Origin of the sequence: Roseibium sp. MMSF_3544 (genome assembly GCF_030732845.1) — a bacterium.
Taxonomy (GTDB): Bacteria; Pseudomonadota; Alphaproteobacteria; order Rhizobiales; family Stappiaceae; genus Roseibium.
Genome location: NZ_JASHKA010000033.1, coordinates 1 through 52,768 on the forward strand (window position 1 = coordinate 1; position 52,768 = coordinate 52,768).

42 protein-coding genes and 1 tRNA gene are annotated in these 52,768 nt (G+C 54.6%); 11 read left to right on the forward strand and 32 right to left on the reverse strand.

Annotated elements, in window-relative coordinates; genetic code table 11:
* A partial coding sequence (locus RBB47_RS28220) for an integrase core domain-containing protein (protein ID WP_305989268.1) occupies positions 1-306 on the forward strand: 306 nt, incomplete at its 5' end.
* Positions 307-419: 113 nt separating this feature from the next.
* Here RBB47_RS28220 and glf read toward each other — a convergent pair.
* Positions 420-1,529, reverse strand: coding sequence for a UDP-galactopyranose mutase (gene glf, locus RBB47_RS28225; protein WP_305989269.1), 1,110 nt, complete (start codon positions 1,527-1,529; stop codon positions 420-422).
* Between the two features lie 256 nt (positions 1,530-1,785).
* On the reverse strand, positions 1,786-2,793 hold the full coding sequence (locus tag RBB47_RS28230; RefSeq protein ID WP_305989270.1) for a hypothetical protein: 1,008 nt from the start codon (positions 2,791-2,793) through the stop codon (positions 1,786-1,788).
* Between the two features lie 695 nt (positions 2,794-3,488).
* Between RBB47_RS28230 and RBB47_RS28235 the strand changes: the two genes are divergently transcribed.
* Positions 3,489-4,382 (forward strand): hypothetical protein, encoded by an 894-nt coding sequence (locus RBB47_RS28235; RefSeq protein WP_305989271.1) that lies wholly within the window; start codon positions 3,489-3,491, stop codon positions 4,380-4,382.
* A 114-nt stretch (positions 4,383-4,496) separates the two neighbouring features.
* Here the strand turns inward: RBB47_RS28235 and RBB47_RS28240 are convergent, their stop codons facing one another.
* The 6 genes from RBB47_RS28240 to RBB47_RS28265 all read right to left on the reverse strand — a co-directional run bounded on the left by RBB47_RS28240 (position 4,497) and on the right by RBB47_RS28265 (position 11,518).
* A complete protein-coding gene (locus RBB47_RS28240) occupies positions 4,497-5,795 on the reverse strand; it encodes an NAD(P)/FAD-dependent oxidoreductase (protein ID WP_305989272.1) in 1,299 nt (432 codons plus the stop codon).
* Positions 5,796-5,911: 116 nt separating this feature from the next.
* On the reverse strand, positions 5,912-7,282 hold the full coding sequence (locus RBB47_RS28245) for a capsule biosynthesis protein (RefSeq protein ID WP_305989273.1): 1,371 nt from the start codon (positions 7,280-7,282) through the stop codon (positions 5,912-5,914).
* Between the two features lie 18 nt (positions 7,283-7,300).
* Complete coding sequence (locus RBB47_RS28250; protein WP_305989274.1) at positions 7,301-7,957, reverse strand: ABC transporter ATP-binding protein; 657 nt, start codon at positions 7,955-7,957, stop codon at positions 7,301-7,303.
* Positions 7,954-8,724 carry an ABC transporter permease gene (locus tag RBB47_RS28255; protein WP_305989275.1) on the reverse strand — a complete coding sequence of 257 codons (771 nt, stop codon included), beginning with the start codon at positions 8,722-8,724 and terminating at the stop codon, positions 7,954-7,956. The genes RBB47_RS28250 and RBB47_RS28255 overlap by 4 nt, the downstream gene beginning before the upstream one ends.
* 44 nt (positions 8,725-8,768) lie before the next feature.
* A complete protein-coding gene (locus RBB47_RS28260; protein ID WP_305989276.1) occupies positions 8,769-10,217 on the reverse strand; it encodes a lipopolysaccharide biosynthesis protein in 1,449 nt (482 codons plus the stop codon).
* Positions 10,218-10,387: 170 nt separating this feature from the next.
* Positions 10,388-11,518 (reverse strand): polysaccharide biosynthesis/export family protein, encoded by a 1,131-nt coding sequence (locus RBB47_RS28265; RefSeq protein WP_305989277.1) that lies wholly within the window; start codon positions 11,516-11,518, stop codon positions 10,388-10,390.
* Positions 11,519-11,810: 292 nt separating this feature from the next.
* Between RBB47_RS28265 and RBB47_RS28270 the strand changes: the two genes are divergently transcribed.
* The gene (locus RBB47_RS28270; RefSeq protein WP_305989278.1) at positions 11,811-12,584 is read left to right on the forward strand and encodes an SDR family oxidoreductase; all 774 of its coding nucleotides are present in this window, start codon (positions 11,811-11,813) and stop codon (positions 12,582-12,584) included.
* Between the two features lie 122 nt (positions 12,585-12,706).
* Here the strand turns inward: RBB47_RS28270 and RBB47_RS28275 are convergent, their stop codons facing one another.
* From RBB47_RS28275 to RBB47_RS28310, 9 genes are all read right to left on the reverse strand, one after another.
* A complete protein-coding gene (locus RBB47_RS28275; protein WP_305989279.1) occupies positions 12,707-14,071 on the reverse strand; it encodes an aminotransferase class I/II-fold pyridoxal phosphate-dependent enzyme in 1,365 nt (454 codons plus the stop codon).
* Positions 14,068-21,639 carry an SDR family NAD(P)-dependent oxidoreductase gene (locus RBB47_RS28280; protein ID WP_305989280.1) on the reverse strand — a complete coding sequence of 2,524 codons (7,572 nt, stop codon included), beginning with the start codon at positions 21,637-21,639 and terminating at the stop codon, positions 14,068-14,070. The genes RBB47_RS28275 and RBB47_RS28280 overlap by 4 nt, the downstream gene beginning before the upstream one ends.
* Positions 21,640-22,046: 407 nt before the next feature.
* Positions 22,047-22,772: a site-specific integrase gene (locus RBB47_RS28285; RefSeq protein WP_305989281.1), complete on the reverse strand. Its 726-nt coding sequence runs from the start codon at positions 22,770-22,772 to the stop codon at positions 22,047-22,049.
* A 3-nt stretch (positions 22,773-22,775) separates the two neighbouring features.
* Positions 22,776-23,162 (reverse strand): hypothetical protein, encoded by a 387-nt coding sequence (locus RBB47_RS28290; RefSeq protein WP_305989282.1) that lies wholly within the window; start codon positions 23,160-23,162, stop codon positions 22,776-22,778.
* On the reverse strand, positions 23,155-23,658 hold the full coding sequence (locus tag RBB47_RS31055) for a helix-turn-helix domain-containing protein (RefSeq protein WP_371932869.1): 504 nt from the start codon (positions 23,656-23,658) through the stop codon (positions 23,155-23,157). Before RBB47_RS31055 ends, RBB47_RS28290 begins: the two co-directional genes overlap by 8 nt.
* On the reverse strand, positions 23,645-23,851 hold the full coding sequence (locus tag RBB47_RS28295) for an AlpA family transcriptional regulator (RefSeq protein ID WP_305989283.1): 207 nt from the start codon (positions 23,849-23,851) through the stop codon (positions 23,645-23,647). Before RBB47_RS28295 ends, RBB47_RS31055 begins: the two co-directional genes overlap by 14 nt.
* A gap of 101 nt (positions 23,852-23,952) precedes the next feature.
* Entirely contained in the window at positions 23,953-24,810 is an 858-nt protein-coding gene (locus RBB47_RS28300) for a hypothetical protein (RefSeq protein WP_305989284.1), read from the reverse strand.
* A gap of 94 nt (positions 24,811-24,904) precedes the next feature.
* On the reverse strand, positions 24,905-26,089 hold the full coding sequence (locus RBB47_RS28305) for an integrase arm-type DNA-binding domain-containing protein (protein ID WP_305989285.1): 1,185 nt from the start codon (positions 26,087-26,089) through the stop codon (positions 24,905-24,907).
* Positions 26,090-26,298: 209 nt separating this feature from the next.
* Positions 26,299-26,385, reverse strand: a tRNA-Leu gene (locus RBB47_RS28310).
* A gap of 176 nt (positions 26,386-26,561) precedes the next feature.
* Between RBB47_RS28310 and RBB47_RS28315 the strand changes: the two genes are divergently transcribed.
* Positions 26,562-27,536 (forward strand): complex I NDUFA9 subunit family protein, encoded by a 975-nt coding sequence (locus RBB47_RS28315; RefSeq protein ID WP_305989286.1) that lies wholly within the window; start codon positions 26,562-26,564, stop codon positions 27,534-27,536.
* A gap of 107 nt (positions 27,537-27,643) precedes the next feature.
* Positions 27,644-28,897: an MFS transporter gene (locus tag RBB47_RS28320; protein WP_305989287.1), complete on the forward strand. Its 1,254-nt coding sequence runs from the start codon at positions 27,644-27,646 to the stop codon at positions 28,895-28,897.
* A gap of 27 nt (positions 28,898-28,924) precedes the next feature.
* Here RBB47_RS28320 and RBB47_RS28325 read toward each other — a convergent pair whose 3' ends face one another.
* Complete coding sequence (locus RBB47_RS28325) at positions 28,925-29,158, reverse strand: DUF1127 domain-containing protein (protein ID WP_305989288.1); 234 nt, start codon at positions 29,156-29,158, stop codon at positions 28,925-28,927.
* A 147-nt stretch (positions 29,159-29,305) separates the two neighbouring features.
* On the opposite strand from RBB47_RS28325, the gene RBB47_RS28330 reads away from it, so the two are divergent.
* On the forward strand, positions 29,306-30,334 hold the full coding sequence (locus RBB47_RS28330) for a YafY family protein (protein WP_305989289.1): 1,029 nt from the start codon (positions 29,306-29,308) through the stop codon (positions 30,332-30,334).
* On the opposite strand, the gene RBB47_RS28335 is transcribed toward RBB47_RS28330, so the two are convergent.
* Complete coding sequence (locus RBB47_RS28335; RefSeq protein WP_305989290.1) at positions 30,326-31,132, reverse strand: undecaprenyl-diphosphate phosphatase; 807 nt, start codon at positions 31,130-31,132, stop codon at positions 30,326-30,328. The genes RBB47_RS28330 and RBB47_RS28335 overlap by 9 nt on opposite strands.
* Before the next feature lie 202 nt (positions 31,133-31,334).
* Between RBB47_RS28335 and RBB47_RS28340 the strand changes: the two genes are divergently transcribed.
* The 3 genes from RBB47_RS28340 to RBB47_RS28350 all read left to right on the forward strand — a co-directional run bounded on the left by RBB47_RS28340 (position 31,335) and on the right by RBB47_RS28350 (position 35,486).
* Positions 31,335-32,027, forward strand: a complete 693-nt coding sequence (locus RBB47_RS28340) for a glutathione S-transferase family protein (protein WP_305989291.1) — start codon at positions 31,335-31,337, stop codon at positions 32,025-32,027.
* A gap of 18 nt (positions 32,028-32,045) precedes the next feature.
* Positions 32,046-33,188, forward strand: a complete 1,143-nt coding sequence (gene queG, locus RBB47_RS28345; protein ID WP_305989292.1) for a tRNA epoxyqueuosine(34) reductase QueG — start codon at positions 32,046-32,048, stop codon at positions 33,186-33,188.
* Positions 33,189-33,320: 132 nt separating this feature from the next.
* Positions 33,321-35,486, forward strand: a complete 2,166-nt coding sequence (locus tag RBB47_RS28350) for a hypothetical protein (protein WP_305989293.1) — start codon at positions 33,321-33,323, stop codon at positions 35,484-35,486.
* Between the two features lie 173 nt (positions 35,487-35,659).
* Here RBB47_RS28350 and RBB47_RS28355 read toward each other — a convergent pair whose 3' ends face one another.
* Genes RBB47_RS28355 through RBB47_RS28375 form a run of 5 tightly spaced genes read right to left on the reverse strand, consistent with a single transcriptional unit; the run spans position 35,660 to position 41,747 of the window.
* The gene (locus tag RBB47_RS28355; RefSeq protein WP_305989294.1) at positions 35,660-36,961 is read right to left on the reverse strand and encodes a TRAP transporter large permease; all 1,302 of its coding nucleotides are present in this window, start codon (positions 36,959-36,961) and stop codon (positions 35,660-35,662) included.
* Positions 36,954-37,466, reverse strand: coding sequence for a TRAP transporter small permease (locus RBB47_RS28360; protein WP_305989295.1), 513 nt, complete (start codon positions 37,464-37,466; stop codon positions 36,954-36,956). The genes RBB47_RS28355 and RBB47_RS28360 overlap by 8 nt, the downstream gene beginning before the upstream one ends.
* 5 nt (positions 37,467-37,471) lie before the next feature.
* Entirely contained in the window at positions 37,472-38,467 is a 996-nt protein-coding gene (locus tag RBB47_RS28365; RefSeq protein ID WP_305989296.1) for a TRAP transporter substrate-binding protein, read from the reverse strand.
* A 37-nt stretch (positions 38,468-38,504) separates the two neighbouring features.
* Positions 38,505-40,238, reverse strand: a complete 1,734-nt coding sequence (locus RBB47_RS28370) for a thiamine pyrophosphate-requiring protein (RefSeq protein ID WP_305989297.1) — start codon at positions 40,236-40,238, stop codon at positions 38,505-38,507.
* 48 nt (positions 40,239-40,286) lie between these two features.
* Entirely contained in the window at positions 40,287-41,747 is a 1,461-nt protein-coding gene (locus RBB47_RS28375) for an aldehyde dehydrogenase (RefSeq protein ID WP_305989298.1), read from the reverse strand.
* Between the two features lie 133 nt (positions 41,748-41,880).
* On the opposite strand from RBB47_RS28375, the gene RBB47_RS28380 reads away from it, so the two are divergent.
* On the forward strand, positions 41,881-42,588 hold the full coding sequence (locus RBB47_RS28380) for an IclR family transcriptional regulator (RefSeq protein ID WP_305989299.1): 708 nt from the start codon (positions 41,881-41,883) through the stop codon (positions 42,586-42,588).
* A gap of 24 nt (positions 42,589-42,612) precedes the next feature.
* Here the strand turns inward: RBB47_RS28380 and RBB47_RS28385 are convergent, their stop codons facing one another.
* The 3 genes from RBB47_RS28385 to RBB47_RS28395 are packed head-to-tail and all read right to left on the reverse strand — an operon-like array spanning position 42,613 to position 44,884.
* The gene (locus RBB47_RS28385) at positions 42,613-43,107 is read right to left on the reverse strand and encodes an SRPBCC domain-containing protein (protein ID WP_305989300.1); all 495 of its coding nucleotides are present in this window, start codon (positions 43,105-43,107) and stop codon (positions 42,613-42,615) included.
* On the reverse strand, positions 43,107-43,976 hold the full coding sequence (locus RBB47_RS28390; protein ID WP_305989301.1) for a S9 family peptidase: 870 nt from the start codon (positions 43,974-43,976) through the stop codon (positions 43,107-43,109). Before RBB47_RS28390 ends, RBB47_RS28385 begins: the two co-directional genes overlap by 1 nt.
* 11 nt (positions 43,977-43,987) lie before the next feature.
* Positions 43,988-44,884, reverse strand: coding sequence for a S9 family peptidase (locus tag RBB47_RS28395; protein ID WP_305989302.1), 897 nt, complete (start codon positions 44,882-44,884; stop codon positions 43,988-43,990).
* 200 nt (positions 44,885-45,084) lie between these two features.
* Between RBB47_RS28395 and RBB47_RS28400 the strand changes: the two genes are divergently transcribed.
* Positions 45,085-45,684 carry a TetR/AcrR family transcriptional regulator gene (locus RBB47_RS28400; protein WP_305989303.1) on the forward strand — a complete coding sequence of 200 codons (600 nt, stop codon included), beginning with the start codon at positions 45,085-45,087 and terminating at the stop codon, positions 45,682-45,684.
* 160 nt (positions 45,685-45,844) lie between these two features.
* On the opposite strand, the gene fdhF is transcribed toward RBB47_RS28400, so the two are convergent.
* The 5 genes from fdhF to RBB47_RS28425 all read right to left on the reverse strand — a co-directional run bounded on the left by fdhF (position 45,845) and on the right by RBB47_RS28425 (position 52,685).
* Positions 45,845-48,616, reverse strand: a complete 2,772-nt coding sequence (gene fdhF / locus RBB47_RS28405; RefSeq protein ID WP_305989304.1) for a formate dehydrogenase subunit alpha — start codon at positions 48,614-48,616, stop codon at positions 45,845-45,847.
* Positions 48,613-49,101: a GNAT family N-acetyltransferase gene (locus RBB47_RS28410; RefSeq protein ID WP_305989305.1), complete on the reverse strand. Its 489-nt coding sequence runs from the start codon at positions 49,099-49,101 to the stop codon at positions 48,613-48,615. The genes fdhF and RBB47_RS28410 overlap by 4 nt, the downstream gene beginning before the upstream one ends.
* Complete coding sequence (locus RBB47_RS28415) at positions 49,098-50,774, reverse strand: NAD(P)H-dependent oxidoreductase subunit E (RefSeq protein ID WP_305989306.1); 1,677 nt, start codon at positions 50,772-50,774, stop codon at positions 49,098-49,100. Before RBB47_RS28415 ends, RBB47_RS28410 begins: the two co-directional genes overlap by 4 nt.
* A gap of 209 nt (positions 50,775-50,983) precedes the next feature.
* On the reverse strand, positions 50,984-51,514 hold the full coding sequence (locus RBB47_RS28420; protein WP_305989307.1) for an RNA pyrophosphohydrolase: 531 nt from the start codon (positions 51,512-51,514) through the stop codon (positions 50,984-50,986).
* 25 nt (positions 51,515-51,539) lie between these two features.
* A complete protein-coding gene (locus RBB47_RS28425) occupies positions 51,540-52,685 on the reverse strand; it encodes a divergent polysaccharide deacetylase family protein (protein WP_305989308.1) in 1,146 nt (381 codons plus the stop codon).
* Between the last annotated feature and the right edge of the window lie 83 nt (positions 52,686-52,768).

Below are 52,768 nucleotides of genomic sequence, written 5' to 3' on the forward strand. Positions count from 1 at the left end.
AACGGCCGGGAATTCTGTGGCACCGAAACACACCCCTATGAACTCTATCTCGATCTCAACGGAATTGACCACAGGCGGACCAAGGTGAAAACACCTAAAACCAATGGGTTTGTTGAGCGTTTCAACGGCACGGTCCTGGACGAATTCTTCCGCATCAAGATGCGCGAAACCTTCTATGAAAGCGTCGAAGCTCTCCAGGCCGATCTCGACAAATGGCTGGTTCACTACAACACCGAAAGGCCTCATCTGGGCTACCGAAACCAGGGACGTAGACCAATCGAAACAATAAACCTATTTGTGAGCTAATAAGCTTAAGTGGACATCTAATTTTTTACGCTGATTCAACAATAATTATTACTTGTTAAAGTTGAAAATCTATAGAGTTATACAATAAGTGGGAATATAAAAATATATTATTTTTATTTCCTGGCAAGATAGTTCTTCGATTCTTCTAGAGAATTTCCGATCGTAGTATCCATGTCAATATACTGATAGGTGCCGAGTCTCCCGACAAATGTCGTCGACATTTCCATCTTTGCCCTTTCCTGATAACGCGAGAGCAGTTTTTTGTCATTCAATAACCGAACCGGATAGTAAGGTATGTCTCCAGGTTTTTGCTCGCGGCTGTATTCCCTATAGACAACTGTGAGCTGCTTATCTGATCTTTCTTCCCACGGTGCGAAATGGCGGTGCTCTGTTATTCTCGTGAACGGGATTCGATCATCAGGGTAGTTCATGACCGCAACCCCCTGAAAGTCGCCTACGGTTCTAATCTCTTCAAAGTCCAGTGTTCTATAGGTTAGTCTTCCCAAATCGTAACGAAAATACCGGTCGAGGGGCCCAGAGTAAAAGATGTGCTCGAATTCTTCATCGAGTTCTTCAAATGCACAGTTTAATCGCAGTTCAATTTTTTCGTGTTGCAGAATGTTTTTGACAATCTTGGTATAACCATCCTTCGGCATGCCCTGGAAAGGATGATCGAAATAATTGTCATCGTAACTAAATCGAAGCGGCAAGCGCTTGAGTATTGATGCTGGCAGGTCTTTTGGCTGAACCCCCCATTGCTTGATTGTGTAGCCACGAAAGAATTCTTCATAGATTTCTTTCCCAACAAATCGAAGCGCTTGATCTTCAAATGACTTGGGCTCTATCATCCCCCTTTGAACTTTCTGGTCAATAAAGTCTTTTGCTTCTTGAGGAGAAAGGCACGTTCCAAAGAACTGATTGATAGTGTGCAGATTGATGGGCAGAGAATAGACTTTCCCATTCACAGTCGCTTTGACTTGATGCCGAAAAGGCATGAAATCTCCGAAACGATTGACGTATTCCCAAACGTCCTGGTCCGCTGTGTGAAAAATGTGAGGTCCATAGCTATGGATCATGATCCCAGAATCTGAATCCCGTTCCGTATGGCAATTCCCTGCAAGATGACCACGCTCGTCAACCACCAAACAATTGGTGCCAGATTCCGCGAGTTCCCTTGCGATCACGGCGCCGCTGAAACCCGCGCCGACTACACAAACTCTCATGTCCTTCGCATGCCTTCAAAACGCTCGTTTGCCATCGATTTCAGACAACGATTGTGTATAACGAAATCCGATTTTGCCATCGTCAATCCGACACTAAATCCATCCAGGAAGTTTTCACGATGGCTGGCTTCGAGACCTCGTTCATTGCACTGTGGTTATCCCAGACAGGAAAAACTCCTTGTCGTTTCCTGCTTCAGACTGAAACCCATGTGTATAGCGAGCTGGCGCAACTCTGTGTCCGGTAGAGAAGTAATCCTTAGTTTTGATAAATTGGGCGACGCACTGGTTTTTTGTATGATGACGGATCGGACTTTTGATCGATAAGCTTGTCCAGAACGATGTCCAAGGACAGTTCTTGACCGCTTTTGGGATCGAAATACAAAGGGGTTGCAACGTATGCACCGTAGAAAACCTCTTCCTTACTCAACTTCCTACGGCGCCGCGGACATTGCAAAAGATCATCCGAGATACCCCAGCCTGCATAGAACGGGAGACCGGCTACTCTCACTTGTTTCCCTCGCAAAATGGCCTCGAAACCAGCCAGAGACGTCATGACGTAGACTTTGTCAAAGCGCGAGATATTGTCCCAGATAGACGTATCAATATCCAGAAAAGAGATTTTCCCGGTGACGCTTCGCGGGTCCGAGTAGCTTTTTCGAAGGCCCCTAGCGACATCGGGATGCGGGCGGTAGTAGACTCTGGAACCCGGGTTCTCTGCGAGCGCGAGTTGAATAAGATCTGTGTTAAACTTGATCCGTGGACTGCCTAATTTTATCGACGCGTCATCTTCGCACTGACCAAAAACAAGAATATTGCTTCCTTTGTCGGAGGGATCTTCGTCTTCGAATGCATTCCCCCTTAGATTGTACTTCGTGATCGAATTATTCCTTATTTTTTCGATTAGTGTTTTTGCAAGATGAATTTCTTCATCCTTGAACGAGTGATGATTCAAATAGTTTTCCACCGAAGATGGTTTGGTCGCGTCGAAATAGATACCACCCGTTTTGTCTAGCATGAGCGAATTTGGCAGGATGAAATCAGCGCCCAGACCGGTAGACCTGATGAAGGCGTCTTCCATTCGCCAAGTTTCGACATCGTTTTCCTCGAGCAATTCGACTAACGCACGCCTACCAAGTCCGCCCCAGACCACCGCTTTGACATTTGAGTTCCCTTGAATCGCCTGCGTTATTTTTCTGTCTTTGACATCTAGTGGAAAATACAAAAAACGCGTACTATTATTACTTTTAAGTAATCTTTGCGCCAACAACCTCATCCATGGTGAGAAATTTATCATCAATATTGTGTTCTTGGGTTTGCCTCGCACTATTCTAAAAGCTAGATTGTTAGAATACTCGATAGCAAACCACTCAAGCGACCTTTGAAACAGCTTCACGAGTTCATATCTGAATAATTTTGTTAAATAATACTTCATTGTATTCCAATTTTCAGGACCAAACGATGCAAAGGTAGTGTGACTTGTACAACGGCGTTCAAACTATTCAAAAATGCGCCATTTTTCCAGATTCAAACCGGGCTCTGTCGTGACTCTCTTCCAGAAAAGATTTCACCGGCAAGCGCGATCGCACAGGTTCGGAGGATTGCCTAAGCCACGCGCCTTACGAGAACGAACTGCGTGAACCTGTGTGAGATGTTCTAGGTCAGCTCTTTCTTATGCCGTTGCGAGTGGAAGAATTAAGCCTGTGCAGTTTTGGGTTCTGGCGGATCTGTCAAAATGGAGTGCATAATCCAAACGTCGCAAACCGCAAATGAGAGTGTTCTCAGCTTAGCTTCTTGACACCAAGTAATTTCAAAGCGCACTTAGCCGGATGGATCAAAGCAAGCGCTGGACCCCTACCGGATTGTGAAGCTTAGCTCCATAGGTGACTTTGAACGGCTATGAATCTCGGCTGTATAATTGGCTATCTCGATAATCTGCTCTTGAGAGTACCGCGTCGGAAAATGGACGAAAACAAAACACTCATACTCGTTAGAACGAACGGACAGTCCAGCGCTATCAGATGGTTAGAAGATCGAAATATCCAGAACCAGTTTTGCGTTCGGTACAGCTACTACGGAGATGAGCTTTCAAAACAAAACGTAGACCACTACTATTCCGGGGGAAAATGGTCTGGGATTTTCGATTTTTTTGAAGCCAATAAGGTTCTAAACGAATTCGAATATTTCTGGTTTCTCGATGACGATATTGAATCTACACCGGAAAATGCGCTTCTATTCCAGCGCACCGCAATCGAACATGGCTTTAAACTTGCACAACCCGCACTACTTCCTGATAGTTTTTTCGCTCATTCCATTACGCTCGCGAATCCACAGTTCAAGTTTCGCCGCACGAATTTTGTGGAGCTTATGATGCCATGGATGCATCGAAGCGTGCTTACAAGGGTATTGCCACTCTTCAAGGATCGACACGCGGCTTTGGGGTTGGATCTTTTCTGGCACCAGCTCACGGACGATCCAACAAACGACGTTGCGATTGTTGATGAAGCTCCGATGGGGCACTACAGACCCAGAAGGAAGCACCTCAGAACGAACCTGAACAAGCAAGCAATTAATATGTTTTCAGAGAAGAAAGAAACGATTGAGACGTTTAAAGTGAAAAGACAGCTCGCTGTCGTTCTGTCGGCCGTAAGCAAAGACGGAACATATCTAATCAGGGGCCCCAAATTATGGAGAGCGTTGCTTCGGGGATTCTTTCACGAGGACAATCGTAAACACAGCTCTGGAAGGGCTTTGTACAGCACCGCTTTTTCCCTATTTTTCCAAATGATGGCTAGAACAGACGCTAGGTGTTTCGATCAGGCGGCATACGAGCAGTTTATCGAGCATAGTTCCTAGTACGCTTGGTTCAGTGGTGCTCAAGTGCTGTTCAAGTATGACTTGCCGACGGCGTTAGAGATGCAAAGTTCAGCGGAGCTGAATGCATCAATTTGAGTCCAAAACGCCCTTGCCCTAGCCATCCGGAACAAAACGTTTGACGGCTTGCTCAGCGCTCCACAACGCGCACTCCATATAGCCACCGGAAAGGTAATCTCCGCATAGGTCTATTCCCGGCCGCTGATTGATCTGTTGGAGGAACTTCAAAGCCCTTTCATTGTGTCCAACGTCCATCAGGGGCACAGCATTGGGGACCTTGTGGACGTGGACATGAAGCAGATTTTGAGAACGCAAGGAAAACTCTTCGGAAATCTCTCGCAATACTCGATTCAAGATTTCGCTGTCGTCAAGAGCCAGCAATTCTTCGCTTGCCGGCGAACAAATCCAGGCCTGCAGAGCAGCATTCTTGCTTTGCATCATCTTTTCGTTTTTCTGCGAAGCGTCGACACAGAAACTCACGAGGCGATGGGGCGATGGTCTAAAGACGTAGGACCAAGTTCCCTCTTCCAAAGGATGATTCAAAAATAGTGTTACGACAATGGCGGGCGGGTGCTTTATTGAAGTCAGAAATGCACGCTCGTGAGACCAATCCTCTGGGAGAATATTTGCCGCCTCGGCGGGAGGCGTTGCTATTATTGTATGATCTGCAACTCTCTCTGGTCCATCTGCGAACCGAACTCCTTTTATGCAGTCTCGGTCTACAACAAGCTTCTCAACCGGCGAATTGTAATGAATGTCCAGTTCCTCTGCTAACCGCCTATGAAGTGATGCGACCCCATTGTTCAGCGTCAGGTAGTCCGTCATAACGACAATGCGCATTAGACGGATTAGATGAAGGTACGAAACAGAACTAGCTTCGGGTTCTACCAGTGCGCCTGCAGCAATTAGGGCGCGCGCGCCAAATTCCCATTCGAATGGTTCCGGGACAGCTTTTCCTGCCGGGATCCTGTCGATTGGCGTATCCGCTAGAACGGCGTATGGATCAATCCAATTAGAAGCGCAACGAAAGGCGCCCTTCAGGGTCATGACCAAGTTCGCCATAAGCGATCCAGCAGCAATGTAAGGTAGCTTGTGCCCAGTTGTAAATGATCCAGCCTTGACCCTATCGTCGAAAAAACGAGTTCGACCCTTTACCTTCGATAACTCTCCGTCGAGACCAACTCGTTTGATCAGGGCAAGGGCGCGCCGATAGTTGCTGTGAAAATATTGCGTCCCCACATCAACAATGTCATCCGTGTCCGGAGCTTTTAGTGTCAAAGCCCTGCCGCCAGCACGTGAAGAAGCTTCATAAATCTCGACCTGGTGACCGGCGTCCTTGAGCCAAACACCAGCTGCGAGGCCCGCAAGTCCCGCGCCGGCAATAACAATTTTCAAGGCTAAGGGCTCCGTTAGATCGACGCATAACAGTAAGCGCTTGTTTCGTTCATGAAGCAAAATACGCGCGAACCTGCCTCAATGAAACCGCCTTACATACATTCATTAGAGGCAACTTAAGTCGTGTTGGTTTTCACTATTCGTCCGCCCCGGTAAGCCTCACTTTCTTCAGTGCGCCAGTAGCTATCGGCCGGAATTCGAACTCCCAGTTGTCGCGCTTTTTCCAGCCGCGGAGGCATTTCTACGAATGCACCATGACTGTTTACGTCTCCTTCGACCAGTCTACGCGCAAATTCTGGCACTGCGACCCGGCGCCCTCTAGCTGAAAAGAAATTCCCTTTCACCTGAATGCTTGCTGCGAGCAGGCGCACGAAGTCATTCACAAGCGGCCGGTCGGGAGGAGTCGGTTTCTTCCAAAACTGGTCCAGGGGATTCTGACAGGTCATTCCGTCAACGTCGTAAACGGAAATGCCAAGCACCTTAACCGGAATTCCTTGCTGAAGCGCCTGGAGACCGGAGGTACTGTTTAGTAGAACCACACCTTTTGAATGCCTGAATAGTTCGACGAGATTGCCACCATCAATAACGATCACTCGGCTTTGGCACTGATATCTTTCGGCGGTTTGCCGAATGACCTTCGGCCACTGCTCAATACTGTTGTCGAGAGGATGAACCTTAAATACGAGATGTTGATCAGTTGGACTTGAACGGACAAATGAGCTGATAATCTCTTCGACCATTTCGCTCAGATGTAGATAGCCGGCGTGGTTTCGCACCTGATAATCATTCTGCATTTGCATAGGCACAACAAAATAGGATGCTTTGCGCCGTTTGAGGTCTTGGATTGTCAATCGCGCGTTCGTCTCGCGAAAGCGTGTCGTGAGTAGTCTTGGGATGTAGCTCGGGTAATCCCGAAACGGATGATAGTATCTATCCCTTTGATAAAATGGGAAAAACACTGGAAAGAGCGCCGGAACAAAGTTGTATGCCACTTCGTTGAATGCTTCGGAGAAAAAGGTGTAAGGGTAGTGCTCACCGGGTAGGTTTTGATCCAAGTCACTTGCCAGCTTACGTATGAGCGCTGGTTTATTCGGGAAATGCGAAAATGGGCCCATCGCGCCCCTTTCAAGTGTGATCCAATCCGGTCTCAGGTACCCGAATTCGTAAGAGAATGTGTTTATTTTCAACTCTCGTGAAATCTTGTAGGCAATCCGGTGGTAAGGTCTTTGGTCGGCATAATAAACTAGGTCTGTGATTTGTTTTTTCTTCAAATACGTTCTTAAGTAATCGGGCCAGTTCGCCAACGTCCCCCAATAGTTGTCGGCGCGCAAGCCAATTCGGTATCCCCAATCGGAAAGCGAAAGATTGATGATCGAGCAGTCCACATCGCTCTCTCGTAAATATTTGATGACTTGACGCCCAAAAAGGGAGGGATGTGATTGTAAAAATAAGAATTTTTTTGGGGTATCGCGTAAGTATTTACTCATTTTTCTCTAATATAATATTTAGTTATCCTGATTCTTTTCATGCTCGTAAATCGCCTCATCAATTTCGTCATATGCTTCGATTTTGCCGTTGCGAATGATACAACCGCTGTCGCAGAATTTCTTTATTGTTCTCGCGCTATGCGATACCATTATGATGTTTGACTTTTCAAGTTTATTTTCAAATACCATTCTACATTTTCTTTTGAAACGTAAATCGCCCACCGCAATTACTTCATCGATAAGATAGTAATCAAAATCGACTGCCATGCTGACTCCGAAAGCTAGGCGAGCCCGCATGCCGCTCGAATAAGTGTTAATCGGGAGTTGTATGGATTCACCAAGCTCCGAAAATTCTTTGACATACTCAGTGACTGCTTCCGTATCTTCTCCGTACATTCGCGCAACGAAACGAATATTCTCTAGCCCCGACATTTTGCCGTTGAAACCTCCACCAAAACCAAGCGGCCAAGAAACCCTGACTTCACGCCTAATCCTTCCTTGGTCCGGCAGCTCCGCGCCAGCAATTAGCCTCATAAGGGTCGACTTGCCAGCGCCGTTGTGGCCCAGTATTGCTACATTCTTCTTCGCAGGGAACGTGAAGCTTAGGTCATCAAGAATAGTCTTTCGAATTCCTTGCAATTGATAGGACTTATAGACGTTGATGAAATCAATCATCGTGCACGACTCTTTCTATACAATCGCTCACTCCCAAACCCAACTAGGAGTGAAATCAAGGTAAAAGCCAACACGTAAGGTTTATCGAGCACTACACTGTTGTAATTCGGATAATAGCCTTCACGCATCCACTCAACAAGATGCAATACTGGATTCCAAGAAAGTACATTTACAATTTCTGGTGGAAACTTATGTGGCACGTAAAATATTCCCGACATAAAAAACAAAGGCCTGCTCAGTATTCCCTCAATTTGCTTCCATGTACCAAAAACACTACATATAACTGCATAAGTTGTCCCAACACCCGTTCCTAGTAAAGAAGTTACAAAAATAGCAGCGGCAACTTCCTCAAAGTTAGCGGGCAGGTGGGCTAATTGTAGCGCTATTAGTCCACCGAAAAACAGAAACATAACTAAAATATAAGTAGCCAAGATTAGTATTGCTCTGGCAATAATTACGTCGAGCGCTTGTACCAGCGGATAAGTCATCAATGCTTGGTTTGCTTCAAAGGCTACCATTAGCGAAGTCGAAAGTTTTTTATACAGTTCAAAGGTCAAAAGACCTGTCGCAAAGAACAATGCCAAACTCGTTCCGAATGGCGCTACGCGACCCACAGCAGTGAATATGGCGGTTAAAAGTGCAACACCAACTGCTGGATTTAGTATTGCCCAAAGGTACCCTAGTTGCGAAGCGCCAAATGTTGTTCGCGTCTCTCGCAAAACCAGTGCACCGATCACCCGCCCTTGGGTTATTAGGACGCTATCCATCAAACACAACTCGCAAGTAGAGAACAGTTTTAATCTTCTAGCAACTAGCGTAGATGATCTCTTACCGAATAGACAATCAAAGCACCTATGCTCCATACCAAGAGCAACACTAACAAAAGAAGAAATGTGCTCAATAGTCGATTTGGGTAAATGGCGTATTCGGGGTATGCTGGACTGCGAAAAACGGCTAGGTATCGTTGTTGCCGATCAGCTTCTGATCTGGAACGTTCTAAGGAAGCCAGGGCCGTAACATATGCCTGTTGTGCAAACTCACGCTCGACTTCAAGTGTTTCAAAGTCAGATAGTAGGGCTGATAGAGGTGATGATTTGCTTTGGAATTCACCGGTGCCGACAGCTTCAGCCAGATCAGCTTTGTTCGAAGCGCCGCTTCCCCCAATCTCATATTGTTTTTTGCGGATTTGTTCCGAGATGGCCGCTTCCTGGCGCCGCAGTTGTGTAACAGCAGGTGAATTTTCGTCGATCGTACCCTTTAATATCGCAAGACGAGATCTGACCTCGATTAGCTGCCTTTCTAAATCTGCCACAATCTCAAGCTGAACTTCTGCATTTCTAGTTGGATCGATTGCGTTCTCGGTTTCTCTAAAATTTCGCAATTGGTTTCTGATCAAACGCAGACGTGTCTCGGCGGTTGAAACCTCTTCCTCTGCAAACCGAACTGCGTCTTTTCTTGCTTGCTCAGATAAATTGTTAATCAACTCGCCGCTGTATTTTAATACCAAGGCTGCAATGCCAAGCGCATCATCCGGATCAAATGCTTCCACTTCAAAAGATACAATTCCGGACGTGTTGTCGTAGCTAGGCGTAATCATCCAACTCCAGTAATTTACAATTTCTTCAATTGGCGCATCGGGGTTTAGCCGGTAGAAAAAATCGATATTTTGATTGCTGTACGCCGCTTTGAAATCGTAGTTTTTTTCCAGCCTTTCAATAAGCTCACGACTTCGGAGGTATTGCAACAATATATACGAGTCTGTTGTTGTCGTGCCGGTGCTTGACAGCCCAGACAAAGCACCCAGGAAATCTGATCCCGCCGATCCAACCCCATCAACACCCCGTACTGCAAATCCTGCGCCCGCAACGTATCGATCTGACGCTACAAATACAAAAAAAATAGTGCCCAAAAAAAATGGGATCAAAACACAAACAAAAAATGAAATTGCAAGTATCTTTCGCCGCAATTGCTGTGGGCGCGTTTTCTCAAACCTGCTACTCTTGTCTATTTCGGGGTTTTTGACCGGAAGTGGAATGATTGGAGCAGCTTTCGGCTTCATTGCTCTAGATTTACTTTCTTTACTTTTCATCATCCCCCTGTCAGGATTTTTCTTAACGACCTCGCGAGTCCTCGTGTTAACGGGCAGATTATTATCTGATGGACTTGTATTTTTGGTGATTGTTTCCCCGCTGCTCAAGGCTCTTGTTTCCTTGCCTCCAAGCGCTTCGTCTTTCGATTCCGTATCGAGTTTTCCAACCACGCTACTATGTTCCTTAGTTCTTTCGCGCCCCTTGGACATTTTTAATGACTTGGCTCAGTGCATTCCAGTCTAAATACCTAAATTACTACTGTTGGTTCAAATTTCACATGCTCAATACAGCGTGAAGGAAAATAAACTCACTGAACCACAACAGTCACAGCTAATCACGATCAAAATGTGACAACCGATGTCGACGATCGGCCAACAGCAAGAACATTGATCAAAATACGGGTAAACTTGTTCAGTTCCGCTCCATAGGCATTCGCGACATAGATGATGTCCTTGTCACGCAGCATGAACGATTGCGCGTAGAAATACGACTCAGCCTGACGCATGTTAACCTGGTAGATCACAGGAACGGCGCCTGTGGACGCAATTTTCGTCTCCGGTTTCATGCTTCGCACAAGCTCGGGGCTTTCATACCGGAAAACGTACATCCCTACAGAGTTCGCGCGCCCGTCTTCAAGTCCACCAACGCGGCCAAGAGCTTCAATTAGCGAGACTTCTCCCGCTTGCAGCGGATATTCACCTACCTTTGGAACTGCGCCAAACGCGGTAAAGGTCTGCGGTGTGTGCGCCAAATAAATCTGATCACCTGGCCGGACATAAATGTTTTCTCCCTGGTAATCGAAGACTGTTTTGAGGAGTTGGCGCCCCTGCTTGCCGCTTCGAATGAATGTTACGTAGGTTTCGCTAGCGTCGTGCGCGTTGCCTCCTGCTTTCGCAACCACATCAAGCAGTCTTTCACCACGAATTGCGAGCGGGTACTGGCCGGGTTTGTTCACGGCGCCGCTGACCGTCACTAAGCTGCTGGCGTTTTCCATCAGCGTGACAACGACCTGGGGGTCAACCGCCTTACCACCGAGAGCAATTTGGATGGCGTCCTGGAGCCGTTCGACAGATTTTCCTGCCGCGTGAACCTTTCCGACATAGGGAACGGTTATCGTTCCGCTCTGATTGACCACAAAGGGGCCAAGTTCGGCCCGGCCGCCATTTTCAGCGCGTGAGAACAAACCTTCCTCGCCAGGCTCCCAAACAACAACGGAAATGGTATCGCCAATGCCAATGATGTGACTCGGCGCCCATCTTTTTCCAGGAAAGTACTTTCCAAAACCACTTGGTTTATAGGCCCGTAATGCCGAAACAACATGTGCGTCGAGGGGAACAAGCTCAAAATTCAAACCGCTCGGCAAATTTCCGGACTGCGCTTCGATTTCGGCCGAGGTCGGTCCGGATGCTGGGATAAACGAGCATGCGGCCAAGCCCGAAGCGACAATCATTATCGAGATCAGGTAACCCACTCCCGTCAAAACTCTTTGAATCGAGCCCTTGTACCCACCGCACACCGACATCAAATGCTTCCAGACCAAGTTGCTGTAAGTTAATCTTTTTTCAGCTTCCGATAACCTATCGCGCAACGGTTTACAATATCCGAACGGTCCGGATTCAGTCTAAAATTTGACCCTGAGATCGACAATTTGACGAACTTCCAATCCGCATTGTGATACTGAGTTTTTCATCGTCGAGTGGAGGATGAAGTTTGCGGCGATAATAGTTTAGGCCTTGTTCGCAATGGTTGTAAAAAAGCATCAAATGGAAAAAATTTCATATTCGACAATCCTTATTACCGGAGCGAGTACGGGACTCGGCAAAGCCCTCGCTTTGTCCTTTGCTGAACCTGGCCTTCAATTGTTCTTGTCGGGCCGGAACTTGGAAGCCCTTGAGGCAACGGGAAAATCATGCCGGGAAAAAGGTGCTGCGGTCGAAATTGAACAAGTGGACGTTACCTCGTCCGATGAAGTCGAACGCTGGGTGAAAGGGATTTCTGACAAGACAAACATTGATCTAGCAATTGCAAATGCGGGGGTTCTGGATTCGCATGGTCCGGACCGCCAATTTGAGTCAGCCGACAAGGCTCTCAAGCAATTCGACACCAATCTTGGAGGCAGCGTTCGTTTCATCGCCAGCGTCGTTCCGCATATGCAAAAACAAAAACGCGGACAGATAGGCCTTATCTGCTCCATGTCCGCTCTTCAGCCGATTGCAGATATGCCCGCATACGCAGCCTCCAAAGCTGGCTTGGTCGCGTACGGAGAGGCAATCAGCCATTACCTTCATGACGATGGCATCGGCATTAGCGTTATATGTCCTGGATTCGTCAAGACAGCCATTGCCGGTGAGTTCGTCAGCTGGCGTCCGTTGGAAATCTCTGCCGATCGTGCCGCAGCATTGACCAAACGGGCAATTTTGCAACGCAAGGCTTTCAGCGCATTTCCGCTGTTGCTTTATTGGGTCATCCTGATAGGCAGGATTGTACCTTGGCGCTTTCGGCGCCTTACGACAAAAGCGTTCAACTACAAACGATGAACCCTAGTGGTGTGACTTTAGGTAACGTTTAGGTGTGGCGTCGCTGAGACGTTCCGTGGCGCTTGCGACTGTCAAGTCCAGCTGGCTTCTGTTTCGTTGATTGGCACGGAAACGTCTTCGCCTCACCTTGTCAGCTGGTTCAGCGACACGGGATTCGCCTCGAAATCAAGTGCGACCCTTTCGAAAGCATTGATCGCGTTATCGATCTGGATTTCGGTATGTTCCGAAGTGATGAAGTAACGTAGCCGAGCTGATTTTTCTGGGACCGCCGGAAAAATTATCGGTAAGACGTTTACACCTTCTTCGGACAAGCGAGATGCAAGAACAGTTGCTTTTAGCGAATCCCCGATCATCAAGGGTACGATGGCATGGCCTTGGCTTACGCCAACATCCAGCCCCACTCCCGTTGCCGCGCGTAGGAAGTAATTTCCATTCTGCTGCGCCCGTTGGACACGCTCAGGTTCGGCTTGCATGACGTCTAGAGCTGTGCTCGCCGAGGCGGCAAGTGCCGGAGACAAGCCAACGCTGAAAACAAATCCAGACGCCGTAAATTTCAGAAAATCAATAAGGTCGCGTTTCCCGGCAATGTATCCACCGCAGCTGGCAAGGGTCTTTGACAGTGTCCCCATCCAGTTATCTACCCTGCTCGGATCCACTCCATAGTGTTCCGCTATACCTCTCCCAGTCTCGCCCAATATGCCGATTGAATGCGCTTCGTCCACCATGAGCCAGGCCCCGTATTTCTCCTTCAACTCGATAATGGATGGGAGAGTGGCCATGTCGCCATCCATCGAATAAACGCCTTCAACGACGATCAGGATCTTTCCGTGGTTACCAGCCCGCTCCTTCAAGATGGTTTCAAGTGAATCTAGGTCGTTGTGCTGAAACGCCTGCCGCACAGCGCCGGATAACTTTGCCCCCGTGACGATGCTGTTGTGAATGTAGGCATCATGAACGATCAGATCGTCTTTCTGCAGGATGTGACCTATTGTCGAAACGTTTGTCGCGTGTCCGCTGACAAAAACTACGGCTGATTCTGCTTCATGTAATGCGGCCAATTTCTGTTCTAGTTCACCGTGGATCTTGCGTTCACCGGACACAATGCGGCTCGCGCTCGCGGACATGCCATAGCGATCCGCTGCATCTTTCGCAGCTTGAATGACCGCCGGATGCCCGTTGAGTCCCAAATAATCGTATGATGCGAAGTTCAGAAACTCCTTGCCGTCAATGACAGCGGTTGGACCGGCACGCTGATCGTGTGTCTTAAAGAACGGGTTCTCGATGCCCAGCAAATCGGCGGCCGCTTTTTGCAGTTTCATCTGCTGGAACCCGGGCAACGTCGAAAAATCAGGTGCACTCGCACGCGGCGCGCGAACCGGATTGGGGGAAGGAAACTCATTTTGCCGATTTTTCGAGCGTCGCGCCCAATCCAAGGCGGTCTGACGGCTGCGGGAGTCCAATCCCCCTTTGCCGGATGAAGAACTCATTGTAACAAACCGTCTACCTTTAGCTTTTCCTGCTCGAGAAGGTTACCAAGCGCTGCTTTTTGGTCTTCCGTCAGGTTGGAAGCCACGTGCTGCGCAACCAATTCATCTTTGGCGAAATCCGCACCTTCGTGTCTTAGCTTGGCCCCTTCATCAGGTCGCACGCGGTTCAGGATCAAATCAGCGAAATCTTCGATATTGGTTCCACCGGAAAGGGTAACGAGCGGGATCTCGATGTTGAAGCGTTTTTGAACACCCATTCGCAATTCCAGTCCCATCAAGGAGTCCATGCCGAAATCGGCAAGGGGCCGATTGGGCTCGATGTCGTCTACCGGAAGCCGAAGGATCTCGCTCAATTCCCGCGCGAGAAGGTCACACACAATCTGTTTCGCTTCCTTGTCGTCTTTCCCGGTAATCATTGCCACAAGGTCAAGCGTATTTTGTTGTGCGGCCGCATTTGAGCGCGTCAGCGCCAGATGCCGGAACAGGTTCTGCTTCATGACCGGAAGCGCCTGGCTTGTCGTTGCCCAATCGAACCGGCCGATATGAATGACGGCTTCCTCGATCCGCCCCTGGTCGCGTCCCATGACGTCTGTAAGCACATCGAGCCCCTCGCGGGCCACGATCATCGACGATCCCAGGTGTTTGGACAACTTTTTCGAGACTTCAGCGTTTCGGGCCAGAAAACCAACGTCGCCGATTGCACCCCAGCCGATGGCAAGACCGGGCAGGCCTTTTTGCCGGCGTGCACGCGCGAGGCCTTCCAGATAACCGTTTGCCGCGACGTAATTGGCCTGTCCCGGATTCCCCAGCATGGTCGTCATCGAGGAGAACAATACAAATTGGTCGAGATGGTCTTTACGGGTCAGTTCGTCCAAGTATTTGGCACCCAACACTTTTGGCGCAAGCACCTTCTCAAACCGCTCTTCATCCAGCGATGTCATCAAGCCGTCGTCCAGAACCATGGCAGTGTGAAAAACGCTCTTTATCGGAGCCTGAAGCCGCAGCTCTTCCAGCGTTTCGTGCAATTCCTGTTTGTCCGTGACGTCGCATCTGACCGATCGAACCTCGACGCCATTTTGGGCAAGCTGCGCAATCAGAGCTTTGTGTTGCTCGCCAACAGCACCCGACCTGTTTGTCAGCAAGATCTTCTTCGCACCATGATCGGCAAGCCAGCGCGCGACTTCGCCTCCGAAACCTCCCAGGCCGCCGACGACAACGTGAATTCCGTCCGCATCGAATGACACTGGCGCAGCTTCGTCCTGACCGCGTATTGAGGACGTAGAAGGCGGCGTGACAAGAATCTTGCCGATATGACCGGAGCGCTGCATCAGCCTGAAGGCGTCCTGCACGCTGCTGCCTTCGAACAGACGATAGGGAAGCGGGCTGAAATCTTCGCTGCCAAGCTGTCGGAAGACGGCATTTATCATCTCGTTTGCCAGTCCCAGATCGTGGGACAGCAGCTGGTCCACGTCGATGCCGAAATAGGAAACGTTTTTACGAAAAGGTCTGAGACCGATCTTGGTGTTCTCGTAATAGTCGCGCTTGCCCAACTCGAGAAAACGGCCGAATGGCCGCACGACCTGGATACTGCGCTCCATAGCCTCGCCGGCAAGCGAATTCAAAACAACGTGGACGCCCACGTGGTCGGTCAGAGACATAACATCCAGCGAAAAGTTGAGCGATCGAGAATCAAGAACATGATCTGCGCCGAGTGCGGTGAGCAGATCTCGTTTTTCGGGTGTCCCTGCCGTGGCTATTACGCGGGCGCCGATGCTCTTGGCGATCTGAAGAGCGGCGAGCCCAACACCGCCGGCACCGCCATGCAGCAAGATCCACTGCCCGCTCTTTAACGCACCCAGCTCAACGAGCGCGTAATAGGCGGTCAGGAACGCAACGGGTATCGTCGCAGCTCCTATGAGGTCTTTATCGTCTTCCAACTTAATGGCGGCAAATGCGGGAACCGTGACATGCGAAGAAAAGCCGGCACTTGTGAACGCGACGACCGGGTCGCCGACCTTGAGATGTGAAACATTGCCGCCAGCCCGGACAATTCGTCCCGAACACTCCAGTCCCAGAGACGGACCACCATATCCGTCTTCCAGCGCTTCTTCCGGCAGCATGCCAAGTGACCACATGACATCGCGGAAGTTCAACCCGGTCGCAGAAACTTCGATTTCGACGTCATCGTCACCCGGTAGTGTTCGTGCCGACGGCCGCCAGGAGAGCGTACTGAGTGATCCGGCGTAGTCGAATTCAAGAGCCACGCTTTCCGGAGCTTTTGCCCCAGTGTTCCGAAAGCCCGAAACCACGCGGGGCGCACTTGTGCCCTGCTCGCTGGCGATCAGGTCGCTTTCCTTCGATGGGGCTGAGAGCGCTTCGACAATGCAATCTGCAAAGGAGCCGGTCATTTCGTCTACGGCGACGTCCAGACGGCGGACCTTCAGATTCGGGAACTCGTTCTCCAGAACTCTGGAAAACGCCCAAACGGCTGCCTGATCGGGGAAGATCTCGCCTTCGCCTGAGCTGGTTTCTGACCCGGAGGGCGCAATAATGAACAGGCTTAAGTCGAGTCCTTCGCCTGCTTGCCCGATGGCAATGCAAGTCCTGCAGCGCCGCGTGATTTCAGCGACCGGATCTGCACCGTCGCTTTCGGCGCCGAACAGCAGAACAACGTTTTTTTCGTCAGCATCTGCGAAACTGACGCCACTGAAAACTTGCTGCCAGGTAGCAGCACTTACGGTGTCGAAGCCACTCTCATCTGCGAAAACCGTGTTCGATTGAACACCGGTCTCAGACAGTCTGGCGGACAGGGCCTGTGCGCAAGCACGCTCATTTACCTGGTTTCCACTGACAATGATGCAACTGGAAGCCCCCTTTGGCGCCTCAACATCATCGTGTTGCGGTGCTCTGGTTTCGATCATCCCTGTTCCATAAATGACGCTGGCGGGGTGGCCGCGCACGATGGTTTGTTCGGATCGGACATCAGCAAAGCCCGCCTCGAGCTTGAGCACCGAGACCCATTCCCGATCGGTTCTCAGTTTGGAAAGTGGAAACTGATCGCTTGTTGCGGCCTCAAGCCAACCTTCGGTCAACCCGAAAATGGAATCGGCAAGCAAGCTTCTTTCCGGCTCAACAGCAGCAAATTGCGCTTTCCCGCGGGAAGTCTCGACAATTGTTTTCAAGAACGTTCCAACGTCATTGAACTCATGCAGCCGGCCTGACGAAACAATGAGATCGAAGGATCGATCCGTCAGGCTTTCCAGCTTCTTTGAAGCATCGAGGACTTCGACGTAACTCGGAGACTCATTGACAGCAGCCAAGCGCGCTGCGGAGGCAGTCTCCGGATCAGCCACCACAATATTTGCAGCGCCGGCAGGCAGCTTCGAAAGCACAAATTTCGCTAGTTCCAGTCCGGAGCCCGCCAGATCCAACACTCGCAGCGGCCTGGTGGCCGGCCAGCCTTCGATAAAAGCTTCAATCCATTTCTCGGCGAATTCCAGCCGGGCTGCCGCATCCGGTGAACCAAACCTGAAATGGTCAACAAGGGCGTTTGACGGTTCGAATTCCACCGTTTTGCCTTGTGCAATTTGAACCGCGACGTTGCGGCACCGCGTTAACAGGGTCGCCGCTGCAATTTCCTCCGGCTTTTCCCGAAGGATCGCATCGATCAGAAGGTCGAACGCCGGCAGGTCGCCCACGTCCACTAACCCGTATTCGCCAGGATGGGTTTCCTCCGCGATTTCGACGTGGACCAGCCAATTCAGCAAGGCGTTCAGGTAAAGCCTCACGTCGACCGGAAAATCTTGTTCGCTGACAACTCCGTCTCCCCTGCTCAGAACCCTCAGAACGTCAATTGCCAATCGTTGCGCTGCCGCCTCCAGCAAAAGGCGGCTTTCGACTTCATGCGACGAGATCAGATTATCTGAAGGCGAGGCGTTGAGCACCAGGAGCAATTTCTCCGGTCGTTCCAAAGTTGGAAGCGATGCTGCACCGCTATCGGGCCGGGACGCGATCGGTTCCTGCCTGTAATGAAACACAAGGTCGGAAGACCGCTTGTGTTCACCGAAACTTACAGCGCGGAACCTGGCTCCTGAAATGACAAGAACGGCTTTGCCGTCGTCGTCAAACAAGGAAAAGTCAACAAAAACCGACTCATTTGAAATACGACGAGCCGTGATGTCGGCAGTAGCGGGCGGCTTTGCGAGACCGGTTTGCTGGATCGAGTCGAAATGTACAGGTACATAGGCGCGAGTGTCTTTAAATGCGAGGTATTTGTCGGCGACAAGCGCGAATACCCCATGGAAACAGGCGTCCAACTCGGCCGGGTGCATCGAAAAATCGTGAGCGACAATGCCGTCCTGGAGGTGAACCCTGCAAGCGTTTTCGCCGACCTTCTCGATGACTTTCACTCTTCGGAACGAAGGTCCATAATTCATTCCGAACGAACGTGCCAATCCGTAGAGCGTGTCGGCATCAAACGAGGCCTCACTTTCTCTTCGCTGCACCTGTTGGTCTGGAGCGCTGTTCGATACCGCCCGGAAGATGCGCCCCTTGGCGTTTAAAGCCCAGTCTTCACCCGACAGGCGACGGCGGCTCGAGACTTCAAAAGTTCCGGTTTCCGGAAAATACCGAGTTTGTACTTCAGTCAGATGCTCTGTACTCAGGAACATCGCCTGCACAATGTCCATGTCACGGATTTCGATCTGTTCAGCGTCCCAAAGCTTCTTGCCAATCGCAAATGCTATCTCGACGTAGCCCGCGCCTGGAAAAATCACGTTCCCGTCGATTTCATGGTCACCAAGAAACGGAACGACTTCCGCATCTATGTGTGACACCCAGGCGTCCGACGCATCCTCGGTGCTCCAGCCCAATAGCGCGTGCTCGTTTCCGCGCAGCAATCCCGAAATGGCTTCCGACGTTTTTTCGAAACGATACGACTTGTTTTGCCAAGGATATGATGGGAGTTGGATATACCGGTCCGGGTTCTCGCCGAACACCACTTCCTCATCCAGTTCAAATCCCTTCAACAACGCTTCAGAAACGATATCGAGAATGGGGTCTCTCTCGACCGATTGCTGGGTTGTGAGCGACCCAAGAATGATTGATTCCGGGTCGTGGCTTGCCGCGGTTTGCCGAATATAGCTCTGCAGAATGGGTTTCGGTCCGATTTCGATGAACCTACGCGCACCTTCCGACAAGGCCGTTTCAATCGCATTCTTGAACTGAACCGGTTCCCTTAGATTTCGCCACCAATACTGGGTATTGAGCCTGCTTCCCGCCTCTATTGAGCCCGTCACGGTGGAAATAAATGCCACGCCGCCATCGCGTGCGATGAGTTCGCCGACAGCTTTCTTGAACGGCGCTTCCACGCATTCAATCAGGGAACTGTGGAAGGGATAGTCGAGATCGACCTTCCGGAATGCCAAATGGTTCTGACGCGCATATCTGCCAAATGCAGCCAGGGCTTCATGCTCACCGGACAAGGAAATCGATTTCGGGCTGTTCACAGCGGCGACTTCAATCTGGCCGCAGTCTGCTTCGATTAAGGCAGCCCGCGCCTCGTCTTCCGGAAGGACCAGGGCAGCCATGGTACCGTCCCCGGCCACCGCTTCCTGCTCTCTTGAGCGGTGATGAACGAGCTCGGCCCCATCTTTCAGCGTCATCGCCCCAGACACGACAGCAGCGGCGGCTTCTCCGATGCTGTGGCCCAAAACGAAATCCGGCTTCAATCCATAAATCTTCAATGCGCCGCAGAGCGCAATCTGAATGACAAACAGCAAAGGCTGCGCGTTGCTAGTAAGATGCAGGTTCTCGTGCAGTTTGGCGGAGAAAAGCTGTTCCTTGAGCGAAACACCGGTGGCGTCCGCATAAACGGCCGAGATCCTGTCAAACTCGGACCGGAAGGCGGAATTGTTCAGATAGGCAGCTTGCCCCATGCCGGGCCATTGAGATCCGTTTCCGGAAAAAACAAACGTGCAGCCGCCTGAGGTTATCGGGGATTTGGCTGACAGGACGTCTTCGTTGCTTTCGCCGGCGGCGAAAGCTCTCAGCGCTTCGGCTACCTTGTTGGGATCACGTCCCTTGACGACGAGTTTTTCTTCAAATTGAGGTTTGCGATACCAGGCTGCCGATTGAATGTTTGACAGATCATCTGCCGAGACGTCTTGAACTGCGTCAGCGTATCGTCCTGCCAAATCCGACAGCGCTTCCCGGGATTTTGCGGAAAGGGCGAGCAATTCGGCATTGGGTTGGTCAGGCGCCGGGGCGTCTGATGCCGTTTCCTGCAAGCGGCTGTCTGGATCACCAAGCAGGACATGTGCGTTTGTGCCACCAAAACCGAACGAGTTGACACCCGCAAATCTTCGTTTTCCGGTCCAGTCCAGCGGCTCGGTTTCGGTTGCAACCCGCAGGTTCAGACCTTCAAAGTCAATATCCGGGTTGGGCTGTTCAAAATGCAGGCTCGCCGGCAGCGTGTCGTTTTGGAGCGCAAGACAGGCTTTCGCCAGACCGGCGAGGCCCGAAGCCGGTTCAAGGTGTCCGATGTTCGTTTTGACAGAGCCGATTGGCAATCTGCTGCTTCTGTGAACGGCAAGCGCCTTTCCGATCGATTGCGCTTCAACGGGATCGCCGACGCGCGTCCCCGTCCCGTGTGCCTCGACAAAAGCCAGGTCGTTCAGATCGATCTCCGCCCGCCCGTAAATGTCGTGCAAGAGCGCTCCCTGGTGGTCCGGAGAAGGAAACGACATGCCGACAGTTTTGCCATCCGCGTTGATGCCGACATCCAGGATACTGGCAATCGTGCCCTGACCAGGCCAGGGACTGGCATCCTTGCGACGCAAAACGAAGGCAAGGCACCCTTCCGACCGAACGTAGCCAAGACCACGCTCGTCGAACGCGCGGCACAGCCCCTCGGGCGACAACATGGTCGCCTGGGAAAATCCTACAAAGGGAAAAGGACTTACAAGTGCGTTCACCCCAGCAACGATAGCGGTATCAATCTCGCCCCCGTTAATCGCCTTAACGGCTTCATTCAAGGCAACGAGCGACGAAGAACACGCTGTGTCGACTGTAAAACTAGGGCCATTCAGATTGTATATGTAGGAAATACGATTGGATATGACCGAGAGTGTGTTTCCGGTCATGAAGTGGCCCGTCACGGAACTGGGATCAAAAAAACTCTCGGTTGAATAGTCCAACGTCGACGCGCCGACGAAAACGCCCACAGACTGTCCTGAAAGATGCGACGGTGAAATTCCGGCATCTTCAATTGCCTCCCAGGTGACCTGAAGCAACAATCGTTGTTGCGGATCCATCTGCTCAGCTTCTCGCGGGGAGATTCCAAATACTGCGGGATCAAAGCCCCAAAGATCGTCCAGAATACCGGCAGCATATGTATAGCTTTTTCCAGGCTCTGGAACGCGCGGGTGCCAAAACCTTAAACGAGACCACCTGTCTTTTGGAACGGATGATATTGAACACCGCTTTTGTAGGAGCAGCTTCCAAAAATCCGCCCGAGACGAGGCGCCAGGAACGCGAATTCCCCAGCCAACTAATTCTGCCAAACTCATTTATTCCAAAGATCTGCCTAATGCGTCTTCGTTTTGCGCTAACTGCATAACGCCTTAGCGCTCATTGTCTAACGCTTGCGCGATCCATTTTGCAACCTGAGATTTTTTTCGATTGTTTCGCAATAGCTGCAATACCGCATTTCTTTCTTTAAACATTGATCTACATTGCGCCAACATGAACCTTTCCTCACAGGGCCAATTTACGTCGACCAATATTTTTCCGACGTCCTGCGTCACTGATTTGAAGGACGTTGAAACTCTTGCCGCGAAATGGTGTTGATTTTGCGACACTTAATGCGTTCCTAAATCTGACTCCGCTTGGTTGCATCCACCGCTTGCATCGCGACTGTTCATTTTTCGAAATCCAGAGAATCTCAAAAGCCCAAAAAATGTGGTGAGTTAAATATTCAGTTGCTGTTTCGAACCGACAAGTGTCGCAAAACCTTGTCTATGGTGGATGTGCCTGGAACTTCACATCCAGGTGCACTTGGTTCGTCCGGAGATGATTTGAGAGACATTGAAATCTCCACCTGCCTGTGGCCGGAAACTTCGCCGTAGCTGGTAAAGGTTGTGAGGACGTTTTCATGGCCAAGGGTCTGGCTCCAGGCCTTAAACTCTTCCGGTGCACGGCAGGTGCGTTCGCCGATTTGAGCTAGCGTTTTGCGGAAGCTGTGTGGATTGAAGTAGGGCAACCCAGCATCTTCGAATGCCTGTTTGAATACCTTGCGGATGGCTCCGGCGTTCGACCAATGGTCGCGTGTCAGGCCGACTGCAGCAAAGTCACCGGTCACGGAGACGCCTACCCGCGTTGACGGAAACAACGGATCATCCAGGCCATAGAGGCCGTCGCTTGTGAGAAACCCAATCCAATCACACACAATCTGCTCAACGATTTCACCCACCGGGAAAAACCATGTGGTCACCGTCTTGCGATTCTTGGTACGCACGTCGCGCGCATCCTGAAAGATCTTGCGGTTTTCCAGATCAACATGCTTTAGCGACAGAGACGCTAGCGCGTCATCTCGCACGCCGGTCAGAAACGTAAAGGCGACCAGCGCCCTGTTTCGCTTTTCGATATCGGTCCCGGCCTTCATCGAATTCAAAACATGTCGGATTTGCTCAGCGCTGGGCACGGGCTATTCGCGCTTTGCTGTGGCAATGCGGGTGTCGTTCGCCGACAGATTGAAATAGTCAGAATCAGAATAGCTGATCTTTGACTTGTAGCCGGGCTGACCTGCCAGCCAGTGAAAGAACGCCTTGAGGTGACCAAGCCATGACCTCATGGTTGCTTTCGCCATGGGCCTTCTGGTTTCTGGATCGATGTGGTCGGCCATATCGCGCTTGAATTTGCGTGCCTGCTCGATCCTGAAGAGCGCAAAGTCCTTGTAGCCCGACAATGCCTCGAACATGGCAATCGCTGCCGCAACCTGGTCCGTCGTCTTTTCCGACATGCGTTTCGCTTCTTCCAGATAAGCGAGATAGTGACGCTTGATCCGTTCGTTCTTGGGGTGGTGCTTACGCATGGGTTTCTGGATCCTGTTTGAAGTGCTCATTTGTGCTGGGAGAATTGCCATCTCTTAGGCGTGTATCCGCCCGCACTTCTGTCACCGTTAAAATGTCCCCTAGAGCCTTCAAGCCAAACGCTGACACTGCCTTGTGCATCACAGTGGAGCAGACTTCACAGAGCGCGCGGATATTGCCGCGCCCGGCTTTTGTCGGTTGGAATTCCACCTCATTGAAGGCAGGCTTGCGGGGTGCCTTGCAGGACATGCAAAAGCACTGATCGATGCGGCAGGTTTGTTTCGGCTTTCGTTTTGCGTTCAGGAAGGCCTTCAAGTCCTGCCCAAGGATGAGAAGCGGGCGTTGCTCATTCAGGCAAGGAAGCCCGTCTTTCAGGTATCGCCTAATCGTACCTTTGCAAACGTTCAGCACCCGCGCGGCTTCACCGACCGTGTAGCTGCGATGCGTTTTGACCAGACGCCCTGACGGACGCTTACCGGGCATCTCAGGCAGCCCCATTTTCCAAAAGCGCCCGGATGTCTTCGACGCGCCAGACGGTGATGCGTTCGCCCAGCTTTACCGGCTTGGGAAAGCGTCCGTCTTTGACTCCCACCCACCACGTGGACTTGCTGACGGGAATAGGACCGTTGGGAGCGATGATGGATTTCAACCGGAGGAAGCCGGTCTGGGAAAGTTCAAATTGGTCTGACATGAAACCACCTCGTGCGTTTAAGAACGAGGTGGTTTTATGAAGATCAAACGTTTTTGAGGCCGAATTCAGTTAGGGCTAAACCGAATTCGGTTAGCGGGCGTCTATTCAGTTAAGTCGCCAGGGAGCAGGCCTTTGGCCTCTTTCAGGTATTTTCGGACAGTGTCCTCGTCTAAAGATAGTCCTATTTGTTGAAGGTCGCTGGCAATATCTTTTGCGGTGCTTGACCTGCTCGCTTTTGGGTCATACCCATATCCACCAATCGCCATGCTGATTACGAGTTTGAGAAGACTTTCACGCTCGCGCGTCGCCAAGTGCTTCTCTTGCAGGGTCTTCCCTGATTGCTGCTGTCTATTATGTTCTGGCAGATGATTGGACTTCTGGTCGCTTATTTGTGTTTCAAGTTCTTCGACCGCAGCAACCAACTCGTCGGGAACCGACACTTGCATTTGGTTCGCCCAAGTTAGAAATGCCGAAGGAGCCGATGACGCCGACAACTGCCCCATCGTCGCTGCACGAGCACAGATCTCTCGTCTTTCTTCAAACGCTGCGGCGAATTCAGAAGTCTTAGTGTTGGCTTTAATCGCATCCCAATTTGCCACTCTCGGATCTCGACCAAGGGACAATGCCGCACACTCATCCGAGCTCCAATACGATAGTTTTGCCCAGTAATTGTAATCAGGCTTGGCGCCCTTTTGGTTGTAAGGCCGTTGCCGTTCTTGCTCAGCCAATTTTGCTTTCTTTATGGACTGCTGTTTTTCGATTTCGGCCGACAACTGCTTCTCGATCTCTTCGGCAGGTAATCCTTTTAACTTAGTCCGCAGCTTGGCTGCCTTGTTCCTCTGCTCTTCGACTTTTTCAACAACCGATTTCACCGTTGAAGAGCGTTCGGGCCTCGACGTCGAACCCCCGAGAGGGAACTTCAAGCGTAACAACTGCTCTATTTGATCATCATCCGGCATTTTCGACTGTCTCGATAAACCGCCCAATTACAATCTATTTGCAAATAGTTTGCATCCAAGCAAACATCCAGCTTAGGAATACACAACTTACGACCTAGTCTATGAGGGCGAGTATTTCCATTGCCCACCAGTCTGCCATCTCTACGCGCCCCTCCCAATAGGCTGCGCGGTGATAGGCACGGCGCACTTCATCCGCACCGACATGTCCAAGCTCTGCCTCGATCGCATCCGCGTTCCACTTGCCGCTTTCGTTGAGCAAGGTAGAAGCCGTTGCACGAAAACCGTGAGATGTCATTTCCTCCTTTGTGAATCCCATCCGGCGCAAGGCAGCGTTCAGGGTGTTTTCGCTGATCGGGCGCTTCGGCGATGAAACCGACGGGAAGGCAAGCGGCCGGCTCCCGGTCAACTTGTACAGGTCCTGTAGGATTTCGATAGCGGCATCTGGTAGTGGCTTCCTGTGCTCCCTGCGCATCTTGGTTCTTTGGGCTGGAATCGTCCAAGTCGCCTTGTCCAGGTCGAATTCGGACCATTCAGCCTGTCTGAGTTCCCCGGGCCGCGGATAGAGTAGAGCCATCAGCTTGAGCGCGGCGCGAGTCTCATAGGAGCCTTCGTATTCCCATATGCAGCGAATGAGACCGGCAAGACGTTGCCAGTCGGTGATAGCGGCACGGTGCTCGACTTTTGGTGCCGTCAAAGCACCCCTGAGGCCAAACGTCGGATCATTTTCTGCGCGAGCCGTGGCAATGGCAAACCGGAAGACCTGTCCGATCGTGGCCCTTAGCCTTCTTGCCGTTTCGTAATTCCCCTGTGCTTCCACCTTGCGCAATACGGCGAGAATCTCGGATGCGGTGACATCCTTGATGGGACGGCGCTCAAGCGCCGGTCGTGCCAGGCTGAGCACCCACTGTTTCTTATCGAGCGTCGACTTGGCCCTGCCCTCGCGGGCCTCCTTTTTCAGAAGCTCGTCGGCAATCGCTCCGAAGGTGTTGCCGTGAGCGACTTTCGCTTCGGCTTTTTCGACCTTCTTTTGCTGGGACGGATCGATCCCGTCTGCAAGCTGGCCTTTCGCCAGTTCGCGTTTCTGACGGGCCGCGGCAAGAGACACATATGGGTAGGCTCCGAGTGCTAACGTCTTTTGCTTGTCAGCAAACCGGTAGGACAAACGCCAAAGCTTTGACCCGTTCGGATTGTGCAACAGGTGCAACCCCCCGCCATCGCTTATCTTTTTTGGCTTTTCAGGCGTCTTCAAACTGCGGATCTGCCGGTCAGTCAAAGGCATTTTGGGCACATCATACCAACAATCGCTACTTCAGGAACCAACAATTGCGGCCCGTTCGCGGGAATCTGCCAGCAAATATACCAACAAACGCACCGGATACCAACACACCACGCCGGACACCGCCGGACATCACAAACGAAAAAAGCACCGGAAAACCGGAGCTTTTTCGGGTGTTTCTGGATCTTGTCGGACGATCTGAAACGGGAATTTGGTGCCCAGGAGAGGACTCGAACCTCCACGCCCATAAGGGCACTAGCACCTGAAGCTAGCGCGTCTACCAGTTCCGCCACCTGGGCTGTGAGGGGGGCTTGTAAGGGCCGGGTCAATTCTTGTCAATCGGCAAGTGCGACTTTTTTTGCTCATTGGCCCGGAGCCCTTCACACCTGCCGCACAAAGGTCTAAGTAACTCCATGAAAGGCCCGTCGACAGAAGCGCCGGGCCCTGTTCAGGACGCGACAAAGGGCATTGCAGGATGGCCACACCACTCAATGGCAAACTCGTCACGGTTTTCGGCGGATCCGGGTTTTTGGGCCGCCATATCGTCCAGGCTCTCGCCAAGCGCGGGTATCAAATCCGCGCGGCGGTCCGGCGCCCCGATCTGGCGACGCATTTGCAGCCGCTCGGCGTTCCGGGACAGATCATGCCGGTCCAGGCAAACCTGCGCTACCGCTGGTCCGTCGACCGGGCCGTGATCGGCGCGGACGCAGTGGTCAACGCAGTCGGCATCCTGGCGCCCTCGGGCAACCAGACTTTCGACGCAGTACAGGCCTTCGGTCCGCGCGCGATTGCCGAAGCAGCGCGCTCCGCCGGGCTCAGCGCGATCACGCATATTTCGGCGATCGGTGCCGATGCCGACAGCAAATCGGCCTATGCGCGCACCAAGGCGGCCGGTGAAGCCGGCGTTCTGGAAACACTCGCCGACAGCATCATCCTGCGCCCGTCCATCGTGTTCGGTCCGGAAGACGATTTTTTCAATCAGTTCGCCGAAATGGCGCGGTTTTCACCCGTCCTACCGTCGATTGGCGGCGGCGTGACCAAGTTTCAACCGGTCTATGTGTGTGATGTCGCTGAGGCCGTCGCCCGGGCTGTCGACGGGGACCTCACGCCAGGTGCCACCTACGAACTCGGCGGTCCGGAGATCAAAAGCTTCAAGGAGTGCCTTGAGGACATGCTCGAGGTCACCCGGCGTTCGCGCACTTTGTTGCCGATCCCCTTCCCTATTGCGTCTGCCATGGGCAAGGTCATGCAGCTTTTCCCGGGTGCGCCGCTCACCGCTGACCAGGTCGAAATGCTCAAGACCGACAATGTGGTTTCAGAGACCGCCAAGTCCGATGGCCGCACACTGGAAGGCATTGGAATCGAGACGTCAACGCTCGCGACCATTCTGCCCACCTATCTGGAACGTTTCCGCGAGCACGGCCAGTATGATGCGCATCGCGCGGTCTGAAGGGGCCTGACAAGGCAGCAGTGCGGGATCCATTCCGCCTTTTCATAGAGGCATCCGTTGCCGCGTCGACGTGATTCCCCTAGGCTTGAGTGTGCCGGGGGGAGCTCATGTCGCCGATTGCCAAAATAACGATGGTGTTTGTCGTTTTTGTTGACCTACTGGGTCAGGGCCTGGTCTTTCCGATCATCAACAGCCTGATCATGGAGCCGAGCACCTCGATCCTGCCCACGGACACGTCCACCGCAGCGCGTCATTTCGACTACGGCCTCATTATCGGCATCTTCTTTCTGTCCTGGTTTTTCGGCGCGCCCTATATCGCAAAACTTTCCGATCAGATCGGGCGCAAGAACGCCATCCTGATCTGTCTGTTCGGAGCCTTCGCCGGGTATGCGCTGACCATCATCGCACTTTACGTGAACAGCTTCCTGCTGCTCATCCTGGGGCGCGCCATCACCGGGCTGACGGCAGGCAACCAGCCGATTGCCCAGGCGGCCATGGTGGACGGCAGCACCGATGATGAGGATCTCTCCAGAAACATGGGCTACATCATGCTCGGCATCAGTTTCGGTCTCGTGGGTGGACCGCTGATTGGCGGCTTCCTGTCCGATCCGATCCTCATCGGCAGCATCGCGAGCGTCAAACTGCCCTTTTATGCGTGCCTGGTCCTCGTCGCGATCGCGGTTTTCCTGGTGGTTCTCTTTTACAAGGAAGACCCGGCCGACCGGGAAGAGTTTTCGCTGAGGCCTGCGGAATTCTTCGCCACGCTCTGGCGGATCAAGGACTTTCCGCTCGTCATCCGGTTGTCGATCGTGCTGTTCTTCTTCCACCTGGCCAACGTCACCTTCTACGTCTTCGTCGACAACTATCTCACCAGCCGGTTCGGATATGGTGTTCTCGGCAGCAGCTTCGCCATGATGACGATCGGCGCAGCCATCGCGATTTCGAGCACATTCCTTGTGGTTCCGGCGCAAAAACGGTTCACCAAGGAACGCATCCTCGCGGCAAACTTCATTGTCTGGATCCTGGCGACGGCGGCGTTCATCCTGTCTCCGGACGGGCCTTTGACCTATGTGCCGATCTTCTGTTTCTTCTTTATTTTCGGCATCGCCTATCCGACCCTCTTGTCAATCTTTTCGGCGTCTGTCGGTGCAGAAGAACAGGGTTGGGTCATGGGTGTGACCATCGCGGTGTTCACATTCAATGCGGGCGTCATGTCGCTGGTCGGTGGGGAGCTGATCGGGATCAATCTCGACCTGCCATTCTATATCGTGATCACCTGTGCGCTTCTGGCACTGGTGGTGATGTTCCTTCTCTGGAACAAGCCGGAAGTGAAGGCCTTGCTGCGCAAGACCGGCGGCTGACATTTCCATGCCAGCCACCGGATCCGTTCATATCCAGTAATCCGCGCCCACTCGATCCCTGTGGAGCTTCTGGTAACCGCGTTCTGTCCGCATGAGGCCAATGTCCCGCAACTCCTCTTCATTCAAATGAGAAAGGGCACGGGCAGTTGACCTGCTGCTGAAATACCTGCGGAACTCATCGGCACATGCACGAAGAGCGGTAAGCAGAATGCCGCGGCTTTGCGCACGGCTGCGGAAAACGGTCTCAACTTCATAGGTCATCTCTCTTCTCCTCGGGGTTCGTCTCCCCCATTTCCTGGGGACAAGGAGACAATGACAGGGCAATCCTGACAGCTGTGAGTCAGGTTTGATCTCGTTCTGTTCCAGAGATATGATTTTTTTTCGAACCAACCGGCCAAGGCTGTTTTCATGAACCCGATTGAACGTGCGCTCGGCATCCTGTTGCTGCTGACAGGCGGTAAACTTGTCCCCGCAACGGTGCTCGCCGAACGGTTCCAGGTGTCGCTCAGAACGATCTACCGCGACATCGACAGGTTGATTGCACTCGGCGTTCCGGTCGATGCGGAGCGCGGCGCCGAAGGCGGCTACCGGCTGGCGAGCGGATATATCCAGCCGCCTGTTGCTCTGACACGCAACGAGACGGCGGCTCTTCTGGCCGCGATGGCACTGGTGCGCAGCAGCCGGACTGTCCCGCTCGCCGACGAACTGACCTCGGCGGAAAAGAAACTGCTGGCCTCGCTGCCGAAATCCGTCCATGGCCTCCTGAAGGAAGCCGACCGGATCGTCGGCATCGAACCGATCCCAGCCGATATCTTCCATGCCGGCACAAAGGCGGAGCCAACCGAAGACTGGCAAACGGCGCTGGACGGTTTCATGGCCGGCATCCTGGACAGCAAGCGGGTCAGATTTGATCACGTAAATCCGTCGCGCAATGCCGTGAAAGCTCATGATGTGGAACCGTACGGTGTCATGTTCGACCGGGATCTCTGGTACCTTGCGGGGCGCTGCGTCGACACGGAAATGGTCAAGGTCTACCGGGCGGACAGGGTCCGGAACCTTGAAATCAGCGGCCTGTTCTTCCGGCCCGACAAGGATTTCTCGATCAAGACCCTGCTTGGCGGGGCCTGGCTTTCCCAGGCCATGCGGCGCTGGGAACAGGAAGAGGAAATCGCAAAGATCCTGATCACCTCCGAACAGGCCAGAAAGCTGAGCGCGGACTGGTACTACCGTCACGCGGTCTTCACACCGGCGGCGGATGGCAGGATCCTTGTCCGCATTCCAAGCACCGACCGTGCCCGTATCCTGCCACTGGTGCGTTGGCTGGGCCCGGGCGCGGAACTGCTGTCACCCGCAGGATTGCGGCTGGAGCTCACAGGTGAACTGGCGGAACTGAGCGCGCTCTATGCGGACGGCAAGCCGCGCAAAACGTCAACCTAGGAAATAGAGCCCTGCAAAGCCGGCAAGTCCGACAAAGATCCGCCACCAGGCAAAGGGTGCGAAGCCGTGTCTTGAGACGAAATCCAGCAGCTTCCTGACGACGAAAACCGCGGACACAAACGACGCTATGAAACCGATCGTGATGATTACGGCGTCGTCGGCTGAAAGGACATTCCGGTTCTTGTAAAGATCGTAAGCGAACGCCCCTGCCATGGTGGGCATGGCCAGGAAAAACGAGAACTCGGCGGCAGAGCGCTTGTCTGTGCCCATGAGCAGCGCACCGGCAATTGTGGCCCCGGAACGCGAGACGCCCGGAACCATGGCAAGGCACTGGCAAAACCCGATCTTGAGACAAAGCGACAACGGGTACTCCATCACGCTGGTGTAGCGCGGCCTCAGCGGCAACCGGTCGATCCACAAAAGAATGACGCCGCCGACAAGCAGCGTGGTGCAGATCAGGGCCGGCGTTTCAAACAGGACCTCCTTGATGAAACCGTGCAGCAGAACGCCAATGACTGCGGCCGGCAGAAAGGCAATCAGGATGCCGAAGACGAAGCGGCGGCTGGTGGCATCGCTTGGAAGCGTGACCGCAAGATTCCAGAGCCTGCCGAAATAAACCGACAGGATCGCCAGAATTGCGCCGAGCTGTATCAGGACCTCAAAGGTTTTTCCGGTGCTTTCAAATCCGAGAAAATGACCCAGCAACAGGATGTGCCCAGTGGAAGAAACCGGGATAAACTCCGTCAGGCCTTCAACGATCCCCAAAATCAAAGCGCTGACAATCGTTTGGCCGTCCATTTTGTGATCTGTCTCCCGTGGGATTGCTAAAATTCGGACTGAGCAGGTGGATCTTGCGACTCAGGCACGGCCTGACGTGTGCTTAATTGCAGAACCAAAGCGGCAACGTCAAACCCTTGATAACCATATGTGAGGCAAACTCAGACCATAATTCCTGTGTCCTTACCCTAGTCTTGCCACAGTTCAGGCCCTAAACCCGTTCATGCTGACGCTTTACCATCATCCGTTTTCACCGTCGTCCCGGTTCATTCGGCTCGTTCTGAGCGAATATGGCGCTGCATTTGAAGAGCAGCATGTCGACCCCTGGGATCGGCCCCAGCAACTGTTGATGTTGAATGCTGCAGGAACCGTTCCGGTCCTTGTGGAGAACGATGGTCCGGCGATCTGCGGCCCGGGGCCGATCATGGAATATCTCGACGAAACGCGGGGTTATGCGGTTGCTGACCGGCGCTTGATGCCGGACCACCCTGAAGCCAGAGCGGAAACACGGCGGCTGGTGGAGTGGAGCCTGATGAAATTCGACCAGGAAGTGGTCGGGCACCTGGTTCGCGAACGCATTTACAAACAGATCATGCCCAAGTCTGCCGGTGGCGGCGAACCCGATTCCGCAGCCCTGCGCGTTGCCCGGGCAAACATCCACCACCACCTGAAATACTTCGGTTATCTGGTCGCCTCGCGCCGCTGGTTGGCAGGCGACCGGCTGTCCTTTGCCGATTTTGCCCTTGCAGCGGGGCTTTCCTGCGCCGACTATCTGGGGGAAGTGCCCTGGAGCAACGAAGAGGACGTCAAAAGCTGGTATGCGCGCGTCAAATCACGCCCCAGCATGCGTCCGCTCCTGGGTGAGAAAGTACTGGGCATGCCGCCCGCCGCATCCTATGCGGACCTGGACTTTTAAGCACCCGTTGTCGACGACTTGGACAAGAAAACCCAAAAGCTTCTGGCTGACCTTGAAAACAAGGCAAACACACTCGGTTTCGACCGTCTGAAAATCGCTTCTGCCGACAGTATCCCGGACGCTGGAGAGCACCTGCGTGCTTTCCTCGATAAGGGCTACCACGGAACGATGGGCTGGATGCAAGAGACCGCCGAGCGGCGTACCGCACCGCGTTCCCTTTGGCCTGAAGCCCGCAGTGTGCTCATGCTGGCGATGAACTACGGGCCGGACGACGCCCCGGAAAACCATCCTCTGAAGCATCTCGAGGATCCCGGTACCGGCGGCATTTCCGTTTATGCACGTCACCGCGATTATCACGATGTCATCAAAGGCCGCCTGAAAGAACTGGCGGGCTTTCTGATTTCTCGGGCCGGTGGAGACGTCAAGGTTTTCGTAGACACAGCGCCGGTCATGGAAAAACCGCTCGCTCAGGCCGCCGGGCTCGGATGGCAGGGCAAGCACACCAATCTGGTGTCCCGCGAGCTTGGTTCCTGGTTTTTCCTGGGATCCATTTTCACGACGCTGGAACTGCCCCCAAGCGGCAGCGAAGTCGATCACTGCGGGTCCTGCCGCGCCTGCCTCGAGAGCTGCCCGACCGATGCCTTTCCGGCTCCCTACCAGCTCGATGCGCGACGCTGCATCTCCTATCTGACCATCGAACATGCCGGCGCCATCCCGCACAAGTTTCGCACGGCGATGGGCAACCGGATATATGGCTGCGACGATTGCCTTGCGGCCTGTCCCTGGAACAAGTTTGCGAGCGCGGCGCGCGAAGCCAAGCTTGTCGCGCGGGACGAGCTGAAAAACCCCGACCTTGCCATGCTTCTGGAGCTGGACGATGCCGCGTTCCGCAAACTCTTTTCAGGATCGCCGATCAAGCGCATCGGGCGAAATCGTTTCCTGCGCAATGTCCTGATCGCTGCGGGCAATTCCAATCGTCCGGACCTGGCTGACAAGGTTGAACGCCTTTTGGAAGACCCCGATCCTTTCGTCCGGGGGGCCGCGGTTTGGGCGCTGAGCAAGCTCGCCACCGACAGCCATTACAGGTCGCTGAAAGCCACCGGCATCGCCACTGAACACGACGAGCGTGTTCTGGACGAGTGGCGGCTCGGCGAAACCTAGAATTCTCAGCTCCGGATTCGACGTCACAAAAAGAATGCGCCATAGTCATGGAACGGCCTGAGACAAACAACTATATCTGAGCGGACCGTTTTCCGACGGTCTATTCTGATCATCCGATTTGGAGCCAAAACATTGTTTTTTAAGCCCACAACTCCATCCATATCCCGACCGGTCGGCCAACGTTCGAAGGTGCTGGCGCTCAGCACGGCAATGGTGCTGATTTCGGGCACCGCATTTGCTCAGGACACAGGCAAGGCTGCGTTCGACGCTTATGCCGAGGGTCTGAAAAAACTGGGCCTGACCTTCGAAAACGGTTCGGTCGACTATGATGCCGGAACCGACACGCTGACGCTTACGGACAGCAAGCTTTCCCTCAGCGGCACAATCAAGGACATCCCCAAAGAAGAAACCGATGTCACGGGCAACGATGGCCCGACGGATATCGATCCATCCAAGCTGACGGATCTGAACTACGAGGTCTCGATCAGTTCCGGGACGGTTACCATCACCGGGCTAACCCGCAACGACGACACCTACACCTCCGAGAAGTGGGTTTACTCGGACGACACGGCGCTCGTGGTCAGCGGTGAAGCAGAAGGCGAAGGCCGTCTGAAGATGGAAGGACGCCTGTCCGGCATAACGGCGACGAATTACGAATTTGTCCTGCCGGAGCTGCCCGCCGAGGATCCCGCCCGTCAGGTCAGCCGCTGGCTCCCGTTCGTGAAAGCCTCCTTGCTGACGTCCTATGACGAAGTCAGGGTCGACAGCTCCGGGATAACCATCGAAGCCTACGGGACGGAAAACGGAGAGGACACACTGGTGCTTTCCGGCACGGTGCAAATGGACGGTTACGTGCTTGCCGGTGCAAGAGACGGCCGGGTCGACGAATATTCGATCGATCAGGTCACGCAGAACATACAGACGCTGGACCCGGCTTCCGGCGAGATGCTGACGCAAACCACCAGCCAGGGAAAGACGATCTACAACGACATTGACATGGCAGGGTTCTTCGATCTGTTCGACCCGTCTGTTCCTGAAAGTGGCCAGGAAAGGACCCTTCTCGGATCAGGATCGGCTGTGGATTACAAATCCACCCAGGAGGTTGGCGACGGTATAACCATCAAGATTGAAGCCGACCGCGCGACGCTCGACAACGTCACGATGGTCAAGCGTGAGAATGATGTGCTTGGCCTGCTTGACGATCTGCTTGACCAGAAGGCTCCGTCTCCTGAGGAGCTGATCACCGACATTTTCCAGTTCTATCGCTCCTTTACGCTTGGGGATGCGCGCATCAGCGGTGTGTCAGTCATCGTGCCCATCGGACCGGGCCTGGAATCGGCAATCAAGATCGAAGAAATGGCGATGACCAATATCGGGTCCAGCGGCATTGGCGAGATGATGCTGGTCGGCCTCGACGCACCGAACCTTCCAGAAGGCGCTTCCGTGAAGCTTGACTGGGCCGCGATCGGCGACATTGAGTTCGCCGAATACACGCCGATGAAGGCCATGATCGCGACCCTCATGTCTGACCCGAACTACGGCGAGGACAACCCGATCGAAGTTGCGCGTGCCTTTGTGCCGAGATCCTTCGCCTATGAACTCGAAGGCCTGGACGTGACCATTCCGGATGTGGGCCAGACCGCAATCGGCAAGGCCGAAATGACGATCTCGTCGACCGTGCCGCCGATCCCGACAAGTCTCCACGTCAGGAGCGACGGCATTCGCGTGCCTGTCAGTGTGATCGACGAACCGGAAGCGCAGGCACTGTTCCAGGCTCTGGGACTGGACACGGTAGTCTGGTCCGATGAGACACGTTTCTACTGGGACGAAGCAACGCTTGAACTGCGCCTTGAGCGCCTGATGGTGGATATCGAAGGTGTCGGCCGGGCGGAGGCGTCTGCGCGCTTCGCCAACGTTCCGAAGGCTCTGTTTGAAGATCCGGAAGGGCAAGGACAGATAGCGGCGATCTCCGCTCAGTTCGTTGACGCTTCGCTGTCCTTCAAGGACGCCGGACTGGCTTCCAAAGGCCTTGAACACTTCGCGGAAGCCCAGGGGCTGCCGGCAGAGGTCCTGCGTGAAGTTCTGATCGCGCAAGCAACGGAAGCGACAGCGCCGATCCAGAACGAAGCCTTCACCAAGATGGTCACGGACGCGGTTTCCAAGTTCCTGAATGACCCGAAGGACCTGAGCGTGACACTGGCTCCTGCCAATCCCGTGCCACTGGCACAGATCCTCGGCAGCATGGCAGCGCCTCAAACGCTTCCGGATCTTCTCAACGTGAAGGTCGTGGCGAACTAAGCCATAAAGCGTTATTGAAACGAAAAGGGCGGCCAAGGGGCCGCCCTTTTTTCTAGTGATGACGTTTTGCTTTGCGCTCCTAAATTTGCAAAGTCGCCGAGCAAGTGAAGCCACGAAAGACAAGAGAGACTAATCTTTCCAGGTTTACCGAAAAGGCATATGCCTCCCTCTCGTCAACTCATGTTTGAAGGCAAGAACAACGCGATCTGCGGGAACAGGATCAGGATGATCAGGCAAACCAGCATGGCGAACCAGAAAGGTAAAACACCGCGGAAGATTGTGGCCATTGGAACATTGGCTGCGACACCCTTCACCACAAAGACATTGATACCGACGGGCGGCGTAATCAGTCCCATCTCGATAACGATAACGGCAATGACGCCGAACCAGATCGGATCGAAGCCGAGGCCTGTGATGATCGGGAAAACGACCGGGAGTGTCACAACAAGCATGGCAAGGCCGTCGAAGAACATGCCGAGCACGATGTAGGCTGCAAGGATCAGCAGCAGAGTCTCAAATTTACCGAGACCCGACGCCAGCAGCCAGTTCGCCAGCGTATCCGGGATGTGGGTCAACGCCAGAAACGGCCCAAAGACATGTGCACCAATGATGATTAGGTACAGCATTGCCGTCATTGTGACGGTCCCGCGCAGGATTTCGGGAAAGGCTGAGAACTTCACTTTGCCCGACAAGACCGCCAGCACAGTAACAAGACCAGCTCCGACACCCGCAGCTTCCACCGGAGTGAAAACACCGGCATAGATGCCACCAATGGATATCAGGATAACCAGGATCAATGGCAAGGCGGCAAGTGACGCCAGTCCTTTCTCGCCGAGCGTTGTTTTCGGCCCGGCGGGGCCCTGCGCAGGTTTGAGCCAGGTGACGCCAATGATCACCAGAATGAACAGCAGAGACAGCAGGATGCCTGGAAGAACTCCCGCAATGAAGAGTTTGCCGATACTTTCCTCTGTCAGAATGGCGTAAAGCACGAACCCGGTTGACGGCGGGATCAAGATGCCGAGCGTGCCGCCAGCGGCGACCGAGCCTGTTGCCAACCCATCAGCGTAGCCGTAGCGCTTCATCTCGGGCAAGGCGACCTTGCCGATCGTGACCGCTGTTGCAACCGAGGATCCGCTGACTGCCGCAAAGGCAGCACAGCCAAGAACCGTGGACGAAGCGAGACCGCCCCGCAAGTGCCCGACCCAAGCATGGGCGGCATCATAAAGGCGCTGCGAATAACCAGCCGCTCCGGCAACATTGCCCATGAGGACAAACAGAGGAATGACCGATAGGGAGTAGGACGACACGGAGGAATAGGTTTCCGCCGACATTGTCGAGATCGCGGCCCGATAGCCATCCATGTACCAGATGCCACCAAAGCCAACCATCAGGAGGGCCATTCCCACAGGTATGCGTAGCCCAAGGCACAGGAAAAGGGCGGCGATGCCCCAAACGCCGACAACCGTGTCACTCATAGCCGCGCACTCCGGTCCGGAACTGACGCCAAAGCTGGAGCAGCAGTACGAGGATATAGAGACCCATGCCCGCGCAAATCGCGGCGTATGCTGTCCAGAGCGGCAGTTCAATCATGTTGGTGACGTCTTCATACTCGACGGCATCGAGCATCTTGTCCCAGGCTTTTTCAACCAGCATGTAGAGGACGCAAATACCGAGCAGACGGGCGAAGATATCGCAGATGTAACGGCCAAGCTCACCAAGGCGCGGGTCGAATATGTCAACGCGAATATGCTGGTTGGTCAGGGCGGTGTAGGGCATGGCCAGCATCACAACAAAGACCATGCCCAGCTGAACGATTTCCTGACTGCCAAGCAGAGGTGCGCTCAGCACGTATCTGAAGAACACCGAAACCATCACGAGAACCATCACACCGCACAGGATCAGTCCACTGGCGAGCGCGGCGAGAGCGAGGACGCGTTCAGGGAGACCCTGAACGCTTTTTTTTGACGTCTGCTCGGCCATCGGACTTACTGCCGCAGCGCGTTCACATAAGCACCGGCGTCGACGCCGTCGCTTTCAAGTTCTGCAACGACTTCTTCGATCAAGGCGTCGGTTGCGGCGTTGAACTTGGCAGCTTCCTCGGGGCTGAGTTCGATGATTTCCTTGCCCATATCCGAGAAAGCCTTGAGTGCACGCTCTGCACCGGCGGCCTGAGTCTTTCGTCCTGCTTCCGACAGGGTTGCACCGGCGAGACCTTCCAAGACAGCCTGTTTTTCTTCACCGAGGTCTTTCCAGCTGTCCCGGTTCATGACCAGCATCATCGGAGAGTTGGTGGAGTTCATGCCCGTGGTCACATGGTTCGCGACTTCCTTGAGTTTGAAGCTGTTCAAAACTGATGCGTCCACCAGGACGCCATCAATGACGCCCGTTGCCAGAGAGTTGTAAACCTCCGTGATCGGCATGGAGACAGGCGTCGCCCCCCACGCAGCGGCAACTCGGCCAACATTTTTGGACGGTACGCGGATCTTCAGACCCTTAACGTCCTCAAGCGAGCGAATGGGTTTGTTCGCCGTCATCAAAACGCCCGGGGGATTGGACCAGAGTGCAAGCAGCTTTGTGCGGCGAAACTCCTTGGAAACCTCGTCAATATTGTCCCAGAAAGTTGCCGTCACGTCCTTGCCTGCCGGGACGACACCCGGCAGCTCCACCAGGAGCGTCTTCTTGAATTGTGAAGCCGTGTATCCCGGCAAGGCCAGGGTGATATCGGCGACACCGTCAACGGCCCGGTCATATTGCTTTGCCGGCCCGGCGCCAAGCTCGCCACCCGGATAAATGCGGATCGTCAGGTCTCCACCACTCTTTTCGGCAATCTGCTCCGAGAGGGGGGTCATGAGCTCCACATGCAGTGGGTACTTTGTCGATGCAAAATGGGCGAGTTTCAGTTCTTCCGCTTTCGCTGAGTAAGCGGCCAAAGACATGGCAATGGCCGCAGCGCCGAGCGCGAGTTTCCGTTGAATGGACATATGCTCCTCCTTCAGTGTCGGGATGTGAGGTTGCGGGCTAGTGCGGGCTGGTTCTCTCGATTGCGATGTTCAGGAGAACCTGACGTTTTTCCGTCGTGGCGACCTGGATTGCCCGGTCCAGGGCCGCCGGAAGCGCATCGCCTGCCGTAACCGTCTCCGTGTAGGCGCGGCTGGCTTCGGCAGTCTTGGTAAAATCTGGGCTGGGTCTCAGCGAGGTGAGCGGGACGTCGTTGGATTGTCTTGCAAGACCGCCCTTGTAGAGTCCTTCCGCGGAGTGACGAACGGCCCCCCATTCCTCGTTGTTGAGAACAAGGACGATCAGGGGCAGTTCGAGCGCCTCGGCCACCTGGTGACACACGGTCGGGTTAGCAAACATGTAGCTGCCATCGCCCATGGTCGCGATGACAAGGCGATCACGATCGGCGAGCTGTGCACCCAGAGCCGCAGGAAGACCCCAGCCAAGACCACCTGAATGCGGTTCCTGGAAGTAGCTGAGATGATCCTCAAGTTCGAGTGGTGGCAACGGGCAACCAAGTTCGTGAAAGACAGAGGCTTTTCTGCCCGTGATGGCCCGCCCGAGACAATGGCTGACCCATTCCTTGCTCATTGGCGAGCCGTTGCCGCTCTGTGCATGCTTGCGTACCATTTCGCGATCAGCAGCAGCTGCCGCTTCAACCCGCGCGCGGCGTTGCGTCAACAGTACGTCATCCCGCGGATGAAGGTTCACGGCGTCAATCAGGTCGAGAATGGTGGGTGCAAGCTCACCTGCGAGCGCGACGTCGGCTGGAAAATTGCGGACGGGCGTACGCGAAAAGAGAGGGTCGGGACCCAGCTGGATAACCTTGACATCCTCGCGAAGGGTTACCTGATCCGGCCACCAGGGTGCCAAGGCGTTCAGAACCAGAATGACGTCGGCTTCGCCCAGGAACGCATTCGGGTTCCAACCGATATGCATCGGATTGGACATTGGAATTGCGATCTGGTTTGCCCAGTAGTGGGATAACGGCAGCGACCAATCCTGGACGAATTCAGAGAGCGCGGCGAACGCTTCCGCAGAACCAGCACCGCGCTGTGCAATGATCAGCGGGCTTTTTGCGGTCGCCAACAGTTCCGCCGCTTTGGCAAGTGCCTCTTTGTCGGGCGCTGTGAAGACTGGTGTCATGGAGGAGGCTGCGGCCAGACCCTCCGTAGAGGTCTCCTCACACAATACCTCGCGTGGAAGACTCAGGTAGACAGGTCCCTTGGGTGTCGAATTTGAAATTGCCCAGGCCCGGTCGAACAGGTCTGACACCTGCTCAGGAAACCGCAGTTCGTAATCCCACTTGGTGCATTCGCGCACAAGTGAGGCCTGGTCGAACATTTCCTGGCCCCAGCCGATTGGAACAGTGCGGGCCCCGAAACGCTCCTTTTCCATCACGGGCGTTCGACCGGACATGAGAAACATCGGGATCTGGTCACACCAGGCATTGATCGCACCGGTGGCACCGTTGGAGAGGCCGACATTGGTGTGCAACATGACCGACTGCATCCGGCCCGAAATCTGGTAGTAACCGTGCGCCATACCCATCGCCAGGTTTTCGTGGGGGCAAACAACAGGCGTCGGCAGATCAATATTCTTCCGGTCCGCCTCGATCAGTCCTTCGATGATCGGCGGAAAATCCGTACCTGAATTGGTGAAGACATAGTCGACCCCAAGGGCCTTGAGTTTGCCAAAGAGAGCCCCTCCGGCCCGCACGCTGCCGGGTGCACCCGTGGTGGATTTTTCGAGCATTTTGATCTCCGGATGATGATCCCGGATGGTTGTCCGGGAGATGTCACATCAGATCGGGTAGTGCTGGTTCGGGTCCTCGATGGTGATCCAACGCAGCTCAGTAAATTCGTTGATCGCCGCTGTTCCACCGAAACGCCCGTAGCCCGAGGCCTTGGTGCCGCCGAACGGCATATGCGCTTCATCTCCAACTGAGGGACCGTTGATGTGTGCGATGCCCGTTTGCAGTCGTTTGGCGACTTCGAAAGCGTGCCTTGTGTCCTTGCCGAAGACGGATGCCGTCAGGCCATAGGGCGTGTCGTTGGCGATTTCGATGGCGTGGTCTTCATCGCGCGCCCGCATGACAGTCGTGACCGGCCCGAAGCTTTCGGCGTGGTAGATGTCCATCTCGGGCGTTACACCAGCCACGATCGTCGGCGGCATGATTGTGCCTTCTTCTGGAGCGCCTCCGCAAAGGAGCTCAGCACCCTTTTCCAGGGCGTCGCCGATGAGGCGGTTGACATGGTCGATTGTGTCCCGGTCAACAACGGACCCGATATGGATCGTTTCTTCAGGCCGACCTGTTTTCAGGCTTTTGGTTTTTGCAACAAACGCTTCGATGAACGTGTCGGCAACGGCCTCGAGAACGATGATCTTCTCGGTCGACATGCAGATTTGGCCTTGATTGAAGAACGCACCGAAGGCAGCAGCGTTCACGGCCCCAGAGATGTCCGCATCCTCGAGAACGATCTGTGGCGCTTTTCCGCCAAGTTCCAAAAGGCAAGGCTTCAGGTGTCTCGCGGCGCGCTCCGCAATGATCTGACCAACACGAGTTGAACCGGTAAAGTTGATGCGCCGGGTGAGGGGATGGTCCACCAACGCGTTCACCACTTCGGGACCGTCAGCGGCTGAATGCGTAATGATGTTGAGAACGCCGCCTGGCAGACCGCCATCTTTCATGCAGTCGCCGATCAGCCGATGTAGGCCGGGACACTTTTCTGATGCCTTCATCACAACGGTATTGCCGCATGCGATTGGCATTGCAAAACTACGCACGCCCAAAATGACGGGAGCATTCCAGGGGGCCATTCCAACAAGAACGCCGATCGGCTGACGGTAACCCATGGCCAGGGTGCCAGGCTTGTCAGCCGGAATGATCTCGCCCTTGATCTGCGTCGTTAGCGAGGCTGCCTCGCGCAACATTCGCGCAGCCAACATCACGTTGAACCCGATCCAGGCCATCGTCATGCCCAGTTCCCGGGATCCGAGCTCGGCGATTTCCCCTTTGCGCGCCTCAAGAGCGTCCGCGCAGGAATTGAGGATTGTGCGCCGTTGATTGGGAGAGGTCTCCGACCACGATGGGAATGCCTTGTCGGCAGCCTGGACCGCGAGATCGACTTCGGCCGATTTACAGGCGGTTGCGACGGTTACGATCTGCGAGGTCACCGGATCCCTGCGCTCAAAGACAGCGCTTTCTTGCGAGACTAAATCCTCATTCGCGATCAGCGCACTAACGGCGCGGACATTTGACATCTCTTCCTCCAAATCTCAATTAATAAGATTTATTTCTCACTATTTGACATATGCAGATTAGATTGTCAAGCGAGTGCGAATGGTTCAAAAGGAAGAAACCCCTCGCAGACGACAACGAGAAGAGATCTAGGACATGAGCACACCCCTGAACGGATCCGTTCTGAAGGCTTTCTCGATTCTGCGACTCATTACGCCGGAGCGTCCCGAAATCTCCGCAAGTACAGTGGCTTCCGAGTTCGGGATGAACACAGCGACGGCGCATCGCTTCTTGCTGACGCTTGAAGAAAGCGGTGCCCTGGTCAGCTATCGCCGGGGGTATTTTTCACTGGGAGCTGGTATTCAGGAACTTGGTCGACTTGCGGAAATCACCAACCCGTTGGCGATAAAGTTGCAACCAATCGTCTCGGATCTCGCCCGCAAACTTCATGAATCCGTGATGGTGTGCCGTCTGGGGCGGAAGGGGCCGACCTGCATTGCAGTTGCGCCGTCAGACCGGCCGCTCACCGTGAACATAAACGTGGGAACTGTTCTCCCGATTGGGGTTACAGCGCAAGGACGTCTGTGGCTCGCAAACATGTCGGAAGAAGACGTGAAGGACTGGCTGGAAGGTGCCGCAGAGCCGACGGCGCCAGAGCTGGAACAGATCAAGGCGCAAGACTACGCGCGCAACAGCGGCGAGAACGAACCGGACATCGGTGCGCTTGCCGTGCCGGTGCGCGGCAGGAACGGTGAGGTTGCCCTCACACTTTCAACATTTGGAATGCTGAGCCGGTTTGATGACGAAATGGTTGAAAATGCACTGCCGATTCTAAAGGCCGCGGCGGCTCAGATTCATCTTTGACCTGAGCCGGCAACACACGGCAGTTCAATCGGCCGATTGCTCTACCCGCTTCTTCAACGCGTCCAGCGTTTTCGCATAGGACGGCTCGATCCAGTCCGAATTCCAGAACCAGAGCCCCAGACCTCGATCAATTTCGTGCTGGATAACCTTCGTGCCGCCGTCAACCGGTTCAAGCAGCCATTGATGATCGAAAGTCAGAAGCCCAGGAACACCGCCGGTCTGCCTTAGTTCTCTGGACGGTGTGATGGTGACAACCGTCCCTGTCATTTCAAGCAGATTGCCGTTCGGATCACGAACCTTGTAGGCGAGCTTCGCGCCCTCGGAATAGTCGCCATTGGCCTCGACAAAAACCGGGTTCCATTCGGGGTAGGACCGGGTGTCGAGCAAGACGGCCCAGACGGCCTCGGCGGGAGCCTCGATCATGGTCTCCACGTGGAACGTTTTTTTGGTCAGGAACGCGCCGGCGATCGCAGCGATGGTGAGCGCGGGAATGCCCCATTTCAATACGGTCAGAACCATCACATGTACCTGTCGAACCAGCCCATGACCTCTTCGGGATGGGTTCCGAGATAGTCGTAGGCTGCAAACCGGCTTTTCGCCAGATCAAGCAGCATCATGTCCTTTTCCACACTCAACGCGTCATAGTAGTCGCGCACCATGCCCATTTCCGTCCACGGATCGTTGGAGTTCTGAACGACCAGGGTGGGCACCGTCACCTTTGGTGCGTCTTTGACGAAGTCGGGCGTGGACATGTCAAAACCAAGCCGCTTTTCGCTAACCTTTTCACCGGACCGGGCCATGAAACCGGGCATGCCAAGCGCCTTGATGAAACAGGTATAGAGAAGAGGTTGAACCGCGACCATCGCCTTGAGGTTCGTCCGTCTGCCCAGCCCATTCTCGCGGCCGAATGCGTAGGTGGTCGATGCCGATCCCATGCATATGCTGAGCAAACCGATCGATGCGTCCGGGAACCCTGCCGTTGCAAAGTCCACCGCCGCGATCACGTCCTTGGCTTCTTCCGGGCCCCAGCTCACCCAGGGGATGGTGCCGATGTCGCTCTCGCCATGACCGCGCAGGTCATACATGAGAACAGAGTATCCCTGGTCGACAAGGTATTTCGCCTGGCGCAGGAACTTGATGTCCTGCTTCCACGGTGCGATCGGGCCGTGGCCCTTGGGGGTCCAGCCGCCGCGGTTGCATTGGACGCCGAAATGGCTCTGGACGATCACCTTGCCGGTCCCGCCCTTGATCAGCCAACCGCGAAGCGTGACGCCATCTTCTGCCTTGAATTCCACGTCCTCATAGTCGAGCCCATGGGCCTCCGGGCTGTCGAACAGCGGAGACTGAAAGGGCTTGACCATCATGTTCGAAATCATGTTCCCAAACATCGTCCAACTCCTCACATATGTGCATCGTACCAGGCGAGCATCTCGGCTGGCTTTTGACTGAAATAGCGATATCCCTCGTATCGAACCGGCGTTCCTTCAATCCAGAGCAGTTTCTTGTCGGCGGTCGGCAATCTCTCAAAGATGCCTTCGGCATCGGAGGGTTTTGTGGTCATGTCGTCTTTGACCTGAACGAGCATGGTCGGGCAATTGACCGCGTGAGCCCGGGCGATCGCATTTGAATCCGTGTGCCGGAAGCTGGAGTAATAGGAGTAGCGCTCATTAAAGCGCTCCACGGCATTTTCGACGCCATTGTCGATCAGTGCTCTTTCTATGAATGGCGCAGCCGAAAGCGGCTGCAGGGCGATCATGCAGACAATGTCGGCGAACTCTTCCGGGTGCTTCTCCATGGCGATGAATGTTGAGTTGCATCCCATGCACAGGGAGTGAAGGGCAATCTTTGCGTTGGGGAGCTTCTGGCGCGCGTACCGGACCGAGCCGATGACATCGCGCCATTCGATGGCGCCAACCCCGGTTATGTTGCCTGCCCCTTCAGCGGAATGACCATGCCCGCGCAGGTCATAGGCCAGGACGTTGTACCCGGCTTCATGAAGCGCTTTGTAGGCCTCGACAAAATTGACCTCGAACCCGCCCTGACCGGTCCAGGGCTCAAGATGACCGGGATAGCCATAGCGATTTGCACCAATGAAGTGGTTGCAGATCACCAGCTTGTTGCTGCCTTCGGATGGGATGAACCAGCCGTCCAGCATGACCCCGTCCATTGCCGGGAAAAACACGTCCTCATACGCCATGCCGTAGTCGGACGGCCTGCGCAGAATGGGTGTCCGGAAAGCGTAGCTGACACCCTTTGCGATCTGATCGATCAGGGCATCTTCTTGTGATCTGTCCATAGCTGGTTCCTTCAATTCGGCGCGTGAGGAGCGGAAAGGAAGCATTCCTGCAATCACCGCAGTCGCACCTGTTTTCAAAAACTGTCTGCGATTTGGGAGCATCTAGCTTGTCAACTTTACAAGTTTATGTTCTGTGTAAGACTGTATTTGACATTCTAACAAGACTTGTCAAGTAGCAAGATTCAATTTATGTGGGTTCTATGACCGAAATTCAGTCCAAGCCGTTGAACGAAACAGAAGAAAAAATTGTCGAGGCAGCCATCAGATGCTTCGTGCGTTTTGGGGCGCGCAAGACGGCCATGGCTGATATCGCTGCCGAGGCAGGCGTCTCAAGGCAAACGCTCTATGATCTTTTTGGCGGAAAGGATGATCTCATCCGCGCCTCGATCCGGGTGATCACGGATCGCAACCTGGCAGCTGTCAGAGGACGACTGGACGCATGCGAGACATTGTCGGAGAAACTGGACGCCTACTTTGCCGATACGGTGATAAAGAGCTTTGAACTTCTGCAAACGGCTGGAGATGCGGAAGATCTTGTTTCCGGGCACAACGCGGCAGGTCGCGACGAGATCGCGCGCTCTCACCAACGCCACGAGGTGTTGGTGCGAGAGTTGCTGATCCCCCACGAGACAGCGCTTGGTGCGAATGGCCTGACCGTTGAACAACAGGCGCATCTGTTCGTGACGACAGTCATGGCGTTGAAATACGGGGCCACAAACCGAAAGGACCTCGATGAACTCCTGGCAACGCTCAAAGTGAACGTCTTGACCGTGGCGAAACAAAATCAAGCAAATCTGTGAGTGCGTGAGGGAAACCGGTTTTCCGTTTCAAGTCCATTGTGATCTGCACGTCATCAGATGGAGACAGCGCTGCACGATCTCGCATTGGTAGCGCGAAATTCAGGGTTTCAAAACCAAAAAAGGCGGCTCTGGGCCGCCCTTTTTTCTAGTGATGACGCATTTACTCCGCAGCCTGTTGATGCTGCGCCGGCCCGATGCGCGCGGCGCAGAACTTGAATTCCGGGATCTTGCCGAACGGATCAAGCTGTGGATTGGTCAGGAAATTTGCCGGTGCTTCGAAGAAGCAGAACGGGATGAACAGCATCTCCTCCGATACATCCCGGTCAGCGCGCAGAGTCAGGGTGATCGCACCGCGGCGGGTCTCAACGGTGACCTGCTGGCCGATCTCCAGCCCTGCCATTTTGATCGAGCGCGGGTTCATGGACACGACAGGCTCCGGCTCAATGGCGTCGAGGACGGCGGCACGGCGCGTCATGGCCCCCGTGTGCCAGTGTTCAAGCATGCGGCCCGTCGTCAGCACGAGCGGGAAGTCCTCGTCCGGCAACTCGTTGGGCGGCACCAGTTCCGTCGGAACGATCTTGCCGCGGCCATCCGCAGTCGGGAAGGACTGTCCAAAGAGGATCTCGTTGCCGGGCTTGTCCGGCGCATCTGCCGGGTAAGTGACGGTGCCGTCGCGCTCCAGACGCTCCCAGGAAATGTTGTTGAGCGAGGCCATGTGCGAGCGCATTTCCTCATAGATGGCCGGAACACCGTCATAGGACCAGTTCAGTCCGAGGCGGTTGGCGATTTCGATGAGAATTTCCCAGTCGGCGCGTGCCTCGCCGGGCATCGGCACACATGGGCGGCCGATCTGAACCTGGCGGTTGGTGTTCGTGTATGTGCCAAGTTTTTCCGCGTGCGCGGACGCCGGCAGAATGACGTCAGCATGCCAGGCTGTTTCCGTCAGGAAAATGTCCTGAACAACCAGGTGCTTCAGCGTCGAGAGCGCCTTGCGGGCGTGTGTCTGGTCCGGGTCTGACATGGCCGGGTTTTCACCCTGCACGAACATGGCTTCGATGCCGCCGGCCAGAATGTCGTTCATGATTTCAACGACCGTGAGACCACGGACCGGATCAAGGGTCCTGCCCCAGGCATCTTCGTACTCGCCGCGGATATCCGGATTTTCCACCGACCGGTAGTCGGGGAAGACCATCGGGATAAGACCGGCATCAGAAGCGCCTTGCACGTTGTTCTGCCCCCGTAAGGGGTGCAGGCCCGTACCTGGGCGGCCAATCTGGCCGGTGGTCAGCGCCATCGCGATCAGGCAGCGGACATTGTCGGTGCCATGAACATGCTGGGAAACGCCCATACCCCAGAAGATGATCGACCTGGCGCTGGTCGCATAAAGCCGCGCCACTTCCCGCAGGGTTCCGGCGTCGATGCCGCAGACCGGTTCCATGGCTTCCGGTGTGAAGTCACGGATCTTTTCTGCAAGCGCTTCAAAGCCATCGACATGGGCCGCGATATACTGGCTGTCGTAAAGCCCCTCGGTGATGATCACGTTGAGGATCGCGTTGAGCATCGCGACATCGGTACCCGGCTTGAACTTCAGGCCGTAGTCGGCGTGCCGCATCAGGTCCTGGCCCCGTGGATCCATGACGATCAGCTTGGTGCCCTTCTTGGCGGCCTGCTTGATATAGGTCGCCGCGACAGGGTGGTTCTGTGCAGGACGCGCTCCGATGACAATCATGCAGTCGGCATCTTCAGCGGCGTTGAACGGTGCCGTCACCGCACCGGATCCGATACCTTCCATCAGAGCTGCCACGGAAGAGGCGTGGCATAGCCGCGTGCAGTGGTCGACATTGTTGGTCTGGAAGCCTTGGCGGATCAGTTTCTGGAACAGGTAGGCTTCCTCGTTGGACCCCTTTGCCGACCCGAATCCGGCCACACCCGCTCCGCCCTTGGCGTCGAACGCGGCTTTCAAACCGCTTGCCGCGCGGTCGAGCGCTTCTTCCCAAGAGGCTTCACGGAAGTAGTCGAGATGATTTTCCAGCGTCATTGAGATGTCGCCGCGTTTGGGTGCATCGTCGCGGCGGATAAGTGGCTTGGTCAGGCGCTCGGGGCTCGAGACATAGTCAAAGCCGAAACGGCCTTTCACGCAAAGCCGGTTTTCATTGGCCGGCCCGTCACGGCCCTCGACCTTCACGATCTTGCCCTCCTTCACCGAAACGGATGTCAGACAGCCGACACCGCAAAACGGACATACGCTGTCGACGGTTTCCTCGGCAAAGACCTGCCGGACCTTGCCGGCATCGTCCAGAAGGCTCTTTTCCATAAGCGCGCCGGTTGGGCACGCCGTCACACATTCACCGCAGGCAACGCACGTGGAAACGCCCATTGGGTCGGCCAGATCGAATACCGGCGCCGTATGGGAACCACGGTCTGCCATGCCGATCACGTCGTTGACCTGAACCTCACGGCAGGCACGTTCGCACAAGTTGCAGGCGATGCAGGCGTCCAGGTTGACAGCAATCGCCGGGTGCGAAATGTCCTGTGCCGGCTTCTCACAGGGTGCAAATCTGCTTTGCGTCACACCGATTGCGTCGGACCATTTCCAGAAATCACTTTCCGGATCGGGATGCGCGTCCCGGCTCGGCTGATCGGCCGCGAGCAACTCGAACACCATTTCGCGCGCCTTCGATGCCCGTTCCGTTTCGGTCTTGACCACCATGCCTTCGGAGGGCATGCGGATGCAGGAAGCTGCGAGGGTGCGCTCGCCATCGATATCGACCATGCAGGCACGACAATTACCGTCAGACCGATAACCAGGGGCGTCCTTGTGGCACAGATGCGGGATGGCGACGCCTTCACGCTTGGCCACCTGCCAGATGGTTTCACCTTCCTGGGCGATGACGTCCTTGCCGTCGAGGGAGAAAGTGATTTGCTGCGTCATTGTTGGCTGTTCCCGGCTAGATTTGAAAGGCTGTCACCTTCCCAACGCATATAGGTTTTTTCCGTGTCGAGCGCTCCCAGTCGCGCATAGAGCTTTTCCGCACCGGAATTTGCGCGATCGACAGTCAGTTCCAATCGAGGCATTCCGCGTTTGCGTGCTTCTCCCGCACAGCTGCGCAGCAATTCCTCACCAATGCCCTGCCCGCGTGCGTTGTCACGCACGTAAATGTCCTTCACGAACAACGATCTTTGCCCCGCGCCTCCAGAGGGAAAGATAGGCGTTGCGGAGAGATGACCGATAACGACGCCCGTCTCGTCTTCCGCCAGCAGGAAAACGGCATCCGGCTGTTCTTCAATCCAACGCTCGATCCGGGAGCACACCTCGGATCTTGGATGGTTGCCGTCACCGCCGTAGTGCTGTTCCATCTCCACAAACAGATCTGCCAGTGTCTCCGCGTCGGAAGTCACCGCCGGCCGAATTCTCATTTCTCGAATTCCTCCGGGAAAAACTTCAGCACTGAGGCAACCGGATTGCCCGCTGCCTGGCCGAGACCGCATATCGATGCGGAGCGCATGACGGCGTCGAGATCGGCGATCTTTGCTTCATTCCAGTCATTGTCTGCAAGAAGATGCTCCATCTTCTCAGTTCCAGAGCGGCAGGGCGTGCACTGGCCACAGCTTTCATGCTTGAAGAAGCGCATCAGATTGAGTGCCACGTCGCGCATGTCATCCTGGTCGGAGAAGACGACGATGGCGTGGCTGCCGATGAAGCAGCCGTGCTTGTCCAGCGTGCCAAAATCGAGCGGCTCGTCGGCAAGTGATGCCGGCAGAATGCCGCCCGAAGCGCCACCAGGCAGGTACCCCTTGAAGGTGTGGCCATCTTCCATACCACCGCAGAACTCTTCCAGCAGCTCGTTCATGGTGATCCCGGCAGGCGCCAGCTTCACGCCCGGTTCCTTGACCCGTCCAGAAACGGAAAAGGACCGGAATCCCTTGTGATCCCGCCGCCCCTGGGACGCGAACCACTCCGGCCCCTTTTCGACGATGTCGCGGATCCAGAACAGGGTCTCAACGTTGTGGTTGAGCGTCGGACGGCCGAACAGGCCAACCTGGGCGATGAAGGGTGGACGGTGGCGCGGCAGGCCGCGCTTGCCCTCGATCGACTCGATCATCGCGCTTTCTTCGCCGCAGATATAGGCACCGGCCCCACGTCGCAATTCAATATCGATGGTCGTGATGATGCCTACCGAACGCAGTGCCGCAATCTCGGCTGCCAGGATATCAAGAACAGCGGGATACTCGTCTCGCATGTAGAGATAGATCCGGTCGGCGGCAATCGCATGCGCTGCAATCAATGCCCCTTCCAGAAGCCGGTGCGGATCGCGTTCCAGGTGATACCGGTCTTTGAAAGTGCCCGGTTCGCCCTCGTCACCGTTGATGGTCAGATATTTCGGACCCGGCAGATCGTTGACGATCTTCCACTTCGTGCCGGTCGGGAACCCGGCGCCGCCCAGACCGCGAAGACCGGCTTCCAGGGCCTTGTCCGCAATCGCGGCGGCATCCAGTTCTCCGGCGCGGACACGCTCAAGCAGCTTGTAGCCACCGTCGGCCCGGTATTGATCCAGCCGGATGCAGTCGGGAATGACAGGGCTGCTCAGCCCTTCAAACAAGGCTGCGCGAACAGACATTTCGTTGGCCTCATCGATCGCGCGCTTGCCGACCTGAACGGCCGGGGCACCGGCACAGCGACCAATACATGGCACCTTCTGGATGCGCACTTTTGCGGGATCGACACCGCTCTCTAGTGCCGCCGCCAACGTGTCGGCTCCCTTGATCGAGCAGGCGACGCTGTCGCAAACCCGAACCGTCAGCGGAGCAGGTTTTTCTTCCCCTTCCCGGACAATGTCGAAGTGATGATAGAAGCTTGCAACTTCATAGACCTCGGCTTGCGACAGACGCATTTCTGCCGAAAGTGCCTTCAGGTGACGGGCCTCCAGACAGCCATAGGTGTCCTGAATCTTATGAAGATATTCAATCAACAGATCCCGCCGGCGCGGTTCATCGCCTAAAAGCGCCTGAACCTCGTTCAGTGCCGCATCTTCCAATTGACGCCCTTTTGGCTGGGACGGCTTTCGTGAAAGCCCCTTGCCGAAAGACATTGGCGTTCCTCCTAAACGTCTGAAGCACGCGGAATTTTCGCGCGTGCCTGCAATGATCCGGTGTCTTTGTGACACGCCGAACCGGTCCCGGTTCACACGTAGTCAATCAAGTTGGACCGGATGCTAACGTTGGAATTATGCCTTGTCTGTTTGAAAAACGACAACGTGACTTCAAATGCTGACGCTTTGAGGATGCCGGCACCGATCTGTCAGGCTGTCAGATGCGAAAATGCGGCAACCACGCGCTCATAAACGGGACGCTTGAAGGGAACGATCAATTCCGGCAGGCGTTCGGCATGTTCCCAGCGCCAGTCGCCGAATTCCGCCGAATGCCCGTCCGGTGGGGTCAGGATGTTGATCTCGTCATCTTCCCCGTTGAAGCGATAGGCAATCCACCACTGTGCCTGGCCGCGATACTTGCCGCGACGCGTCTTGCGCACAACCTCATCGGGATAATCATAGGCGAACCATTCCGGCGCCTGTTCAAGAAGCGTCACGGACCTTATCGAGGTTTCTTCGTAAAGCTCCCTGCGGGCCGCGCGTTCCGGATCCTCACCCTTGTCAATGCCACCCTGAGGCATTTGCCAGGCGAACTCGTAGTTGGACGAACTGCCGCCATCGTCGCGGCTACCGATCCAAACCTTGCCTTCCGCGTTGATCAACATGATCCCGACGCAAGGACGATAGGGCAACCCTCCGGAAGGCTCAGGAAATCCCGGACCGAGAGCACGCTTTGTCACTTAGATACCTACCTGAAAAATTACACTACCGGTCGATGGTGGCACTGACCGGGACGAGCTGCAAACCGCGCTGCTCCAGATCGCGCACCCATTTTTCCAACTGCCGAACCGTGACCGGCAAGGCGGAACCGGCAGCGACAGCCACACCCCGGGATCTGGCGATACTCTCAAGCTGCAAAAGTTTTGCGTCAATGTTGTCCTCCCGAGGAACCTCATCAAGGACGACATCAACACCGCTAAAGGGAATAGCCAAATCCGCGGCGGTTTCGCCAGCCAGGCTGCGTGAGGACGTGCCGTTGTCGACGAACATCAAGCCACGTGTTTTCAGCTTTTCCATCAGATACTGCATGGAGGGCTTGGTGGAGGTGAAGCGTGCGCCCATATCGGCGATCGTGCCGACATAGTTTGTTGCCCTGGTCAGCAGGAAAGCCAATCTGTCCAGCATTTCAGCCGGCTGCAAGCTCACAAGAAGCGTGTGCGGACCCGGGTCATTGTCGGGAAAATCAAAGGGCTCCAACGGTAGCTGCAGCAACAATTCGTGGCCCTTCAGACGCGCCTGCTGCATCCACACGTCCAGGTCTTCCCCGTAAGGCGCCAGTGCAAGCGTGATGTCCGCCGGAAGACTGTCGATCGCGTTCTGCGTTCCTGTCTCGCTGAGACCGACGCCATTCAGAATGACGGCGATTTTCGGAATGGACGAAAACTCGGTAACAACCGGACGCGCGTAGGCATCCAGGGGCCGGACACCAGCGTCGCTGACTTTCGGCAGGAAACCGTAGTCGGAGCGTTCGCTGACCCTTGTATCGGGATTGGCAGACAGGCTCGTGACGGGTGCTTCTACGCCACTCCCATCCGGCCGCTCAACCATTTCGTAGCGGGGTCCGAGATAATCCTGATTTGAATCCGGCCTGAGGTTCGGACCGAGGTCGCCGCCTATGCCCGGACGGATCTCGACGACTTCAATGTCTTGCGAGGTCACGCCTTCCACTGTAGCGTCGAGTGGGATAACGGCGACCGGTTCGCCGCCGAGCGGGTCATCGACAACCGCAACCCAAATGAGCGTCGTGGTCACGAATACGCTCAACAAACCGGCACCAATGAGACCAAACGGCAGCCTGACAAGCCGCCGTTTGCCCATCCCTAGGGGAGCAGTGAGATCTTCGCTCGACATACCGTCCTGAGCCTTTTGTCCGGCATGGCGCCGGAGTCATCTTCGTTTTTGGGATACGCAGAACGAGAACGGAAGTGTTGCGC

Bases quoted from the DNA above. Each gene is read 5' to 3' on its own strand.
- RBB47_RS28355 (WP_305989294.1), bottom strand. From the start codon at position 36,961: ATGAGTGACACGGTTGTCGGCGTTTGGGGCATCGCCGCCCTTTTCCTG.
- RBB47_RS28280 (WP_305989280.1), bottom strand. From the start codon at position 21,639: ATGAGTTTGGCAGAATTAGTTGGCTGGGGAATTCGCGTTCCTGGCGCC.
- RBB47_RS28315 (WP_305989286.1), top strand. From the start codon at position 26,562: ATGGCCACACCACTCAATGGCAAACTCGTCACGGTTTTCGGCGGATCC.
- RBB47_RS28425 (WP_305989308.1), bottom strand. From the start codon at position 52,685: ATGTCGAGCGAAGATCTCACTGCTCCCCTAGGGATGGGCAAACGGCGG.
- RBB47_RS28375 (WP_305989298.1), bottom strand. From the start codon at position 41,747: ATGTCAAATGTCCGCGCCGTTAGTGCGCTGATCGCGAATGAGGATTTA.
- RBB47_RS28290 (WP_305989282.1), bottom strand. From the start codon at position 23,162: ATGCGTAAGCACCACCCCAAGAACGAACGGATCAAGCGTCACTATCTC.
- RBB47_RS28275 (WP_305989279.1), bottom strand. From the start codon at position 14,071: ATGAGTTCTTCATCCGGCAAAGGGGGATTGGACTCCCGCAGCCGTCAG.
- RBB47_RS28235 (WP_305989271.1), top strand. From the start codon at position 3,489: ATGGACGAAAACAAAACACTCATACTCGTTAGAACGAACGGACAGTCC.
- RBB47_RS28300 (WP_305989284.1), bottom strand. From the start codon at position 24,810: ATGCCGGATGATGATCAAATAGAGCAGTTGTTACGCTTGAAGTTCCCT.
- RBB47_RS28340 (WP_305989291.1), top strand. From the start codon at position 31,335: ATGCTGACGCTTTACCATCATCCGTTTTCACCGTCGTCCCGGTTCATT.
- RBB47_RS28255 (WP_305989275.1), bottom strand. From the start codon at position 8,724: ATGGATAGCGTCCTAATAACCCAAGGGCGGGTGATCGGTGCACTGGTT.
- RBB47_RS28360 (WP_305989295.1), bottom strand. From the start codon at position 37,466: ATGGCCGAGCAGACGTCAAAAAAAAGCGTTCAGGGTCTCCCTGAACGC.
- RBB47_RS31055 (WP_371932869.1), bottom strand. From the start codon at position 23,658: ATGGGGCTGCCTGAGATGCCCGGTAAGCGTCCGTCAGGGCGTCTGGTC.
- RBB47_RS28330 (WP_305989289.1), top strand. From the start codon at position 29,306: ATGAACCCGATTGAACGTGCGCTCGGCATCCTGTTGCTGCTGACAGGC.
- RBB47_RS28370 (WP_305989297.1), bottom strand. From the start codon at position 40,238: ATGCTCGAAAAATCCACCACGGGTGCACCCGGCAGCGTGCGGGCCGGA.
- RBB47_RS28400 (WP_305989303.1), top strand. From the start codon at position 45,085: ATGACCGAAATTCAGTCCAAGCCGTTGAACGAAACAGAAGAAAAAATT.
- RBB47_RS28325 (WP_305989288.1), bottom strand. From the start codon at position 29,158: ATGACCTATGAAGTTGAGACCGTTTTCCGCAGCCGTGCGCAAAGCCGC.
- RBB47_RS28245 (WP_305989273.1), bottom strand. From the start codon at position 7,282: ATGAGTAAATACTTACGCGATACCCCAAAAAAATTCTTATTTTTACAA.
- RBB47_RS28305 (WP_305989285.1), bottom strand. From the start codon at position 26,089: ATGCCTTTGACTGACCGGCAGATCCGCAGTTTGAAGACGCCTGAAAAG.
- glf (WP_305989269.1), bottom strand. From the start codon at position 1,529: ATGAGAGTTTGTGTAGTCGGCGCGGGTTTCAGCGGCGCCGTGATCGCA.
- RBB47_RS28390 (WP_305989301.1), bottom strand. From the start codon at position 43,976: ATGTTTGGGAACATGATTTCGAACATGATGGTCAAGCCCTTTCAGTCT.
- RBB47_RS28295 (WP_305989283.1), bottom strand. From the start codon at position 23,851: ATGTCAGACCAATTTGAACTTTCCCAGACCGGCTTCCTCCGGTTGAAA.
- RBB47_RS28365 (WP_305989296.1), bottom strand. From the start codon at position 38,467: ATGTCCATTCAACGGAAACTCGCGCTCGGCGCTGCGGCCATTGCCATG.
- RBB47_RS28270 (WP_305989278.1), top strand. From the start codon at position 11,811: ATGGAAAAAATTTCATATTCGACAATCCTTATTACCGGAGCGAGTACG.
- RBB47_RS28395 (WP_305989302.1), bottom strand. From the start codon at position 44,884: ATGGACAGATCACAAGAAGATGCCCTGATCGATCAGATCGCAAAGGGT.
- RBB47_RS28380 (WP_305989299.1), top strand. From the start codon at position 41,881: ATGAGCACACCCCTGAACGGATCCGTTCTGAAGGCTTTCTCGATTCTG.
- fdhF (WP_305989304.1), bottom strand. From the start codon at position 48,616: ATGACGCAGCAAATCACTTTCTCCCTCGACGGCAAGGACGTCATCGCC.
- RBB47_RS28385 (WP_305989300.1), bottom strand. From the start codon at position 43,107: ATGGTTCTGACCGTATTGAAATGGGGCATTCCCGCGCTCACCATCGCT.
- RBB47_RS28335 (WP_305989290.1), bottom strand. From the start codon at position 31,132: ATGGACGGCCAAACGATTGTCAGCGCTTTGATTTTGGGGATCGTTGAA.
- RBB47_RS28410 (WP_305989305.1), bottom strand. From the start codon at position 49,101: ATGAGAATTCGGCCGGCGGTGACTTCCGACGCGGAGACACTGGCAGAT.
- RBB47_RS28415 (WP_305989306.1), bottom strand. From the start codon at position 50,774: ATGTCTTTCGGCAAGGGGCTTTCACGAAAGCCGTCCCAGCCAAAAGGG.
- RBB47_RS28320 (WP_305989287.1), top strand. From the start codon at position 27,644: ATGTCGCCGATTGCCAAAATAACGATGGTGTTTGTCGTTTTTGTTGAC.
- RBB47_RS28250 (WP_305989274.1), bottom strand. From the start codon at position 7,957: ATGATTGATTTCATCAACGTCTATAAGTCCTATCAATTGCAAGGAATT.